This is a genomic window from Lacrimispora sp., assembly GCF_046972725.1.
GTDB lineage: Bacteria > Bacillota > Clostridia > Lachnospirales > Lachnospiraceae > Lacrimispora.
Genome location: NZ_JBKVXF010000007.1, coordinates 56,726 through 114,396, shown reverse-complemented (window position 1 = coordinate 114,396; position 57,671 = coordinate 56,726). Strand labels below are relative to the sequence as shown.

46 protein-coding genes (2 of these 46 running past the window's edge) are annotated in these 57,671 nt (G+C 44.7%); 39 read left to right on the top strand and 7 right to left on the bottom strand.

Annotated features, from left to right (window positions below):
• The 10 genes from ACLTWA_RS18695 to ACLTWA_RS18650 form a co-directional block, all read left to right on the top strand.
• Positions 1-789, top strand: the 3' portion of a protein-coding gene (locus ACLTWA_RS18695) for an ABC transporter ATP-binding protein (protein ID WP_412329421.1). Its footprint begins 15 nt before the window's first position; 789 of the gene's 804 nt are visible here — the last part of the coding sequence; its start codon lies beyond the left edge, outside the window; the stop codon is at positions 787-789.
• 91 nt (positions 790-880) lie between these two features.
• Positions 881-1,738 (top strand): MurR/RpiR family transcriptional regulator, encoded by an 858-nt coding sequence (locus ACLTWA_RS18690; protein WP_412329420.1) that lies wholly within the window; start codon positions 881-883, stop codon positions 1,736-1,738.
• 146 nt (positions 1,739-1,884) lie between these two features.
• Entirely contained in the window at positions 1,885-3,135 is a 1,251-nt protein-coding gene (locus ACLTWA_RS18685) for a M20 family metallo-hydrolase (protein ID WP_412329419.1), read from the top strand.
• Positions 3,132-4,466 (top strand): amidohydrolase family protein, encoded by a 1,335-nt coding sequence (locus ACLTWA_RS18680; RefSeq protein WP_412329418.1) that lies wholly within the window; start codon positions 3,132-3,134, stop codon positions 4,464-4,466. The genes ACLTWA_RS18685 and ACLTWA_RS18680 overlap by 4 nt, the downstream gene beginning before the upstream one ends.
• Positions 4,467-4,479: 13 nt before the next feature.
• Complete coding sequence (locus tag ACLTWA_RS18675; RefSeq protein ID WP_412329417.1) at positions 4,480-5,679, top strand: aconitase X catalytic domain-containing protein; 1,200 nt, start codon at positions 4,480-4,482, stop codon at positions 5,677-5,679.
• Positions 5,679-6,089 (top strand): aconitase X swivel domain-containing protein, encoded by a 411-nt coding sequence (locus tag ACLTWA_RS18670; protein ID WP_412329416.1) that lies wholly within the window; start codon positions 5,679-5,681, stop codon positions 6,087-6,089. The genes ACLTWA_RS18675 and ACLTWA_RS18670 overlap by 1 nt, the downstream gene beginning before the upstream one ends.
• A gap of 1 nt (position 6,090) precedes the next feature.
• Positions 6,091-8,100, top strand: a complete 2,010-nt coding sequence (locus tag ACLTWA_RS18665; protein WP_412329415.1) for a urocanate hydratase — start codon at positions 6,091-6,093, stop codon at positions 8,098-8,100.
• Positions 8,101-8,133: 33 nt separating this feature from the next.
• Positions 8,134-9,411 carry an imidazolonepropionase gene (gene hutI, locus ACLTWA_RS18660; RefSeq protein ID WP_412329414.1) on the top strand — a complete coding sequence of 426 codons (1,278 nt, stop codon included), beginning with the start codon at positions 8,134-8,136 and terminating at the stop codon, positions 9,409-9,411.
• 2 nt (positions 9,412-9,413) lie between these two features.
• A complete protein-coding gene (locus ACLTWA_RS18655) occupies positions 9,414-10,013 on the top strand; it encodes a HutD family protein (protein WP_412329413.1) in 600 nt (199 codons plus the stop codon).
• A gap of 7 nt (positions 10,014-10,020) precedes the next feature.
• A complete protein-coding gene (locus tag ACLTWA_RS18650) occupies positions 10,021-10,860 on the top strand; it encodes a YitT family protein (protein ID WP_412329412.1) in 840 nt (279 codons plus the stop codon).
• A 63-nt stretch (positions 10,861-10,923) separates the two neighbouring features.
• Here ACLTWA_RS18650 and ACLTWA_RS18645 read toward each other — a convergent pair whose 3' ends face one another.
• The 3 genes from ACLTWA_RS18645 to ACLTWA_RS18635 all read right to left on the bottom strand — a co-directional run bounded on the left by ACLTWA_RS18645 (position 10,924) and on the right by ACLTWA_RS18635 (position 13,621).
• The gene (locus ACLTWA_RS18645; protein WP_412329411.1) at positions 10,924-12,111 is read right to left on the bottom strand and encodes an MBL fold metallo-hydrolase; all 1,188 of its coding nucleotides are present in this window, start codon (positions 12,109-12,111) and stop codon (positions 10,924-10,926) included.
• 1 nt (position 12,112) lies between these two features.
• Positions 12,113-12,811 carry an iron-sulfur cluster repair di-iron protein gene (gene ric / locus ACLTWA_RS18640; RefSeq protein ID WP_412329410.1) on the bottom strand — a complete coding sequence of 233 codons (699 nt, stop codon included), beginning with the start codon at positions 12,809-12,811 and terminating at the stop codon, positions 12,113-12,115.
• Positions 12,812-12,931: 120 nt separating this feature from the next.
• Positions 12,932-13,621, bottom strand: a complete 690-nt coding sequence (locus tag ACLTWA_RS18635; protein WP_412329409.1) for a Crp/Fnr family transcriptional regulator — start codon at positions 13,619-13,621, stop codon at positions 12,932-12,934.
• 333 nt (positions 13,622-13,954) lie between these two features.
• Between ACLTWA_RS18635 and ACLTWA_RS18630 the strand changes: the two genes are divergently transcribed.
• Both ACLTWA_RS18630 and ACLTWA_RS18625 read left to right on the top strand, forming a co-directional pair.
• Positions 13,955-15,253: a DUF4038 domain-containing protein gene (locus tag ACLTWA_RS18630; RefSeq protein WP_412329408.1), complete on the top strand. Its 1,299-nt coding sequence runs from the start codon at positions 13,955-13,957 to the stop codon at positions 15,251-15,253.
• 155 nt (positions 15,254-15,408) lie between these two features.
• Positions 15,409-16,461 carry a LacI family DNA-binding transcriptional regulator gene (locus ACLTWA_RS18625; RefSeq protein ID WP_412329407.1) on the top strand — a complete coding sequence of 351 codons (1,053 nt, stop codon included), beginning with the start codon at positions 15,409-15,411 and terminating at the stop codon, positions 16,459-16,461.
• A gap of 92 nt (positions 16,462-16,553) precedes the next feature.
• On the opposite strand, the gene ACLTWA_RS18620 is transcribed toward ACLTWA_RS18625, so the two are convergent.
• Positions 16,554-17,564: a LacI family DNA-binding transcriptional regulator gene (locus ACLTWA_RS18620; protein ID WP_412329406.1), complete on the bottom strand. Its 1,011-nt coding sequence runs from the start codon at positions 17,562-17,564 to the stop codon at positions 16,554-16,556.
• A gap of 223 nt (positions 17,565-17,787) precedes the next feature.
• On the opposite strand from ACLTWA_RS18620, the gene ACLTWA_RS18615 reads away from it, so the two are divergent.
• The 6 genes from ACLTWA_RS18615 to ACLTWA_RS18590 all read left to right on the top strand — a co-directional run bounded on the left by ACLTWA_RS18615 (position 17,788) and on the right by ACLTWA_RS18590 (position 25,109).
• Complete coding sequence (locus ACLTWA_RS18615) at positions 17,788-19,200, top strand: L-fucose/L-arabinose isomerase family protein (protein ID WP_412329405.1); 1,413 nt, start codon at positions 17,788-17,790, stop codon at positions 19,198-19,200.
• A gap of 21 nt (positions 19,201-19,221) precedes the next feature.
• The gene (locus tag ACLTWA_RS18610) at positions 19,222-20,082 is read left to right on the top strand and encodes a transketolase (protein WP_412329404.1); all 861 of its coding nucleotides are present in this window, start codon (positions 19,222-19,224) and stop codon (positions 20,080-20,082) included.
• Complete coding sequence (locus ACLTWA_RS18605; protein WP_412329403.1) at positions 20,048-20,980, top strand: transketolase family protein; 933 nt, start codon at positions 20,048-20,050, stop codon at positions 20,978-20,980. Before ACLTWA_RS18610 ends, ACLTWA_RS18605 begins: the two co-directional genes overlap by 35 nt.
• Positions 20,977-22,539, top strand: a complete 1,563-nt coding sequence (locus tag ACLTWA_RS18600; protein ID WP_412329402.1) for an FGGY-family carbohydrate kinase — start codon at positions 20,977-20,979, stop codon at positions 22,537-22,539. The genes ACLTWA_RS18605 and ACLTWA_RS18600 overlap by 4 nt, the downstream gene beginning before the upstream one ends.
• A gap of 149 nt (positions 22,540-22,688) precedes the next feature.
• On the top strand, positions 22,689-23,768 hold the full coding sequence (locus tag ACLTWA_RS18595) for a Gfo/Idh/MocA family protein (RefSeq protein ID WP_412329401.1): 1,080 nt from the start codon (positions 22,689-22,691) through the stop codon (positions 23,766-23,768).
• A gap of 201 nt (positions 23,769-23,969) precedes the next feature.
• Positions 23,970-25,109, top strand: coding sequence for a 2-methylaconitate cis-trans isomerase PrpF family protein (locus tag ACLTWA_RS18590; RefSeq protein WP_412329400.1), 1,140 nt, complete (start codon positions 23,970-23,972; stop codon positions 25,107-25,109).
• A gap of 74 nt (positions 25,110-25,183) precedes the next feature.
• On the opposite strand, the gene ACLTWA_RS18585 is transcribed toward ACLTWA_RS18590, so the two are convergent.
• On the bottom strand, positions 25,184-27,094 hold the full coding sequence (locus ACLTWA_RS18585) for a histidine kinase (RefSeq protein ID WP_412329399.1): 1,911 nt from the start codon (positions 27,092-27,094) through the stop codon (positions 25,184-25,186).
• Complete coding sequence (locus ACLTWA_RS18580) at positions 27,084-27,818, bottom strand: response regulator (RefSeq protein ID WP_412329398.1); 735 nt, start codon at positions 27,816-27,818, stop codon at positions 27,084-27,086. Before ACLTWA_RS18580 ends, ACLTWA_RS18585 begins: the two co-directional genes overlap by 11 nt.
• Before the next feature lie 240 nt (positions 27,819-28,058).
• Between ACLTWA_RS18580 and ACLTWA_RS18575 the strand changes: the two genes are divergently transcribed.
• The 6 genes from ACLTWA_RS18575 (at position 28,059) to ACLTWA_RS18550 (ending at position 35,380) form a co-directional block, all read left to right on the top strand.
• Positions 28,059-28,988, top strand: a complete 930-nt coding sequence (locus tag ACLTWA_RS18575; RefSeq protein WP_412329397.1) for a carbohydrate ABC transporter permease — start codon at positions 28,059-28,061, stop codon at positions 28,986-28,988.
• Positions 28,988-29,827: a carbohydrate ABC transporter permease gene (locus ACLTWA_RS18570; protein WP_412329396.1), complete on the top strand. Its 840-nt coding sequence runs from the start codon at positions 28,988-28,990 to the stop codon at positions 29,825-29,827. The genes ACLTWA_RS18575 and ACLTWA_RS18570 overlap by 1 nt, the downstream gene beginning before the upstream one ends.
• Before the next feature lie 57 nt (positions 29,828-29,884).
• Positions 29,885-31,243 (top strand): ABC transporter substrate-binding protein, encoded by a 1,359-nt coding sequence (locus tag ACLTWA_RS18565; protein WP_412329395.1) that lies wholly within the window; start codon positions 29,885-29,887, stop codon positions 31,241-31,243.
• Between the two features lie 90 nt (positions 31,244-31,333).
• Entirely contained in the window at positions 31,334-33,079 is a 1,746-nt protein-coding gene (locus tag ACLTWA_RS18560) for a DUF2264 domain-containing protein (protein ID WP_412329394.1), read from the top strand.
• A complete protein-coding gene (locus ACLTWA_RS18555; RefSeq protein WP_412329393.1) occupies positions 33,063-34,196 on the top strand; it encodes a glycoside hydrolase family 88 protein in 1,134 nt (377 codons plus the stop codon). Before ACLTWA_RS18560 ends, ACLTWA_RS18555 begins: the two co-directional genes overlap by 17 nt.
• Before the next feature lie 62 nt (positions 34,197-34,258).
• Entirely contained in the window at positions 34,259-35,380 is a 1,122-nt protein-coding gene (locus ACLTWA_RS18550) for a glycoside hydrolase family 105 protein (protein ID WP_412329392.1), read from the top strand.
• 1 nt (position 35,381) lies between these two features.
• Here the strand turns inward: ACLTWA_RS18550 and corA are convergent, their stop codons facing one another.
• Complete coding sequence (gene corA, locus ACLTWA_RS18545; RefSeq protein WP_412329391.1) at positions 35,382-36,422, bottom strand: magnesium/cobalt transporter CorA; 1,041 nt, start codon at positions 36,420-36,422, stop codon at positions 35,382-35,384.
• 268 nt (positions 36,423-36,690) lie between these two features.
• Here corA and ACLTWA_RS18540 point away from each other — a divergent pair, with 268 nt between their 5' ends.
• From ACLTWA_RS18540 to ACLTWA_RS18470, 15 genes are all read left to right on the top strand, one after another.
• Complete coding sequence (locus ACLTWA_RS18540) at positions 36,691-37,473, top strand: AAC(3) family N-acetyltransferase (RefSeq protein WP_412329390.1); 783 nt, start codon at positions 36,691-36,693, stop codon at positions 37,471-37,473.
• 979 nt (positions 37,474-38,452) lie between these two features.
• A complete protein-coding gene (locus ACLTWA_RS18535) occupies positions 38,453-43,972 on the top strand; it encodes a leucine-rich repeat domain-containing protein (RefSeq protein WP_412329389.1) in 5,520 nt (1,839 codons plus the stop codon).
• 173 nt (positions 43,973-44,145) lie between these two features.
• On the top strand, positions 44,146-46,119 hold the full coding sequence (locus ACLTWA_RS18530) for a BglG family transcription antiterminator (RefSeq protein WP_412329388.1): 1,974 nt from the start codon (positions 44,146-44,148) through the stop codon (positions 46,117-46,119).
• 128 nt (positions 46,120-46,247) lie between these two features.
• Entirely contained in the window at positions 46,248-46,655 is a 408-nt protein-coding gene (locus tag ACLTWA_RS18525; RefSeq protein ID WP_412329387.1) for a PTS sugar transporter subunit IIA, read from the top strand.
• 15 nt (positions 46,656-46,670) lie between these two features.
• Complete coding sequence (locus ACLTWA_RS18520; RefSeq protein ID WP_412329386.1) at positions 46,671-47,162, top strand: PTS system mannose/fructose/N-acetylgalactosamine-transporter subunit IIB; 492 nt, start codon at positions 46,671-46,673, stop codon at positions 47,160-47,162.
• Positions 47,163-47,175: 13 nt separating this feature from the next.
• Positions 47,176-47,982, top strand: coding sequence for a PTS mannose/fructose/sorbose/N-acetylgalactosamine transporter subunit IIC (locus ACLTWA_RS18515; protein ID WP_412329385.1), 807 nt, complete (start codon positions 47,176-47,178; stop codon positions 47,980-47,982).
• Entirely contained in the window at positions 47,983-48,801 is an 819-nt protein-coding gene (locus tag ACLTWA_RS18510; RefSeq protein ID WP_412329384.1) for a PTS system mannose/fructose/sorbose family transporter subunit IID, read from the top strand.
• Positions 48,802-48,818: 17 nt separating this feature from the next.
• Positions 48,819-50,009, top strand: coding sequence for an N-acetylglucosamine-6-phosphate deacetylase (locus tag ACLTWA_RS18505; RefSeq protein WP_412329383.1), 1,191 nt, complete (start codon positions 48,819-48,821; stop codon positions 50,007-50,009).
• Entirely contained in the window at positions 50,002-50,805 is an 804-nt protein-coding gene (locus ACLTWA_RS18500; RefSeq protein ID WP_412329382.1) for a ChbG/HpnK family deacetylase, read from the top strand. The genes ACLTWA_RS18505 and ACLTWA_RS18500 overlap by 8 nt, the downstream gene beginning before the upstream one ends.
• Before the next feature lie 512 nt (positions 50,806-51,317).
• Positions 51,318-51,821, top strand: coding sequence for a QueT transporter family protein (locus ACLTWA_RS18495; RefSeq protein WP_412329381.1), 504 nt, complete (start codon positions 51,318-51,320; stop codon positions 51,819-51,821).
• Positions 51,822-52,007: 186 nt separating this feature from the next.
• The gene (locus ACLTWA_RS18490; protein WP_412329380.1) at positions 52,008-52,805 is read left to right on the top strand and encodes a hypothetical protein; all 798 of its coding nucleotides are present in this window, start codon (positions 52,008-52,010) and stop codon (positions 52,803-52,805) included.
• 194 nt (positions 52,806-52,999) lie between these two features.
• Positions 53,000-54,379, top strand: coding sequence for a UDP-N-acetylmuramate--L-alanine ligase (murC, locus tag ACLTWA_RS18485; protein ID WP_412329379.1), 1,380 nt, complete (start codon positions 53,000-53,002; stop codon positions 54,377-54,379).
• A gap of 262 nt (positions 54,380-54,641) precedes the next feature.
• Positions 54,642-55,700 carry a DnaD domain protein gene (locus ACLTWA_RS18480; RefSeq protein WP_412329378.1) on the top strand — a complete coding sequence of 353 codons (1,059 nt, stop codon included), beginning with the start codon at positions 54,642-54,644 and terminating at the stop codon, positions 55,698-55,700.
• 36 nt (positions 55,701-55,736) lie between these two features.
• The gene (locus ACLTWA_RS18475; protein WP_412329377.1) at positions 55,737-56,732 is read left to right on the top strand and encodes an ATP-binding protein; all 996 of its coding nucleotides are present in this window, start codon (positions 55,737-55,739) and stop codon (positions 56,730-56,732) included.
• A gap of 72 nt (positions 56,733-56,804) precedes the next feature.
• Positions 56,805-57,671, top strand: the 5' portion of a protein-coding gene (locus tag ACLTWA_RS18470) for a ribose-phosphate pyrophosphokinase (RefSeq protein ID WP_412329376.1). The gene runs 312 nt beyond the window's last position; only the first 867 of its 1,179 coding nucleotides appear in the window; the start codon lies at positions 56,805-56,807; its stop codon lies beyond the right edge, outside the window.

The window sequence follows — 57,671 nt, the reverse complement described above, 5'->3', positions numbered from 1 at the left end:
AAAAATCACGGACTGAACATCATTGATATTGAGAAGGTCTATCACACAAAGAACGGTGACGTACATGCTCTTTCAAAAACAAACTTACATGTACACAGAAAGGAATTTGTGGCCCTCCTTGGAACCTCCGGCTGTGGAAAATCCACCCTCCTCCGCATGATCGGAGGCTTGACGGAACGGACCAGCGGAGAAATCATATACGATAACAAGGTGTTAAATAAACCCAGTGCAGAGGTTGGAATGGTATTTCAGAAGTATACCTTATTCCCATGGCTGAGTGTAGAAAAAAATATTGCTTTCGGGCTAAAACAGAAGAAAGAAAAATCAAAAGAGCAAATCAGTGAGATTGTAAATCAATATGTTGACCTGGTGGGACTTCGGGGGTTTGAAAAACTCTATCCCAAGTCTTTATCCGGCGGTATGCAGCAGCGGGTCGCCATTGCCAGAGCACTGGCCAATGATCCTGGCATTCTGTTGTTGGATGAGCCGTTTGGAGCATTGGATACCACAACCAGGGAAATCATGCAGGAATTGCTGCTGGATGTATGGCAGAAGTCACCAAAGACCATTGTTATGGTAACTCATGATGTGGAAGAAGCTGTTTTTTTAGCAGACCGCGTGGTGGTAATGTCGGCCCGCCCAGGCAGGGTACGGGAAATAATAGATATCGACTTGGACAGGCCGAGAGATTACCGCATAAAGTCTTCTCAGAAGTTTGTTGAATATAAAATGAGGGCGTTTGAACTGATCCGGGAAGAAAGCATGAAGCTGATGAAAGAAGGGCTGTAATCATAGGGGAAAATGAAATTGTTCGTATAGATATTCGTATGGTACAATAACCTATATGACTGATTATGGAAAGCGAAAAGAGGAACCCCTTATGGAGAAAATCGAATACTCAAATATTGAAGAACTGTTTCATGCTATGGCGAAGGCCGCAAGCGAATCAGCAACCTATAAAAAGCTGGCATTTTATCTGGAAAAGGAATATCGGAAAATCATCTTTATGACGGCTGAGGAGGTTGCTAAAAACTGCGGAGTGAGTCAGGGAAGTGTATCCAGATTCTGCATGGTAATGGGATTTAAAGGCTACAGTGATTTTTATAAACATCTGCAAAAGATTGTGACAGAAGAATTAACGGCTCCCCAGAGGTATCAGTATACAAAATCAGGCGAAAAAAAGATTGATGACATTTTACTGAAAGAGACAGACAATATTCGGGAATTGACAACTATTTTGGGCGGTGAGCTGTATGAGAAAATGGTAGATGACATTGTGGCCGCAGAAAAGATATTTCTGGTTTCAGCCAGAATGTCAGCGACCCTACTTCCCTATATGAAATATTTACTGGATAAGTTAAGAGACCAGGTAGAGATCGTGACACCGGATTCCAATGGCTGGAACCGTTTTTATCTGGAAGACCAGGAACGTACATTGATTATATCCACCTGCTTTCCCAGGTACTCCAAAGCACTGGTGAATAAATTGATAGAACTAAAAGAGGAAGGCTTTCGCATCTATGCCATGACCGACCGGAGAGTATCTCCTACAATACAGGCAGAGATTCCTTCCATTGTAATCCCTATTACGACCACATCCATCTTTGATCTGTACAGTACCCCTATGGCATTTATTAATCTGACCTTGCGGGATGTATCAAAGAAAATTCCTGATCTGGATAAAAGGCTGGAAAAGATTGAGAATTACGACAATAAGTATGGCGTGTTTTATAGATAAGTGTCTGGCATGACAGAGCTTTACTGAAATAGAGAAGACGAAAACTGTAGATAGGAATAGGATTTACAGTACTTTTCTATACCATAACGTGAATGAAACCATTCTTAAATCAGATGAGAAGAATGAAATCAGCAAAGAAGGTAACCATGACGAAAATAAATATTGAACGATTAATGAAGAATATAGAAAGTTTAGGAACCATAGGAGAGAATGCACAAGGGGGCATTGACCGGGCACTGGGAAGTGAGGCGGATGTACTGGCAAGACGGTGGCTCATGGAGTACTGGAAAGAGCGGTTCCACCGGGAAACAAAGGTGGATGCCATTGCAAATATGTGGCTCCATGTGGAAAACGGTGAGGACAGAAAGGCGATTGTCCTCGGTTCTCACCACGATTCCGTTCCAAACGGAGGGAAATACGATGGTGCCCTTGGTGTCTTAATGGCAACGGAAGTAGTAGAGACAATTCTGGAACAAAACATAAAGCTGAAACATCCTCTGACCATAGTTTCTTTTACGGGAGAAGAGCCTAATCCTTACGGCATCTCCACGCTTGGCAGCAAGGCCCTGGCAGGAAGAATCAGGAAGGACCAGATCAGGAATTATTTCCATAGAGATACATTGGAAAATCTGGCGGATGGGATTCAAAGACTTGGCGGAGATATAGAAATGTGGGAGAAAATACCGGGAAAAGAAGAGATCGGTTCCTATCTTGAATGCCATATCGAACAGGGAAAACGGTTAGAGGCCATGGATTTACCGGTTGCCTGCGTGTCTGTCATCACAGGAATCTACCGGGAGCAGATAACGGTAACCGGCGAAGCAAACCATGCCGGGACCACGATGATGGAATGCAGAAAGGATGCATTGCTGGGGGCGTGTGAGGTAGCGCTTGCAGTGGAAGCCGTATTGCTGGAATTACAGGATAAAGACATTGTGGGAACGGTGGGCTATATAAAAAACATGCCAAATGAGGCCAATATTATTCCCGATCAGACCACAATGATTCTGGATGTGAGGATTTCCAATGAAGAGAAAAAGCTGGAGATGCAGCATCAGATCAATGAAAGAGTCAAAGCCATTGAAGCCAAACGGGGGGTAAGGGTCCATAGAAGCGTGATATTAAACCAGCCGGCACAGCCCATGTCTGAGGTGGTGATCCGTGCGGTCAGTCAGGGAATCAGGCAGACCGGATTGCAGCCGGAGCAGCTCATCAGCATGGCAGGTCATGACGCTTCTAATGTTGCAGCCATGGCTGACAGCGGGATGATATTTGTTCGGAGCATTGATGGAAAAAGCCATTGTAAAGAAGAATATTCTACCCCGGAGGATATCGAGGCATGTGCCAATGCAATGCTGCGGGCAGTACAGATTTTAGATGAGGAGATGGCGGAATGAAACTGTTTAAAGCTGAAATTGTCCATTATGAAGGAGGATTTTACCGGAATTATGGAGTATTGGTGGAGGAAGATACCATCAGAGCAGTTGCGCAGGTGTCTGAACTTAAGGCCCGGTACGAAGGCCGGATTGAGGAAATCATAGAGTGGAAGGATCAGGTGATGGTTGCCGGAACGGTGAATGTCCACAATCACAGCTTTCAAAGTCTCCTTCGTGGAATTGGGGCAGACAGGCCGTTTTTAGAATGGAGAGATGAAACCCTTTATAAGTTCTCAAAGGGGATGACCTTAGAGGATATCTATCACGGTGCCCTATTTGCTTTTGCGGAAATGATGAAGAGGGGAGTCACTACGGTCTGTGATTTCTTTTATCTCCACAATTTCGGAACAGAAAGTGACGAAGCGGTGATACAGGCGGCAAAGGATGTCGGAATCCGGTTGGTCCTTGCAAGAACCATGTATGACTGGAAGGGGGCACCCAAAGGATATGTGGAGACAATCGAAGAAGCAGCTGCCAATACCAGAGAACTTTTTTACAAATACAGAGAAGATTCCATGGTAAGCATTGTTCCGGCTCCTCACAGCCTTCATGCGGCTACCCCGGAAATGATTATGGCAGGTCATAAGCTGGCAAAGGAACTGGGGACAAAATATCACATTCATGTTGCAGAAGAACCCTTTGAGGTGGAAGAATGCAAACTGGCACATCATGGCATGACAGTGATTGAATATCTGGATTCCATTGAAGTGGTGGATGAACATATGATGCTCGTCCATGGTGTTTATTTAACGGAAGAAGAAATAAAACTTCTTGGGAAAAAAGGTGCATCTCTTGCTTATTGTCCTTCCAGCAATATGTTTTTAGCGGATGGAATTACCAACATTCCGGCTATGCTTAAAGCAGGGGTTACCATTGGACTCGGTTCTGACGGAGCATGCAGCAATAACCGGATCAGTGTATTTGAAGAGATGCGGATGGTATCCATTCTTCAAAAAGCCAGTACCTGCGATGCCATGTGTATAAATTATAACCAGAGCTTTGCCATGGGAACCGTCAACGGAGGGAAACTTTTGGATCTGCCGGTTGGAGAAATCAAAGAAGGAAAGAAGGCAGACTTTGTTTCCATCGACTTAAATGATTTTTCCATGCAGCCAATGAATGAACAATTGGAGCAGATGCTTCCAAACCTTGTGTATTCCATGGAACCAACCGCAATCAAGCATGTAGTAGTCAATGGAGAAGTCACCGTATCCCATGGAACGCTGGTTAAAATAACAGAAGAGGCTGTGGTCAAAGGCGTAAAAGATACCATGGGACGGTTTTATAAATGAAAGGAGTCATAGGATGCAGCTGACAAAAAAAGAACAGGATATGCTGGACGGAACGATGGGAGCAGGTACCCAATTAGCCATGAAGATACTGGTGGCAGTGGGAGAAGCCTTTGATGCTCCTTACATGGTGCCGGTAACAAGGACCCATGTGGCATTAAGCAATCAGGAGGCAGACTTATGGTTTGCAGAAAAGCTGGTCAATCTGGGAGCCAAATGTGCGGTGCCTCCTACGGTAAACCCAAGCTTTCACTTAGAACAATTTAAAGAGATAACGACCATCGCTCCAATGGATGAGGAGATCGTAAAACGAACCCATGCCGCTTATAAAAGACTGGGTGCGATTATGACTTATAACTGTACGCCTTATTTAGAGCATAATGTTCCAAGATTTGGAGAGATTCTGTCTTTTTCAGAATCCAGTGCCACCCCCTTTGTCAACTCGGTGTACGGGGCAAGAAGCAACCGGGAGGCAGCCCAAAGTGCTCTTTGTTCTGCCATCACAGGAGTTACTCCATATTATGGATACCTGCTTGATGAAAACCGGAAAGGAGAAGTACTGGTCCGGGTGGAGGCAGATTTAAAAAGTGATTTCGATTATCAGATGCTTGGGTATGTGACACCGAAGTTTACCGGATTTAAGATTCCCGTCTTTACCGGCATTAAAAATCCTTCCAAAGAAGCATTGATGAATCTTGGGGCACAGTTAAATACCGGAGGCAATGTTGCCATCTACCATATCGTAGGATTTACACCGGAGGCGCCAACCGTGGAAGCTGCATTTCATGGGGAGGTTCCAAAGGAGGAAGTGGTAATAACCAATAAAGACCTGGAACAGATGAGAGCGGATTTAACGGATGCAGGCGGTAAAATCGATTTTGCGTTGTTTGGCTGTCCGCATCTGACCATTCATCAGATCACCAAAATCGCCGGAATCGTGGAAGGAAACAAGCTGGCAGTTCCCCTTTTTATTATGTGCAGTGCTTCGACCAGGAATTTAGCGACCCAGATGGGACTGCGTGAAACCATAGAACAGGCAGGCGGTCATTTAATGGCAGATACCTGCATGGATCAGCCAAGCTGGCATTTCCTTTATGGAAAGAAAGGGGTGACGGATTCCCCCAAATGTGCTTATTATACGAAACGCCGCGACATGCAGTTTGTAATAACCAGTCTGGAAGATTCTGTGGAAGCCGCTTTGAAAGGAGAAATCTAATGCAGGAGTTTAAGTGTCATAAAATATCCGAAGGAGTTGTAACGGGTCAGGTTTTAATATCAAAGGATGATTTCTGTTTCTATCTGGTGGACCCAAAGACTGGCGTTGTGATTGAAAAACAGCATTGCCTCTATGGCCAGTGCATTGCAGATAAAATACTGGTGTTTCCCAACGGAAAAGGGAGTTCTGTGGTTCAGGCCGATGGAATGTACCAGTTAAAGATGACAGGAATGGAACCAAAGGGAATGATTATTAAAAATCCGGATACCACGTTGGTTGCAAGTGCAATTATTATGGAAGCTCCGCTTGTGGATAAGGCAGAAGAAGGATTTTATGAAACGGTAAAGGATGGAGATACCATCACCTTAAATGCCACCGAAGGACGGATCATCTGGGAAGGAGAAAAGTAACATGAAATCACAGAATATGAAAATGACCATTGATACATTGCCGCCAATGCCTGCATTCAAACCAGGAATCCGAAGGGCGCCTTCCAGAGGCTTCCGCCTGACAAAGGACCAGACCATAACTGCGCTCAAGAATGCCCTGCGCTACATCCATCCGGATCTGCATGAGACAATCATTCCGGAGTTCCTTCAAGAGCTGTATACCTATGGCAGAATTTACGGCTACCGGTTCCGTCCGGCTGACGGCATCAAAGGCGGCTCCATTGATGACTACAAAGGAAACTGTCTGGAAGGCAGGGCGTTCCAGGTGATGATCAATAACAATCTGGACTTTGATGTTGCACTGTATCCCTATGAACTGGTTACCTATGGAGAGACAGGAAGCGTATTTCAAAACTGGATGCAGTACCGTCTGACCATGCAGTATTTAGAGCTGTTGACCGATGAGCAGACGCTGGTACTGGAATCGGGGCACCCTCTGGGGCTGTTCCATTCAAAAAAGGATGCTCCCAGAGTCACCATAACCAACGCACTGATGATCGGTATGTTTGATAATCCGGACGACTGGGAAGTGGCAGAGGAGATGGGAGTCGCCAACTACGGACAGATGACAGCAGGCGGCTGGATGTATATCGGACCTCAGGGAATCGTCCACGGAACCTACAATACATTGTTAAATGCAGGAAGACAGCAGCTTGGGATCGCCAAGGACAAGGATTTGAGGGGAGTGCTATTCGTAAGCTCAGGGCTTGGAGGAATGAGCGGTGCACAGCCAAAAGCCATTGAGATTGCAGGCGGAGTAGGAATTGTTGCAGAAGTAGATGAATCCAGAATCAAAACAAGGCTGGATCAGGGCTGGGTGAAGGAATCTTCCTCTGATCTGGAGTATGTGTACCGGCTTGCAAAAGAATATATGGAGAAGAAAGAATCCATTTCCATTGCTTATCATGGCAATATTGTTGATTTGCTCCAATATGCGGTGGATCATACCATTAAGATCGACTTACTGTCCGACCAGACCTCCTGCCATGCAGCCCATGAAGGCGGTTACTGTCCACAGGGCGTTACATTTGAAGAACGGACGGTGCTGTTAAAAGAGGACCGGGAACGTTTTGTTGAGATGGTGGATAAGACGTTAAGAAAACATATTGAACTAGTAAAAGCCTGTGTGGAGAACGGTACTTATTTCTTTGATTACGGAAATGCATTTTTAAAAGCCGTATTTGATGCCGGTGTAAAAGAAGTATCAAGAAATGGAATTGATGATAAGGATGGATTTATTTATCCTTCTTATGTGGAAGATATTATGGGTCCCCAATTATTTGATTACGGATATGGACCATTTCGCTGGGTTTGTTTAAGCGGAAAAGAAGAAGACCTGGATAAAACAGATCAGGCGGCTATGGAAAGTATTGATAAAGACCGCAGGTATCAGGATTTAGATAATTACAACTGGATCAGGGATGCCAAAAAGAATCAGCTGGTAGTAGGAACCAAGGCAAGAATCCTTTATCAGGACGCGGAAGGACGTAAAAATATTGCCCTCCGTTTTAATGAAATGGTGAGAAACAAGGAAGTAGGCCCCATCATGTTAGGCAGAGACCATCATGATGTAAGCGGTACGGATTCCCCGTTCCGTGAAACCTCCAACATCAAAGACGGAAGTAATGTGATGGCAGATATGGCCGTTCAGTGTTACGTTGGCAATGCAGCAAGAGGAATGAGCCTGGTAGCCTTACATAACGGCGGCGGTGTTGGAATCGGAAAATCCATAAACGGCGGCTTTGGTCTTGTATTAGATGGAAGCCGGAGAATTGATGAGATCATTAAAAGCGCCATGATCTGGGATGTGATGGGCGGTGTTGCCAGAAGAAACTGGGCGAGAAATGAAAATGCAATAGAAACATCAGTTCAATTTAACAAAGATTATGAAGGGCAGGCAGTGATCACCATTCCTCATGTGGCTGATGAAGGGCTGGTAAAACAGGCGGTAGAAGCGACCTTTTGCCAATAGTAAGAAATAGCAGCTGGGAAGGAGGAAGACTCATTGGACAAATTACTGCTATACAATTGCTCTCAGATCGTTACACCAAAAGGCAGCCATATAAAAAAAGGCAAAGAGATGGATCAGGTAGAAGTGATGCAAAATGCCAGTATTTATATGGAAGATGGCATCATTTTATTCCTTGGGGCCAATGAAGAGGTTCTGCACAGGCTTGGCGCAGCGTACATAGAGCAGATTCCAGGTGATATTATGGTCATTGATGGGGCGGGAAGAACCGCATTGCCGGGATTTGTGGACTCCCATACCCATTTCATCTTTGGAGGTTACCGGGAAGTTGAATTTATGGAACGGCTGTCCGGGGCTTCCTATCTGGATATTATGAGAAAAGGCGGCGGCATTCAAAGTACGGTAAATGCAACAAGAAGCTATGGGGAAGACCGGCTTTTCGCAGATGGAAGAAACCGCTTACATGATATGCTGTCTCAAGGCGTTACTACGGTAGAGGGAAAAAGCGGATATGGGCTGGATTTAGCGTGTGAAGAAAAACAGCTTCGGGTAATGAAGGAGTTAAATAAAGTCCATCCGGTGGAGATCGTATCCACATATTTGGGCGCCCACGCAGTCCCCCTGGAATATAAGAATGATCCTGCCGGTTATGTGACCTACATGGTTGAAGTTGTTATGCCAAAGGTAAAGGAAAAAAATCTGGCAGAGTTTTGTGACGTATTCTGTGAAGAAGAGGCTTTTGATACAGAGCAGAGCAGGTTCCTTTTAACAGAAGCAAAGAAGATGGGCTTTGAAATCAAGATTCATGCAGATGAAATCTATGATCTGGGAGGCGGGAGGCTTGCGGCAGAATTAGGGGCAGCCTCGGCAGACCATTTATTGATGATTTCCGAGGAGTCCATGGCGGCTCTTGCAGAAAGCGAAACCGTTGCTTCTGTGCTTCCCTGTACCGCTTTTTGCCTGAATAAGCCCTTTGCGCCGGCAAAGAAAATGATAGAATCCGGATGCGGGCTTGCATTGGCAACGGACTTTAATCCGGGAAGCAGTTTTACCAATTCCATTCCCTTAATGCTTTCGTTAGCTGTTTTGAAAATGGGAATGACATTGCCGCAAGCTCTTACCGCCCTGACTCTTAATGGGGCGGCTGCTTTGAAACGGGCAGACAAGATTGGAACGCTGGAAGCAGGAAAGCAAGGAGATATCGTATTGCTGGAGTATCCGGATTACCGGTTTTTGATCTACCATACTGCTAAAAATATTGTTCATTCCGTTATAAAAAATGGACACTTAGTTTATAAAAAAGAAGAAAGCTGATTATGGATGATAATATAAGATTATTAAATAAAACCAGTTATAAAACAACTGCCTGGGCAGGCGGAGACACCACTCAGATTTATATTTATCCCGAAACGGCACAATATGAACAGCAGGATTTCCTGTACCGCGTAAGCATGGCCAGTGTATCGGCGGAAGTTTCCCGTTTCACAAAGCTTGAGAATTACGACCGGATTTTAACCGTCCTAGAAGGAAGCATGGAATTGGAGAAAGAGAAACAGATGCCCCGGATTCCGTTAAGACCTCTGGAGCCATTTAAGTTTGGAGGAGAAGTTCCAATCATGAGTTATGGCCAGTGCAACGATTTTAATCTGATGTTTCAAAAGGGAATGGCTGGTCAGGTCTTGATGCTTCCAATGGACGAGGAGAAAGCAGAGCTTGTTTTAGAGCCTGAGAACCATACCCTTTTGTATCTGATAAAAGGAAGTTTAAATATAAGGCTTTGTCAGAAGGAGCGTTTCCTGTGTGCCGGTGAAGCGCTGATTTTTAATCAGATGGGGAAGCCGGGAGGAAGATTAAAGATTACCAGAAAGGAAGAACATACGCTTTTAGCATTATGCTGTATTGCGTTCAATGGTTAATGTTGCTATGAAGAGTGTAAAGAACATGAAGCTGGCGGCAGATATTGTCTGCATTTTGCTGGGAAGTTTCTTATTTGCATTTGCTACAAACAGCATATATACCCAGTACCGGCTGCTCAGCACAGGGTTTAACGGTGCCGCGCTGTTATTGCATTATTCTATTGGAACAAGTATTCCGTTTTTTTCTTTTTTCTTGAACATTATTTTTGTAATCATCGGAATAAAGTTTGTCAGTCCCATGTTTGCAGTCAAAAGTGTAATCGGTATCAGCTCTGTTTCCGTATTTTTATATCTTACGGAGGGAATCGCACTTCCCATTGACAACATCCTTGTTGCAGTTATTTTTGGAGGTGTCATCCTGGGAGGCGGTGTTGGGTTTGCCTTACGCCATGACGGAGCCCTGGGTGGCATGAATATTCTTGGCAAAATTATCAATAAGTATTTTGGAGTAAGCATTGGTACGGTTGACATGGTGTTCAATGGGATTCTGATTATTTGTGCAGGCTTTATCTTTGGCCTTAATATTGCCTTGTATACGGTCCTGGCAAGATACATTGCAAATCTTGTGATCGATAATATATTAGAAGGATTTAACCGAAAGAAGACCGTTATAATCGTTTCAGATAAATACCGGGAAATCGCGGACCGAATCATGAAAAATCCAAAAAGAGGAATCACATTATTAAATGGGGAGGGCGCATACACCGGAGTGGATAAGCACATGATTTACTGCGTCATTAAACTGACCCAGCTTGCCAGGGTGAAAACGATTGTGATGGAAGAAGACCCGAAGGCATTTATGACCATTCTTGATGCCAAGGAAGTGGTTGGAAAAGGATTTATCTAAAGCTGAAATGGGGATGCCCCTCATAAATCTCAGGGCATCCCCATTCCAGCTTTAACTTGTTTCTTATTCACAAAGGGCTTTTGCAATTCCTGCAGCTCTTTCAAAATCTTCTTCCCTTGGATTCCATAAGCATTTTGCTTCAGCTTCAACCACTGAAAATCCTGCGTCTGTCAGCTTTTCACGAAGAACCTTTGTACCTTCCCCGCTCCAGCCGTAGCAGCCGAATACAGCTGCCTTTTTCTCTTTGAAGCGGAGCTCCTTTAAGAAATCCAGCCATCCGCCTACGGAAGAAAGGATGCTGTTCCCAACCGTCGGGGAACCGAGAGCAATGGCTTTTGACTTAAATACTTCTGTCATGATGTCATTTTTATCTGCCTTTGAAATGTTGTAAATCTTTACTCGGGTCTGAGGGGAAATCTGTGCGATCTCCGAGCTGATCTTATGGGCAAGCTGTTTGGTCCCCTCCCACATGGTATCATAGACAATGGTGATCTGGTCTTCCTTGTAATTCTGAGACCACTCATAGTATTTTTCCACGATCTGTAAGGGATTCTCTCTCCAGATGCAGCCATGGCTGGTGGCAATGATGTCAATGGGAAGATTAAGGGCCTGAATCTCCTCCACTTTCTTTTTTACAAGAAGAGAGAATGGAGTTAAAATATTGGCATAATATTTCAGGGCCTCTTCCCAAAGCCTGCACTGGTCGGCCTTGTCATTGAATAATTCTTCAACGGCAAAGTGCTGTCCAAAGGCATCGTTGGAGAAGAGAATGTTGTCCCCGGTTAGATAGGTAGCCATGCTGTCCGGCCAGTGAAGCATCTTCATCTCTACGAATACCAGCTTCTTGCCGTTGCCAATGTCTACGGAATCGCCTGTTTTCACCACCTGATAATTCCATTCGGGGTGATGGTACTGCCCGGTTAAGGATTTCACTCCGTTGGCAGTGCAGTAAATCGGAGTATTTGGTATCTTCTCCATCAAAGCAGGAAGGGAACCGCTATGGTCGATCTCTCCATGGTTTGCAACGATAAAGTCGATTTTATTAAGATCGATCTCCTTTTCCAGATTGTCGATAAACTCGGTGGAATGGGGTTTCCATACGGTATCAATCAATACCGTTTTCTCCTCCTGGATCAGATACGCATTCTGGCTGGAGCCGTTTTTGATGGAGTAGTCAGCCCCATGGAAGGATTCCAGCTCCCAATCAATAATACCTACCCAGCTTACATTGTTCTTTACAAGTTTTTTCATCTTAACGTCCTCCTTCATATTTTGGAAATAACAGTGAATTTTCTGTGAATATATGGTTGTAAATATCTTTGATCAGTTCCTGGAGCTTTTGAAACAGCAGGTGATAGGAGGTGCAGCCTCCCTCCGGAACGGTAAAGTCATTGGTGCAGGCAGTGATTTCTTTGATCAGGTTTCCGGCTGCGTCGTGTTCCTCTTCCAGCTCCTTAACATATCCCGCATCTCTTTTACCGGAACAGGTCTGCTTCATGTATGGAAAGACAAGTTTTTCTTCCTTGGCAAAATGCTCCTCCAGTTCCTTTTTTAAGTCAGAGAAAAGTCCGTGAAGGGGTACCAGCTGATCCTGATGGTGGGAATAATGAGCCAGAAGCACTTTATTTACCAGAGCATCGATTTCTAATAGAAGGGTCCGTTCCTTTCCGTGATAGGTCTCGATGATGTAATCGATCAGTGCCGGGACTTCCATTTCCATAAGGCGTTCCACGTCTAAAACCTCTTTTGAAGCAGGTTCTTTTTTCTGTTTCTCCAGCTTTTTATTTAATACCTCAATAAAGCTTCTGGAATCAATGGAAAGCCGGCTTAAGGCCTCCTCCAGTGAGTCATTGCCTCCGCAGCAGTAGTCAATGTGAAAGTCATTAAAAAGATCAACGGCTCCGGGATAAGCTTTCACGATTTCACTTAATTTCATTTTATTTGTAATCATATATTTCCTCCCTTTCGAGTTCGTAACTGTTTTTGTAAGGTTAGTATAACCCGGCAGGCAGAAGAAAAATGTGATTTGAATCATTATTTGAAACTATTTTAATATTTTTTTGTTTTTTGTCTACATATCATTTTCAAAGATGTCTCTTAACAGGTCTTTATTTAAAATCCGCACCTTTTTGTTTCCTTCCAGTGCAATGGCACCGTCTTTGCGAAGCTCTCCCAGCTTTCGGCTGATGGTCTCCCTGCGGACGTTGATGTAAGCGGCAATGTCTTCTCTGGTCAGTTCTATGGTGTCTTTATTGATCCGGCTGCTTCGGAACAGAATGAATCCTGCGATCCTTGCCTTGGCATCATTTACAGATAATAATTGAACCAGTTCGTTGGCAAGGGAAAGTTTATGACCAATAACGTGTAACAGCTTGATACCGATCTCCGGTCTTTTTAAGATTATATTTTGGATATCCTTTAAAAAAATCAGACAGACACCGCTTTCTCCCATGGAAACGGCGTTTGCTTCCAATGCCTGTCCTCCGAAGATGTTCTGTTCCCCATAGAAATCACCTTCATCAAGAATATCAAGAACATACTCCTTTCCTTCCAGGGAATAGCGGTTGATCTTGATCCTGCCGTAACGGATGACCATGATTTTATCTGCCGGGTCCTTCTCATGAAGGATGGTATCCCCTTTCTGAAAATCAAGATGCTGTGCCTTTTTAATCAGCTCCTTTTGTTCTTCATAGGAAAGGGATTCAAAAAGCGAGATTCGGGATGTACATAGTTGGTTGCAGCAGCTGCAATGATGTGCCATAAGGCTCCTTTCCAGGCGCTTGTGTCCTTTTTGTTTTTTCCTATATTAAATCATATATCATACCAGGTGAGAAGTGCAATCCTTTTCGCATAACTTTATATTTTGCAGATTTTAAGTTATGTCCCTGTGTTATGTGCTGCTTTTAACAGATACAGGGTTTAAGATGGCATACTTTAAAAAAAGTTTAAAGGTATGTTATTTTTTTACAAAAAGAATAATCAGAAATAAGGCTGCAAATATAGTTTTTTAATACAAACAGAGAAAAGCGGCATTGGGGTTGAAACAAAAATATGGTGGTGTTAGGATTAATTATTAAACACAAGGAGGGTTTTTATGAGTCAGTTAAAGGTAGGGGAAAATAAAAGGAACTTCACACGGGCTGGGAAAGCATTTTTTTATCTTGCAGACACAGTATGGAGCGCGTTTACAAATGCGGCCATGGAAGAGTGGGAATTTTATCTTGATAAACGGTGGTCTCAGGGATATACGGTCCTGCAGATCAATACACTTCCCCAATGGGACCGGTGTCTGATGGAAGATAGCATCTATCCGTTTTATTCAGAAGATGGCATAAAATTTGATTTCAGCCAATGGAATGAAGCGTATTATGACAGGGCCAGACAGATGTGCAGAATGGCTGTAGACAAAGGCTTTCATCTGGCCCTTGTAGTGCTTTGGCTCAATTATGTACCTGGAACCTGGGGAAGCCGGCTGGTGGATGTCAATATTATGCCAAAAGAAATGGTTCGTCCATATGCGGAAAAGATCGTGGAAGAATTTGAAGAATTTGATCCTGTATATATAATAAGCGGAGATACGGATTTTGATACGAAAGAAGCCGTGGAATATTATGAAACAGCGCTTGCAGCAGTCTATGAAAAGTCTCCGGATTCTTTAAAGTCCATGCACATAAAAAGAGGCTATGACTATATTCCCAAACAGTTTTTAGACAGAATCAGCTTTTATATGTATCAGTCAGGGCATAATGCGCAAGAGCAGAAAATGGCATACGTGCTTGCAGAAACGTTCTATAAGAACTACCCTCCAAAGCCCATAATAAATTCCGAACCCTGTTATGAACAGATGGGGTACAGCCGTCAGAACTACGGAAGGTTTCAGCCCTATGACATACGCAAAGCCGCATGGAGCGGAATCTTATCAGGTGCCTGTGCCGGAGTCACCTATGGAGCCCATGGAGTGTGGAACTGGAAGAAGAAGGGCAGGAGGCGGAATCCGGTATTGGGGGAAGGCTTCGATGAGTCATTTGCCGTCCAGGACGCATTGCAGTTTCCGGGTGCCTGGGACTACGGATATATTATAAATTTCCTGGAGTCCAGAAAAATTACGGAGTTAAAGCCGGTTCAGAAGCTGCTTGCAGATCTTTCCCCGGAAATACGAATGGCAGAAACAGAAGATGAAAGGTATCTCCTCTATATTCCGTATACCACCAAGGTAACAATTGCAGGAAATCTGGAGGGATATGGTGCAAAAGCCATAGATTTGGAGAACGGACGGATTGCAAACGTGAAACTGGAGTGCAGCAAAGATGCATCAATTCTCAGCATGCATATTTTCCGGAAGGATGCATTGGTTATTCTGGAAAAGGAAACGGTGCTGACCCGGCACAGGTAAGTAAAGAAAGATAAAAAGTCAAGCTGAAAAGGATCCGTCATGGACTTTTCAGCCTGTTTTTTCTTTAAATATAATAAAGGTAGTTGACATATATAATGTTTTTCTTGAGAATAAAAGGTGAGTGTGTATTTTAAGAAGCAAGGATGGTGTGACAGATGCGGATAAAGTCAAAAGATATTGCTGCAGTGCTGGGAATTTCTCCGGCTACGGTTTCTTTGGTACTCAACGATAAGCCTGGTGTAAATCCGGAAACCAGAAGAAAGGTACAGGAATACTTAGAACAGTTAAGTATGAGAAATACTTATAAATTGAGAGCAGAGTCCGCAGAGAATAAAGGAACTCTGCTCATGTTAAATTATATCAAGCATGGCATTATTTTAAAACGGAAGGGGAACCATAAAAGCTCCAAGCTGTTTGATAACCTGGAACTTTTGGTAAATCAGGCCGGTTTTCGGTTTCATTATTGGGAATTTGATGATAAATCCGGCAATATGAAAAACTTTCTGCAGAAATGCAAAGAAAATCAAGTAAAAGGCATTTATATTCTGGCAGCAGAGATGAATTCCAGTGATATCTATCCGTTTCGGCAGTTAAAGATTCCCATTGTTGTGGGCGATAATCTTTTTTATGAACAGGGGTTTGACAGCTTTTTAATTGATAACGAAGAAGGAATTCAAAGAGGAGTGGATTATCTGGTGGACAAAGGCCACAGCCACATCATCTATCTTGCAGAAACTATTAATATTTTTAATTTTGAAAAACGAAGAGAGGCTTTTGTACAGGAAATGGCCAGACGGCAATGCGGGGATAACAGCAACCGTATTTTATATCTTGGCAGCACGGTGGAGGAAGTATATGAATCCATGAACCATTATCTTTCGGAAGGTCTTAGAAAAACCTCCGCTTATGTTCTGGAAAGCTCCGTAATCTCCCTGGGGGTCATCAAAGCACTGTTTGAGCGCAACATGAAGGTGCCAAAGGATGTATCCCTGGTCGGCTTTGATGCTCTGCCGGAACTGAGCATCCCAGGTCTTAACCTTACATTAATAAAAGGTACCCATACCAAAAGGCATACGGCAGCAGTAAAGCATTTGATTCGCCATATGGAAGAGAAGGAGGAAGCGGATGAGATTGTGCGGGTATATTACCGCACCAGATTATTAGAAGGCGACAGTGTTTTTGATAAGGCAAAATATATTTATAAGTAAAGGTTTTTGATAAATAAAGTGATTTCATATATAAAAATGCGTCCTGACTAAGCGTTAAAGGCTGTTTCAGGGCGCATTTTTTGAATGAAAAATTATGAACGGACGCTTTTTCTTTCATGAAGCCTTACAGATAGTTCGATTTTAACAGGAATTTTCAAATCTTGATGAATCTTTTGAACAAGGAGCTTCATGGCAAGCTCTCCCATCCGCTTTTTGGGTACGTCCATGGTAGTAAGAGGCGGTTCCAGGAATTCGCATATGGGCATATCGTCAAAGCCGACAATGGAGATATCTTCCGGAATGCGGTACCCCCACTCTTTCAGTGCCCGCATGGCTCCTGCCGCGATCAAATCGTTATCCGCAAAATACGCCTGGGCCATAGCCGGTTTTTCCCGGAGAATATGGATCATATCCAGGTATGCGCCTTCCATGGAAGGGGTCAGTTCATGCACGTAAGGGTGATTGGTGGGAATATGGTGATGGCGCAGCGCTTTATAATATCCGTCCGCCCGTTCCGCAAAGTTGCCGATGGTGCAGGAGGAGCGTAAATAGCCCACCTCTGTCATTCCTTTTTCTATCAGATAGTTGGTTGCCCGGTAGGCGCCCTGTACATTATTGATCAGGACGGAATCACAGTCCAGTTCTTCAAAATAAGTATCCAACATGACAAGAGGAATCTTTAACTTTGAAAAAGGAGGAAAATACTCCACCTCCATCTCTGTGCCAAGCAGAAGAATTCCCTGACAGTTCTTTTCAGAAAGTGCCTGGATCTGTGCGTCAATATCCTGATTTTCATGAAAATAGGTGATCTGCAGCTCGAATCCTTCGGCTTTGCAGGCCTGTTCGATCCCTTCGGTTAATTGGGAAAAGAATGGAGTATCTCCTACTACCGTTCCGTGTTTTTTATAAATAACATACTGGATGCTTCCTTTTTCCTGGCTGAAATCCCATTTTTTAGAAAAATCATAGCCGTACTCTTTGGCAGCCTCAATTACCATAGTTCTTGTTTTCTCGCTGATTCCGGGTCTGCGGTTTAAAACCATAGAAACTGTGGCAGCAGAAATATTTAATTTTTCAGCCAGTTCTTTTGCTGAAATCGACATTTGGGTTCCCCCCCCTGATTCTTATATTTTAATTGTTTCTTCTTTATTTTATTACATCTTACAGACATAGTAATCATACAGGAATTATTTGAATTCGTCAACATGATATTAATACATAATTCAAAATAATTCAGTTAAATTCAATTGACATTTTAAAATAAGTTTAATATAATTTAGTTAAAATAAAGAACAAATTTAATAAAAATTAATAAGGAGCCGTAGTATGAAAACGATTAAGTTAGGGTTCGCGCCTACACGCAGAAGTATTTTCAGTGCACCGGATGCGCTGAAATATGCCGGATTGACCAAAGCGCGTTTAAAAGAATTAAACGTGGAAATTGTGGATATTGATGATATCAATGAGGAAGGTCTTTTGTTTGATGATAAAGATATTCAATTAATTGAGAAAAAATTCAAAGAGGCAGGCGTTGACGGACTTTTTCTGCCTCACTGCAATTTCGGTACGGAGTATGTCTGTGCCAGACTGGCAAAGCGGATGAATGTTCCGGTCCTTTTATGGGGGCCAAGAGATGAAAGGCCGGATGAGAAGGGAATCCGTTTAAGAGACAGCCAGTGCGGTCTGTTCGCCACTGGAAAAGTCCTCCGGAGATTTCAGGTTCCATTTACATATCTGACCAATTGCCGCCTGACGGACCCGGAGTTTGAAAATGGAATCCGGAACTTTCTTGCCATCTGCAACGTGGTAAAGACCTTCCGCCGGATAAGGATTCTTCAGATCGGGCCAAGACCCTTTGATTTCTGGTCCACCATGTGCAATGAGGGAGAGCTTTTGGAACGTTTTCATATCCAGCTTTCTCCCATACCGATTCCCGAGCTGATCGCAGAAGTGAAAAAGGCAAAGGAAGACGGTACAAACGTACGGGAAGTCATGGAATACTGCAGACAGAACATGCAGGTGGAAATCCGGGATGAACATCTGGAACAGGTAGGGGCATTAAAGGTTGCCATGAAGAAGCTGGCAGAACGGTATGGCTGCAATGCCATTGCCATTCAGTGCTGGAATGCACTACAGGGGGAAATCGGAATCATGCCCTGTGCCGCCAATTCCCTGTTAAATGAAGAAGGGATCCCGGTGGTATGTGAAACCGATATTCACGGTGCGGTCACGGCTCTGATGGCAGAAGCTGCGGGAATGGGAGAAAGCAGGACCTTTTTTGCTGACTGGACCGTGCGACATCCGGATAATGAAAACGGAGAGCTTTTGCAGCACTGCGGACCCTGGCCCATTTCCGTAGCAAAGGAGAAGCCAGTCATCGGCTATCCTCTGGCCTTTGATTATCCGGGAGCCGTGGAAGCAGAGGCCAAGCAGGGAACCATGACCCTTTGCCGGTTCGACGGAGATAACGGAGACTATTCTCTTTTGCTTGGCAATGCAAAAGGAGTCGACGGGCCATATACAAAAGGAACCTATGTGTGGGTGGAAGTGGAGAATCTAAAGCGTCTGGAGAACAAACTGGTATGCGGCCCTTACATTCATCACTGCGTGGGAATCCATAAGGACGTGGTTCCAATCCTTTATGAAGCATGCAGATACTTGGGAATCCGGCCGGATCTTTACGATCCTGTAGAGGAAGCTGTAAAAGAAGCGGTCTACAACCCAACCGGCAGACGGTAACAGCAAAAAGGAGAGGGTATCATGAATGATAATTTAAAAGCATTGGCATACAGACTTCGGAGAGATGTGCTGGATATGGTCTGTCAGGCAAAGACCGGACATATCGGCGGAGATTTCAGCGTTATGGAAATTTTAGTGAGCCTTTATATGGATGAAATGAATATAAGTCCGGAAAACCAGAACCAGCCGGACCGGGATTATTTCATTTTGAGCAAAGGCCATTCTGTTGAGGCTTATTATTCGGTTCTGGCAGCAAAGGGATTTTTAAACAGGGATGAGGTAATTGCCGGATTCTCCAGATTTGGTTCCAAATACATCGGCCATCCAAACAATAAGCTTCCCGGAATCGAGATGAATTCCGGTTCCCTGGGCCATGGCCTTCCGGTCTGTGTGGGCATTGCGCTGGCCTGCAAAATGGATGAACGCAAAAGCCGGGTATACACGGTCATGGGGGACGGCGAACTGGCAGAAGGCTCTGTCTGGGAAGGGGCGATGGCGGCTTCCCAGTATGGACTTGACAACCTGTGTGCCGTGGTGGACAGAAACCGGCTTCAGATCTCAGGCTCCACAGAGGATGTGATGCATCACGATGATCTGGCGGCCCGTTTTACGGCCTTTGGCTGGAATGCGGTGAGCGCCGCAGGCAATGACATCGATTCCCTTTTAAAAGCCTTTGAAAGGGCCAGAGAAACAAAAGGAAAGCCAACGGTGGTCATTGCAGGCACCACCAAAGGCTGCGGCGTATCCTTTATGGAGAATCAGGCAGGCTGGCATCATAAGGTGCCGGATGCACAACAGTATGAACTTGCAAAAAAGGAATTAAAGGAGCGGGAGGAGGCATTCATCCATGAATCAGATAGCAAACAGACAGGTAATCTGTGAAGTTTTGATGGAACAGGCTCAAAAGGATAAAGATGTGGTGGTTCTTTGCAGTGATTCCAGAGGAAGTGCGTCCATGACCCCTTTTGCTGATACCTACCCAAAGCAGTTTGTAGAAACCGGCATTGCAGAACAGAATCTGGTCAGCATCTCTGCCGGTATGGCAAAGGCGGGGAAAAAGCCATATGCCGCATCACCGGCCTGCTTTTTAAGCACCAGAAGCTACGAACAGGCAAAGATTGATGTGGCCTATTCCGACACCAATGTAAAGCTGATCGGCATCAGCGGCGGCATCAGCTACGGAGCGCTTGGGATGAGCCATCACTCTGCCCAGGATTTTGCGGCCATGTGCGCCATTCCCAATATGCGGGTCTATGTGCCAAGTGACCGTCATCAGACCAGGAAGCTGATAGAAGCTCTGCTTCGGGATGAAAAGCCTGCCTATATCCGGGTAGGAAGAAATCCGGTGGAGGATGTTTACGAGGAAACGGCAGCTCCATTCCAGATGGATCAGGCCGTAACGGTCTGTGAAGGCAGTGATGCTGTGATCATCGCCTGCGGAGAAATGGTGCTGCCTGCAAAGCAGGCGGCGGAGCTGTTGAAGGAAAAGGGGGTATCCGTGGGAGTCCTTGATATGTACTGCTTAAAACCTCTTGATGAACAGGGGATTCTCAAGGCGGTGAAACAGGCAAAGGCAGTGGTGACCGTAGAGGAACATGCGCCGTTTGGAGGTCTGGGTTCTTTGGTCAGCCAGGTCCTTTGCAGAAGCTGTTTAAAAAAGATGGAGATCATGGCACTTCCGGATGCGCCGGTCATTACGGGAACTTCAAAGGAAGTCTTTGATTATTACGGTCTGAACGGGGAAGGAATCGCTAAAAAGGTAATGGAGCTATTGCTATGAAAAACAGATATATTATTGGGATCGACCAGAGCACCCAGGGAACAAAAGCCCTGCTTTTTGACGAGACCGGCAGTCTGGTATGCCGAACCGATAAAGGCCACACCCAGTTCGTAGACCAGCAGGGCTTTATCGAACATGACCCGGAGGAAATCTACCAGAATACGCTGTGGGTGGTAAAAGAACTGATGGAAAAAAGCGGGGTTTCTCCTCTTTCAGTTGCATGCGTGGGAATCAGCAATCAGAGAGAGACGGCTATGGCCTGGAACCGGAAGACTGGAAAACCAGTGCATCGTGCCATTGTCTGGCAGTGTGCCAGAGGAGAAAAGATCTGTTTAAAGTTACAGGAAGAAGGGGCGGAAAAAGACATAAGGCAGCGGACCGGTTTAAGGCTGTCCCCTTATTTTTCCGCAGCAAAACTTTCCTGGATCTTACAGAATGTCCATGAGGCGGCAGTTCTGGCAAAGCAGGAAATGCTTTGCTGCGGTACCATGGACAGCTGGCTCATCTACCGGCTGACGGGAGGGAAACATTTTCTTACGGATTATTCCAACGCTTCCAGAACACAGCTCTTTCATATTACTGATTTAAAATGGGATGAGGTTCTTTGTGGATATTTTCATATTCCGATGACCTGTCTGCCGGAGGTAAAAGATTCGGATGGCATGTTTGGCTGTACGGATTTTGAAGGAATCCTTCCAGGCCCTGTTCCCATTCACGGAGTGCTGGGAGATTCTCACGGAGCTTTGTTCGGTCAAGGCTGCTTATCCAGAGGGTTGATGAAAACCACCTATGGAACGGGTTCTTCCATTATGATGAACATTGGGGAAACTCCTTTTTTCTCTGATCTGGGCATCGTTACCTCTCTGGCATGGAAGGCAGGAGGAAAGGTACAGTATGTTTTAGAGGGAAATGTAAATTATACAGGCGCCGTTGTCACCTGGATGAAGGATCAGGCCGGGCTTTTGACCAGTGCGGAAGAAGCGGAACAGCTGGCAAGGAAAGCCAATCCATTGGATCCTACTTATCTGGTTCCTGCTTTTTCCGGCCTGGGAGCCCCTTATTGGCGCAGTGATGTATCTGCGGCCTTTCTTGGAATGAGCCGGACCACAGGCAGGGCGGAGCTTGTGAGGGCGGGGCTGTCAAGCATTGCTTACCAGATATCTGATGTGGTCGGAATCATGAAAGAGGCAGCAGGAATTGACGCCGTAGAGCTCCGGGTCGATGGGGGTCCCACGAAAAACAGCTGGCTGATGCAGTTTCAAAGTGATATGCTGGGCAGCAAGGTGCTGGCATCGGAAGTGGAGGAGGTCTCCGGCCTTGGAGCCGCCTGTATGGCTGGCCTTGGAGCTGGAATTTATAAGGATTTTCTGGTCAGTCCGGGAAAAAGAACGGAATACACGCCCCAAATGGACCAGAACGAGAGACAGTTAAAGTATAAGGGGTGGAAACGAGCGGTAGATATGGTATTAAATCACACGCAGGCTGACGCTAAGGGATATATTTCAACAGTTCCAGTCCTTGTAAAGGTTCTTTTTATCTGCACATGCACGTTATGTTAATGATAGGACATTTCACGGGTCAGGCAGACATAGCCTCTGTGTCCATTGGTTTCCCTTAAGGTTCCCGGTTCTTTCTGGAGAAGACGCCCCCGTTGTGGTATAATGAAGAAATATAAAACCAGCAAAAGGTTTGATTACGGAGGAGTCACATGGAAATACAAAAAAGCGGCAGGAACCATGCACCAGGAGGAAAAGCAAAGCCGGCAGTGTTAGAAGGAGAATTCCGGTTTGCTGTTATTTCCCTTGAGCATGGCCATATTTATGGGATGTGCAATGGGTTAATCGAGGCGGGAGCTTCCTTAAAATGGGTCTATGATTCTGATAAAGAAAAGGTAAGCGCATTCTTAAAAACCTTTCCCCAGGCCAGAGTGGCCTCTCAGGAAGAGGAAATCCTGTCGGATCCAGAGGTACGTCTGGTGGCAGCGGCAGCAGTGCCAAGCTTAAGATGCAGTCTGGGGCTTAAGGTGATGGAGGCGGGGAAGGATTATTTTACAGATAAGACACCAATGACCACACTGGAACAGCTGTCACAGGCAAGAGCCTGTGTGCAGCGGACCGGCAGGAAATATATGGTGTATTACAGCGAGCGGGTCCATGTGGAATCCGCCGTCTATGCGGGGCAGTTAATAGAAGAAGGAGCCATCGGACGTGTGCTGCAGGTAATGGGCATGGGTCCCCATCGGCTCAATGCCCCATTAAGGCCGGACTGGTTCTATAAGAAGGAATTTTATGGAGGAATTTTATGTGATATCGGAAGCCATCAGATCGAACAATTCCTCTTTTACACAGGAGCAAAGGATGCATCAGTGGTGCGCAGCCAGGTCGCAAACTATAATCACCCCCAGTATCCGGAACTGGAAGACTTTGGGGATGCAAATCTGGTCGCTGACAACGGAGCGACCCAGTATTTCCGGGTGGACTGGTTTACTCCTGATGGGCTGAGAACGTGGGGAGATGGCAGAACCTTTATTCTGGGTACGGAAGGATATCTGGAATTAAGAAAGTATGTAAATATCGGAGAGAAATCTCAGGGAACCGACTTTGTGTATCTGGTCAACCAAAAGGGAGAATTCCGTTTTGATGTGGCAGGCAACGTAGGGTATCCCTTCTTTGGACAGCTTATTTCAGACTGCATCAACCGTACGGAACATGCCATGACGCAGGAACATGCCTTTAAGGCGGCGGAGCTTTGCATCAAGGCCCAGATGCAGGCGGTGAAGATCGTCTGAGGTTCTAAAACGTACTCATTAGTCTTTTAGAACCGGTTGCTTTTCCGTTTGATAGAAAAAATCATACAGGTATAGCATAAGTGATATTGTATCTCAAATGCTATCATGGTATCATTCAGACAAGGCTTATAAAAGAACGGTAAGGCCATTGTTCTTCTAAGGCTGCTGTTGTTCCAGTTTCGTGAAGGGGAGATATTAAGAATGAGATCATTTAAAACAGTATTTATGCGGGGCGGTACCAGCAAAGGCTGCATGTTCCGAAAAGAAGATCTGCCGGAGGACCGTTCTCAATGGGATTCCATATTTCTTCAGGTTATGGGAGATCCGGATCCAAAGCAGATTGATGGCATGGGCGGAACCGTATCTTCCAATAACAAGATCGTGATCGTATGGAAAAGTGAAGAAGATGGTGTGGATGTGGAATATCTTGTGGGACAGGTGATTGTGGGAAAGAGTCAGGTGGACTACAAATCTAACTGCGGAAACATGACAGCAGCGGTTGGTCCGTTTGCAGTAGAGGAAGGCATGGTGGAAATTATCCAGCCGGTCACAACGGTCCGTATGAAAAACCGCAACACCGGTAAATACATTCATGTGACCGTTCCCATTGATCCTGTGACCGGGACCTTTGCCCAGGAAGGGGACTGCTCCATTGCCGGTGTAGATGGAACTGCAGCAGAGTTAAAAGTAAAGTTCATGAATCCGGCAGGGGCCAAGACCGGTGTACTGCTTCCTACAAGAAAGGCTCTTGATGTGCTTGAGATTCCAGGGTTTGGACCGCTGGAGGCCACCATTTTAGACGTATCCAATCCTATGGTGATCGTAAATGCAGAAGAGATCGGGCTTACAGGAACAGAGCTTCCAAATGAGATTAACAGCAATGAGGATATCTGCGCTCTTTTGGAGAAGATAAGAGGAACCGCCTGCTGTATGATGGGATTTGCAGAAAGCCTGGAGGATGCCACAGAAAACAGTCCTGCAGTTCCTAAGGTAGGGTTTGTGACCGCTCCAAAAAGCTATACGGATATAGCCGGCCGGCGGGTGGAGGCAGAAGATATGGATATCTGTACAAGGGTAATTTCTGTGTTCCAATGTCATAAGGCTTGTCCTCTGACCTCAGCCAGTGCCATCAGTGTGGCGGCTGCTTTGAAAGGTTCTGTTGTGGAAAAAGTCCTTCGTTCCATGGAACATGTGGAACATGTGCGCATCGGACATCCAAGCGGAATCATGACCATGTGCCCGGAACTGATTGAGTCAGATGGTGTCCTGGAGCTGCCGTGTGTGGCAGTACAAAGAACGGCCAGAAGGATCATGGATGGTATCGTGTATGTGAGAAATTAGTGTATGGCAATTGAAAATGTGTTTTCTTACAGAAAAAACAGATGTATTTCACATCTGTTTTTTCAAATATATCATCAATCATCATTCCCCGATTCCTTCCGGGGCGTAATACTCATCTCCAGGTCCATGACCGGAATCATAAAATAAACCAGAGTATATTTTCCTTTGATACTCTTGATCCGAAGGCGTGATTTAGCCCCATAGGTCATGGTCAACCGGAGATTGGTGTTGGTCAGGCCAATGTGGGAGGAGGATATGGAGGAATGAGCATAAAGCTGTTCCTGAAGCTTTAAGAGCTTATCCGGGGCGATGCCGACTCCGTCATCCAGGATATAGAATAAAATGGATTTGCGGATGCGCCGGATACCCACATAGATATTTCCTTTCCCGTCTTTTTCTTTGATTCCATGATAGATGGAATTCTCCACGATGGGCTGCAGAATCATCTTTTTGATTGGATAGATGGTGCAGGAATCATCGACCAGATAGAATATCTCAAATTTATCCGTGTAACGGATCTTCATGATCTCCAGATAGGTTTTTAAATAGCCCAGTTCTTCCTTGATCTTCACATTTTCCTGCGGATCCCCTACGGAATAGCGCATGACCGAGGACAGGTTGGAAACCATGGTACTGCATGAGTTTTCCGAAGCGGTCATTCGTATGGCTTCCCAGTAAATGGTGTTTAACGTATTATGAAGAAAATGAGGATTGATCTGATGCTGCAATGCCTGCATTTTTAATATCTGCAATTTATAGTCCCGCTCCGATGCCTGGACCTTTAGATATTTTTGTTCCAGAAACAGCTTTATAATGTTCAGCATAATGTATTCAAACGGATTCCCTGCTTTCCTTGGCATCTTGTCAAAATGCTGTCTGGAGGCTTCCGGATTGCTGAAAATATCAATGATGCGGCTTAGATACTTATACTCCTTATTGGTCTTATAAAAGGCCAGGACAAAGGACAGGAAGATTCCTGAGAACATAAGAAGCATATAGGTTCCGGAAAGGCTTCTTGTAGTTTTATAAATCTCATTGGAAGGTGTAAACGTGATATAAGTCAGCCCGTTGTTCCTTGCAGATTTTAAGTAAGCGGCCTCCTGGGGCGTATCATTCAGTTCAATATGAAACAGATGGAGTTCTTCTTTCGTTGCCAGTGCGCTCTCGATGCGGTCCAATTCGCCGGAAGGATTCTCCGATTTACTGTTGGTATAAATGATATTGTGACCGGAATCAATCAGATACAGGGTCTGGCTGCTGTATTGGAGCATGGACTGGAAATATTGCTCCATCTTATTTAAGTTAAATTCAAAGGCCACCATACCCACCGGTTTGTAGGCAAAGCTGGTATAAAGACGCTGATAGATGACCAGGGAATCGGTGGAAACCTTGGACCCGGGACCTTCCTTTCCCTTGATCTCCATCCAGAAGTCTTTGCTGCCGGATTTTTTATAGGTTTCTATGATTTTCTGTTCGTCTGCGGTAAAGACCGTCTGGATGGACCCTTTTTGGGGGAGGAACATCCGGTTATTTAAATTGTCATAATAGACATAGATATTTTCAATATAAGGGTCTGTAAATATAAGATTCTGAAAATATAAGGAAAGATTTTCTATATTTTTCAGAGAATCCAGGGAAACCGGTTTTTCATTAAATGCTTTTTTCATCTGGAGAGTGACCCTGGGGTTGGAGGAAAAAAATATCTTTGCATTATCGATATGGGAATAAAGCTGTTCAATGGTCTGTTCCAGCTGATGAAGCGTCTGATAGGTGCTTTTTTCTATTGCAGCCGTATTGTCCTTCGAGGACTGGATGACACTGTATGGACCAACCATCATGATGGGAATTAAAAGTAAGAGACAGTTGGTCAGCAGGCTTTTTGTAAAAAACTGGTATCGGACGGATAATTGTATCCGCATTGGTTTTTTCATCTGTTTCATTTTCATGTCCCATCTACGGCTGGTGGTCCGCCTGTTATCTTTCATGGTTCCGGTACTCTGTGGGAGTAACGCCCCAATAGGCTTTAAAGGCTCTTGCAAAGTTGTTGGGATTTACATATCCAATGGAATTGCTGATATTATAAATCTTGGAATCCGGGTCTTTTAAAAGCAATGCAGCCTGTTTCATACGGCTTTCGGTCAGTAAATCGGAAAAGGTCTTGGCCGTTTTCTGTTTGATCAACTGGCTTAAATAGGAAGAATTCAGATACAGGGAGTCCGCCAGCTCAGAAAGAGAGCCTTCCCGGTAGTTCTCCGAACAATAGGAAAGAACCTTATCTATGATTTCATCGGGGACATGGTCCGTTTCCTCCTGAGAAGTGATCTGATATTTATGATCCAGTTCCTTTTTTATAGTAGCAAATATTTCTTTCAGTTCAGAAAAGTTGGTAGGCTTTAAGACATAGTAGCGCACCCCATAGCGAATGGCATTCTGTGCGTACCGGAAATTGTCGTAGGCACTTAAAAATACGATGGTGGGGTGGGGGGCAGGAGCCTCCCAGACGGTTTTGGCAAGACCGATCCCGTCGATGTCAGGCATACTTATATCAGTTAAAACCACATGGACCGTATGTTCTTTTAAATACTCCAGGGCTTCCCTTCCGTTTCCCTTTTGGGCACAGACAGAAAAGCCTGATTCCTTCCATGGAAAACAAGAGGCTAGAATATCACGGGAACTGGCCTCATCATCTACAATTAAAAGCTCGTACATCGTCTTACCTCCCCAAAGAAACGGTAATGTTAATTACCTTCAAATTATAGCATGCCAAACTTCCCTGCGTCAAATGAGAGCGGCAAATCCCATGAGTTTCAAACAAACCTCTAAAATAATGATAGTGCAGTAAAAAAATGATAGATAATAATGATAGAAACAGGTAATGGCAGAGGGGGCTCAGCCTGCGGGCATATGTGATAGAATCTCATTAATGAAAAGCGTTAGGAGGAGTAATGTATGTCACCGCAAGCAGCTAAGAATCTATCCGTACCCAGTGTCAGGAAGTATCCGAAGAACTGGAAATGGGGAATATTATTTATTCTGCCCTGGATCATTGGTTTTTGTATTCTTCAGGCATATCCGCTGATTATGTCTCTGTATTATTCATTTACAGACTTTTCGATTTTGTCGGAAGGAAAGTGGATCGGGTTAGACAACTATAAAAGACTGTTCACAAAGGATAAATACTTCATAAAATCCCTGGTATTGACCTTTAAGTATGCACTTATGGCAGTTCCCATGAAGCTTATTATGGCTTTGATTGTGGCAATGATCCTGAATATGAAGTTAAAATGCATCAATTTATTCCGTACCGTTTATTATCTGCCTTCCATTATGGGCGGCAGCGTGGCGATTTCTATTTTGTGGCGCTTTATGTTCATGAAAGAAGGAATGATCAATAATTTCCTTGGAGTATTTGGAATTCCTTCCGTAAACTGGCTGGGAGACCCGGATATTGCACTGGTGACCATCAGCTTACTGGTGGTTTGGCAGTTTGGTTCCTCCATGGTCTTGTTCCTTGCAGGACTTAAGAATGTGCCTACAGAGCTTTATGAGGCAGCAGAGGTTGACGGAGCCAACAAATGGACGAAGTTCTGGAGTATTACCCTTCCGATGCTGACACCAATCGTATTCTTTAACCTGATTATGCAGATTATTCACGCCTTGCAGGAATTTACATCAGCCTTTATCATTACAAACGGCGGTCCCAATCACGGAACCTATCTGATTGGAGTAAAGATTTATGAAGATGCCTTCCAGAATCTGAAAATGGGATATGCGTCTGCGTCTTCCTGGGTGCTGTTCGTGGCAATTCTTCTGATTACGCTTTTGGTATTCCGCTCATCAAATGCATGGGTATTTTATAATGATGGAGGAATGGACTGATGAGAGTGAAAAAAAATGATATAATCGCCTATGTGATCCTGATCGTTATGGGAGTGGCAATGATTTATCCTTTGGTCTGGCTGTTTTTTGCCACCTTTAAGGATAATCAGGAGTTATTTGGAAAGATGAGCCTTTTGCCGGAAGCATTTTCTTCCATTGCCTATAAAAACGGCTGGAAAGGAAGCGGCCAGTTTACCTATCTTACCTTTTACTTAAATACCTTTAAGCTGGTAGTGCCAACCGTAGTACTGACTGCGCTGTCAACCGGAATTGTTGCTTATGGATTCGGAAGATTCAAATTCCCTTTTAAGAAGACCCTGTTTGCAGTTATGATTTCCACACTGATGCTGCCGGATGCAGTTATTATGATTCCCAGATATGTGGTATTTAATAAGTTTGGCTGGGTAGATACCTACCTTCCCTTCTGGGCACCTGCAGTATTGGCCTGTTATCCGTTCCTGATTTTCATGCAGATTCAGTTCTTAAGAGGAATCCCAAAGGAATTAGACGAATCCGCTTACATGGATGGATGTAACCCGTTTGTGGTATACGTAAAGATTCTGGCGCCTCTTTTAAAGCCGTCGGTATTTTCCGTTATCATTTTCCAGACCTTATGGAGATGGAATGATTACTTTAACAATCTTGTTTATATCAGCAGTGTAAAAAACTATACCCTGTCTCTGGCCTTAAAGATGTCCATTGACAGCCAGGGGTCATCGACACCGTGGAATCAGGTGCTGGCCATGTCCTTTGTATCGCTGATTCCGCCCATTCTTTTATATTTCTTTGCACAGAAATATTTTGTTGAAGGTATTACAGCCGGAGGTGTCAAAGGCTAAAAAGTAATATAAAGACAGGGGGGCAGACTGCCCCCAAAATAAGGAGGATGTATTTCAATGAAAAAACAGTTCAAGAAACATGTGGCGCTTCTTATGACCGCATCAATGGCTGCAGTCACTCTTATGGGGTGTGGGAGCACAGCCAAAACAGAAGAAACCACACAGACAACTCAGGGTGCGGCAGAAACATCAGCAGCCGGTGGAGCCGGAGAGCCTGTAACCTTACGCTTTTCCTGGTGGGGAAATGACAGCCGTCACGGGGCATTATTAGATGTCATCGACGTTTATCAGAAAGAGAACCCCAATGTGAAAATAGAAGCAGAGTATCAGGGCTTCGACGGATATTATGAGAAGATCATGACCACGCTTTCCAGTAATACAGCACCTGACATCATTCAGCTGAATAAAGAATGGCTGCCGGATATTCAGGGAGCAAAGCATTATCTGGCAGACCTTTCTGCATTGCCTGTGGATTTAAGCACCTTGAAAGACCGTTTGCTTGAGATCTCAGGAACCTACAATGGAGAAGCAAATCTTTTCCCTTGTACGGTAGGCGGCTCACCGGTTGTTTATGTGAATACCGATTTTGCAAAGGAATTTGATATTGATCTGACGAAGAATTATACCTGGGATGAAATTGCTGAATTAGGAAAAGCAATTCATGAAAAGGACAGCGACGCTTATTTAATGACAGCAGATGCAGACATGTTAAACCGTCTGTTCATTCAGCCTTATCTGGTTCAGAAGACCGGAAAGCCGATCATCGATGAAGAAACCTATGCTCCTACCTTTACAGAGGCAGACGCAGCCGAGGCATTCCGGAATATTTTAAATCTCTATGAATCAAATACATTGGAGCCATTTGGCGATGCTGCAACCTTTGCAGGCCAGATGGACCAGAATACCAAGTGGATCAACAAAAAGATCGGTATGATCGTGGATTACACAGGATCAGCCCCTAAGTATCTTTCTTCTGTAGACAGCCCTCTGGAGGTGATTTCCGCACCGGTTCTGGAAAATGCAAAGAGTACCGGCGTAGTATACGGCGGAGACCGTGGTTTTTCAATCAATGACAAATCCGCTCATAAGGAAGAAGCTGCCAAGTTCCTGGATTTCCTTATGAATGATCCGGAGGCCATTAAGATTCAGAAAACAGCAGTTGGCTATTGCCCGACCAAGCAGGCAGAGGATATTCTGATTGCAGAAGGCTCTGTTGATGAACTTCAGAAAAAAGCCATTGACCTGGTTGCAAAAGATCCTTATATTAATAATATGATCAGTGGAAATACGGAACTTGAAGTGGTTCGTAAGGATTTGATTCAGGAAGTTATCTACGGTGATGTTTCACCGGAGGATGCAGCAAAAGAATTGCTGGTGCAGTACGATGAAATATTGGGACAGTTAAAGACGAAGTAATTGATTCATAATAAGAGGAATGAGGGTGTTGCAGAATATTTATTTTGTAACACCTTCTGTCCGTATTTCCCGTTCAAGGCAGGAGGAAACATGAAGAACAAAGAGTATTATGAAAAGATGCTTATGAAGCTGGTGGATCCCTTAAAGGATCATTACAGTCCAGGCGGTGCAGAGCTGAAGCTTGGAGCTTTTGCGGCCGGATATGGAAACAGGACCGCCCATATGGAAGGCTTTTCCCGTGTATTATGGGGGATGGCTTCTTACTGGGCAGGAGGCGGAACGGATCACAGTCTGTTAAGCGTATACCAAAAAGGGCTTGCAAACGGCACCGACCCTGACGCAGAGGAATACTGGGGCGATCTCCATGATAAGGATCAGAGAATGGTGGAAATGGCAGCCATCAGCTATGGGCTTTTGATGATTCCGGATCTATTGTGGGAACCTCTCGATGAAACGTCCAAAGAGAATCTGGCAAACTGGCTGTACCAGATCAATGAATATTCTCAGGCCGAAAATAACTGGCAGTTTTTCAAGGTCATTGCAAACCTGGCATTAAAGAGCCTGGGAAAGAGATGGAACCAAAAGCAGGTACAGAGCGCCATGGATAAGTATGAATCCTTTTACATTGGAAATGGCTGGTATTCTGATGGTAAACGTCCTCAAAAGGATTATTATACTTCTTTCGGCATCCATTTTTACTGTCTGCTCTATGCCAAATTCATGGAAAAGGAAGACCCGTACCATGCCAGCCTTTTTAAAGACCGGGCAGCCGAATTTGCCAGAACCTTTCTTTACTGGTTTGATGATGAGGGGAAGGCGCTGCCCTTTGGCCGATCCCTGACCTACCGTTTTGCAGAAGCGGCATTTTTCTCAGCCTGTGCGCTGGCCGGAGTGGAATGCGGCTCCTGGGGAATTATGAAGGGAATTATAAAGCGGCATCTGGAGTACTGGATGCGCCAGCCCATCTTTGATAACGGAGGGGTGCTTACGGTTGGCTATACCTACCCCAATCTTTTGATGTCAGAAGCCTATAATGCACCAGGCTCCCCTTACTGGGCGCTTAAAACCTTTGTATTCCTGGCGCTAAAAGAGGACCATCCCTTCTGGAGTGCCAGGGAAGAACCGTTTCCAAGGCTTAAACCAACCCTGGCTGTTAAGGAATGTGATATGCTGATCTGTCACAGGGAGCATGAGGTTGTGGCTCTTACGGCAGGGCAGTATCCCACCTTAGAGCATCCGTTTGCAGCGGAAAAATATGCAAAGTTCGCTTATTCATCCCAGTTCGGATTTTGCGTATCCCGTTCCTTTCACACCATTGAGCAGTCGGGAACCGACAGTATGCTGGCCTTTTACGTCCATGGGATGCATTATGTCCGAAGAGCATGTGAGGAGTACCGGATCACAGAGCAGGAGGTCTATTCCAGATGGAGCCCCGTAGAAGGAATTATGGTGGAAACCTGGCTGACTCCGGAAGGAAACGGACACAGACGGAAACATGTGATTACCAGCAGCCTGCCGGAACATACTCCCTGCATTGCCTATGACTGCGGGTTTTCCTATCCGTATTGTATGGAAGAAACGAAAAAGGCTGCGGAGGGAACGAACGCTTTGGTATCTGATGAAAATGGATACAGCCGGGTAGCGGCAACAGCTGGAGAGGCAACCGTAATTGCCGCATTGCCCAATATGAATCTTATATTCCCCAATGTGCTGATTCCAGCCGTCCGTTTCCCGGTTGCACCTGGGGAGACGAGGATAGAAACCCTTGTGGAAACAGAGTTTACAAAGAAAACCGTGGTGATCGGAGGAGGAAACTGTTATGCGGTACAGGATTGATAACGAAACGTTTCAGTGGGCAGAGGAAATCTGGAAGAAACTTGAGACAAAGCTGGAGGCAGAATGTGAGCGCCTGGGCCCGATCATGCCTTATGTTCCGGAAAACGGCCGGTATTATGATATGGGGGAAAGGGAGCTGACCGCCTGGACCAATGGCTTTTACGCCGGTATTTTGTGGCAGATGTATCATGCGACGAAAAAGGACTGCTACCTGATAAACGCAAGAGAAATCGAAAAGCGGCTTGACGGTGCATTTCAAAACTTTCCGAAACTTGACCATGACGTAGGCTTTCTCTGGCTTCACACGGCAGTGGCAGATTACCGCCTGACCGGAGAAGAGGAGTCCAAAAGCCGGGGACTTCATGCCGCCGGGATTCTGGCAGGGCGCTACAACCCCAGCGGACGGTATATAAAAGCGTGGAACGGAGAGCGTTCCGGCATTGCCATTGTGGATTGTCTGATGAATCTGCCCCTCCTTTACTGGGCCTCCCAACAGTCAGGAGACAGTGCCTGGAGGCAGATCGCCATAAACCATACGGACATGGCCTTAAACCACATCATCCGTCCCGACGGCTCCTGCAACCATCTGGTAGAATTTGATCCAGTGACAGGAGAATACCTAAACAATCCGGGCGGTCAGGGCTATGAGAGCGGTTCCTCCTGGAGCCGGGGGCAGTCCTGGGGGATCTACGGAATGGCGCTGGCTTATAAGTATACAAAGAAGGAAGCCTATCTGGATGCGGCCAAACGGGTGGCCCATTATTTCTGTGCCAATCTGGCGTTGAACGACTATGTTCCCCTGCTGGATTTCAGGGCGCCAAAAGAACCGGTGTATTATGATACCACCGCCGGAGTCTGCGGAGCCTGCGGCCTTTTGGAGCTTTCCGAGCACGTACAGCCATTGGAAAAGGAGCTATATGTAAAATCAGCAATCCGCTGCCTGAAAGCGGTTACGGGGCAGTTCTGCCAGTGGGATCCGGAGAAAGATTCCATTCTGGATTACGGTTCAGCCAGATATGACAGAGAATCCGACCGCCAGGTTCCTATCATCTACGGAGACTATTTTCTGGTGGAGGGTATTTTAAGACTTCTGGATAAGGATTTCCTGATCTGGTAGGCTCACAGGCGGAAGGAGATACTATCTGCTTCAATAAATATAAAAAATGGAGAAATAAAGAAATGCAGAAACCGGATAATAAAGCAATTAGAGAAAAGCTGAGTCTTGTGGTCGATAAACTGATGAATCTGGATAAGACAAGCGGGGAAGGGACCATCGAAGAACGCAGTGAGGCCGTTGGATATTTCAAAAGAGACTTTGGAATCAGAGAATGGGACTGGCCACAGGGCATCGGTCTTTACGGGCTTATGAAGCTTCAGAAAGTCCAGGGGAATGAAGAATATAAGGAATTTCTTGTAAACTGGTATAAAGATAATATAAAACAGGGTCTTCCATCTCGAAACATCAACACCACGGCCCCTCTTTTAGCCCTTGTGGATCTAAATGAATCGGTGAAGGATGGGGAATTTGAAGCCCTTTGCCTGGACTGGGCCAATTGGCTCATGAAATGCCTTCCAAGAACGGAGGAAGGTGGCTTTCAGCACGTAACCAGTGCAAACGGGGACCGTCTGGGCGTCCGCCTGAATGAAAATGAGATGTGGATCGACACCCTGTTTATGGCGGTTTTGTTCCTGAATAAAATGGGGTTAAAATACAGCCGGCAGGATTGGATCGATGAGGCTTATTACCAGGTGATGATGCATATCAAATATCTGTATGATAAAAAAACAGGACTGTTTTATCATGGCTGGACCTTTCATGAAAGGAATAATTTCGGCGGCGTGTTCTGGTGCAGAGGCAACAGCTGGTTTACAGCCGGAATCCTGGAATATATGGAGATGTTTCAGGGAACCATGAATTCCGGTATCCGTAGGTTTGTGACGGAAACTTATAAGGCCCAGGTACAGGCACTTTTAAAGCTGCAGAGCAAAAGCGGGCTTTGGCATACGGTTTTAGATGATCCGGACAGCTATGAAGAAGTATCAGGCTCTGCAGCCATAGCAGCAGGCATGTTAAAGGGCATTAAGATGGGAATTCTTGATGATACTTACCTGGAAGGTGCATATTCTGCCGTAAAAGGAATATTAAAGAACATCGATGCAGACGGAACCGTACTTCATGTATCCGGCGGAACGGGCATGGGGTATGACAAAGACCATTATAAGAATATTCTCATAGCGCCTATGGCCTACGGCCAGTCACTGACCATTCTGGCGCTTTGCGAGGCACTGGCATCTGTTTGAGTCAAAACCATTTCTTTTTCCTGAAATAATAGACCATACATCCTGCAATTAAAAGCATGACCACCCATGTCGCCCCGTACCCCCACCGCATGCCAAGCTCCGGCATATACACAAAATTCATTCCATAGACGCCGGCAATAAAGGTCAGAGGGATAAATATCGTGGAAATTATGGTCAGCACCTTCATGATCTCATTGAGCCGGTAGCTTGTATTGGAAAGATGCAGGTCAGCAAGACCGGAAAGAAGGTCCCGGCATGTTTCGGTGGCATCGATTGCCTGGACGATACGGTTGTATACGTCTCTGAGGTAGGGCTCTGTGGCAGGATGGATTAAGGCCAGAGCTTCTCTGCCAAGCAAGGAGGCCATATCCCTCAGAGGCCAGATATATTTACTGATCTTCATCAATTCCTTTTTGATCCGGCGGATTTCCAGCAGATGTTCCTGGTCTGTTCGTTCCATCACCTCATCTTCAAGGGTATCGATTTGTTCCTTTAAGGTCTCCAGAACTTCAAAATAGCTTTCCGCCAAAGCGTCGAGCATTAAATACATCAGATAGTCCGCGCCGTAATTTCTCACCTGGGAATCTTCCAATGCAATACGGCTGCGGATACCGTCAAACACATCTCCCATGGTCTCCCCAAAGGTGATCACATAATTGGGGCCAAGAATCAAGTTCAGCTGTTCCACCACCAACTGGCTGTTTGAATAGTAAAGCATTTTGGCGATGATATGAAGGGAATTCCGGTATTCCTCGACTTTCGCCCGTTCCATAGGATCTGATATGCTTTCCATGACCAGAGGGTGAATGTGAAAGGCATCCCCCAAAGCAGTTAATGCCTTTTTCCCGCAGATTCCGTCAATATTGATCCAGCGGACGCTGTGTTCGGGAATCTCTGTCAGCTCCTCCATGTGATGCAATTCAGAAATTCCCTTCGTATAGGCGTGATAGCTTTCGGTGCAGTAATCGATGATTTCTATGACATTGCATTCGGTGGCGGCAAGTTCTGTATGATCATTCAGTGTGATATCTTTTGAATCCATAAACAACCCTCTTTTCTTCCCCGGTAAAAGGATACGTGTATTTTTGGCTTATATTCCGTGATGTATTTTTTCGTGATGCTATTTATTGATAGTATAACACATTTGCTGTTTTTTAGGTGCTTGTTATATATCCGGCTGGGAAAAAGAGCTCTGGTCAGTATAAAACGTAAATGCTCAATGAATGGGCGGTTGAAAAATAGCGCAGACTCCTTTATGATAAATGGAGTCTGCGCTATATAAATTTATGCAATAGAAAGAGGGTTTTATCATGTATACAAAAAAAGATCTGCTGCGTCATCTTGAAACCATGGGAATTATGCCTGATGACACAGTGCTCATACACTCATCCATGAAGGCAATTGGGGAAGTTCTTGGAGGTGCGGATACGGTACTGGATGCCCTGATGGAGTATTTATCAGAAGGCCTGCTGATTCTTCCCACCCATACGTGGGCAACCATGGACGATATTTTCAATGTATTTGATCCGGCAGCGGAACCTGCCTGTGTGGGCATTTTACCCAATCTTTTCCGGAAACGGGCCGGGGTCCTTCGTTCTCTTCATCCGACCCACAGTGTAGCGGTTTACGGAAAAGACGGTAAATCCTTCATCGAAGGAGAAGAACGCCAGACAACCCCCTGCGGGCCTGGCAGCTGCTATGACCGCCTGCGAGAACGCAATGGAAAGATTCTGCTGATTGGTGTGGGACATGGGAGAAATACGTTCATACACTGTGTGGAAGAGCTTCTTAATGTACCGGAGAGATTAAGTGAAACACCGGCGCTTTTTAAAATTGTCATGCCAGACAAACAAATAAAACCTGTCTTTGTCCATCGTCATGAAAATCCCAATACCGATCATATATCAGAGGCATACACAAAGCTGGAGCAGGCATTTTATGACAGGAATGCGGCAAAAAAAGCGACGTTTGGTGATGCTCCCTGCATTTTGTGTGATGCCAACGGGGTGTATCATGTGACAAAGGATATTTTATCCCATCAGATCAATTGCCTTATGGAATTGGATGAGATTCCAAAAGCCTGGTGGCATTGAAAATGACATTAAGAATATCAGGTTTTCATGGATCAACGAGGTGCAGGTTAGCTGAAATACAGTTTTAATGTCCCTCGGTCCAAGGCTTCATCAGGGTTATAAAAGCACGTTTGAAAGGCTAACACCATAGGGCTGAGAATAAAAATAACGCTTAGAGGTAGTTTCAAACAGAAGTGCTATGACCGGAGTTAAGACATGAAAATGTATGCGAATCTTGTATTTATATTGAACAATCATTTGTACATTTCTGATTTAAAAAAAAAAGGGGTATGCAGACCGTCTGGTGAAAGGTGTAAGGTGTAAAAATGAAAAAATATTATCATGTACCTAATGGATTTAATTTCTCACCAGACCGTCTGTCTGACGGAATATTTCTTTTATGAAATAATAGAAATCGTTTGCGGCAGAATAAAAAAAGGGTGGATTAATAAGGCTGACTCCAACCTGGAATTGAATAACAAATGGGATTTGTGGAAAATTATGACTGGATATTATGAAGTGTTAATATATTTGTCAGTATAATTAAGAAAAAAGTAAGTAATTACATATAATTATCTGGGAGCTGCCTTTGGAAAGATTATAAGATTTTCAGCTTGATTTTGTTGTCAATATGGTTTACATAATGCATAGAAGCGGCTGCTTGACTATGTGATTGCTTTATGGTAGATTCTTTTTGGCAAGTGGTTTGTGAGACTTGCTTTTCTTTAACCCACACGGTTAGTTATGACTAACAAAACGTGCACTTAAGTATGGGTAAGAGCATTGTAAAGACATAAATTTTGCAATGCGGTAAGGGGGAATAGGTGCGGTATGTCTTTTTTGCAGGAAGGGAGGCTGGAAAATAACATTTGCAAAAAAAGGCAGAGTACATAATCAATAATACGGTGGTTTATTGTACAGCGATATCTTACCTGAATACGGAAAGGATTCTGTAGTCAGGTTCCATTTGGCATCACATAGAAAAGGAGAACCAGTAAGAATGAGAAAAGCCAAAAGAGCTGCGGTCACAATGCTGTCCACCCTGCTTACGTTCAGTAATACGTTGGGACAAGTGGCATTTGCAGCGCCCGAAATAAATTCCAATGAAACCAAGGTATCTGATGTAAATGCATCGGATTCAGAAGGAAATGAAGAACTGGACGGTAATCATGAAAATTCGGCTGCCGGTGATTTGAAAACTGATATTACAGAGGAAGCGGAAACAGAAAAAGAATCAGAAGCAGATGAGAAAATAGAGGCGTCGGAAGAAACCAAAGCTGAAACGGAAGAAGCAAAAGCTGAAACAGAAGAAGCAAAGGCTGAAACAGAAGAAGCAAAAGCTGAAACGGAAGAAGTAAAAGCTGAAACAGAAGAAGCAAAGGCTGAAACAGAAGAAACCGAAGCTGAAACAGAAGAAGCAAAAACTGAAACAGAAGAGACAAAATCAGAAGAGACAAAAGAAATTCCAGCACAAGAAACACCAGCAGAAGAAGGAACGAAAGCAACTCCGGCGCAGGCAGTGAAAGCGCCTTTGGCAAACGCCCTTCCTCCCCAGATGGCTCTTGCTGCACTTGCACCCCTAAAAGCAGGGGATGTATTTGAACTTGACGGTATCCAGTATAAGGTGTTATCAGAAAATACGGTTCAGGTTGGAAATGGAACATCTCTGGCCATATCCGAAGACGATACCATGATTATGGTTCCTGAAACAATAGAACATGACGGGGTTGACTATACCGTGGTTGCTCTGGGAGATAAGGCTTTTACCTCTTCTACACTTACCCAGGTAGCTTTGCCGGATAGCATTGAGCGGATTGGCAAGCGAGCATTTGCAAAAGCTCCTATTACGGAGATAGAATTACCATCCTCTGTCAAGGAACTTGGCGAAGATGCATTTTTGTACTGTGATGCTCTTACCAGTGTTACTCTGGGAGGCAATTTAGTAAAGATTCCGGATGAGACATTTAAGGGCTTGGGAGAACTCAGTTCTGTGACTTTGAGGGAGGGAATCAAGGAGATCGGTAAGAGCGCCTTTTCTAGCTGCAACAGTCTGGCCTCCATGGATTTGCCTGAATCAATTACCTCAATTGGTGATGAGGCCTTTTATGATACCGGTCTGACCAGTATCGTACTTCCAGCAGATTTAGAGGTAATTGGCAGTTCCTCATTCAAGGACTGCAGGTCACTTACCGATGTGTCCTTTTTAAACAATAGCAAGGTCACGGAGATAAAGAGCAAAGCATTTTCCGGAACAAAGCTTAAAGCAATTGAATTGCCTGCTTCCTTAAAAACCTTTGCAGAAGATGCCTTTTATAATTGTTCCTCTCTGTCAGAAATCAACGTTGCTGACGGAAGTAATGATTTTAAAAGTATCGATGGAGTTCTGCTCCGTGACTCAGTACTGGTGAAATTTCCCGAAAATAAATCAATTGATACATACGAGGTGCCGCAAGAGGTGGAGTCGATTGCAAATAATGCATTTGAAGCCACGAAAAAGCTCTTAAAGGTAATCGTTCCAGATACGGTTACTGCAATTGGAACCAAAGTATTTAAGGATTCTTCCGTTACGGAAGTGACTATGGAGGATGGAGTACAGACCATTGGTACTATGGCTTTTTATAATTGCAATTCCCTGAAAAAGGTAAGTCTTTCCAATCAGATCAGCGTTCTGCCGGAGTATCTGTTTTATAATTGCAGTAATCTCGAAGAAGTAAATATTCCTGCGGCTGTGACCCAGGTTGGAACCAATACCTTCCAGAACGTATCTTCGGATATTATCTATACCGTGACTTCCGAAGAGATGAAGGCCATACTGATGAATAATGGGGTAGATGCGGCACAGATAACCGTCAGTCCTCTGGCTCCGGTTACGGCGAAAGAGTTTACGGTAGACAACATCACCTATACCGTAATAAAGGCACCGTCAGGAACGGATAATGGTACGGTACAGGTAGGAAACGGTGAAAAGGCCATCTCTTATACAGCGTCAGACCTTCACATTCCCGCAACAGTAACCTATGACGGTGAGAGATATACCGTAGAGGCAATTGGAAAACGTGCATTTATGGATAATACTTCTATTAAAACGGTCACCATAGAAGCAGGAGTTTCTGAGATTGGAGAAAATGCGTTCACACGTTCCTCTCTCCGGTCTGTTGTTATTCCAAACAGCGTCGATACAATCAAAAGGGGTGCTTTTTCCGCCTGTGAGAGCCTTTCTCAGATAAATTTACCGGATTCACTTACGGAAATACCGGAATCCATGCTGTCTTCCTGCGACGCCCTTACAAGCGTGACAATACCGGAAGGAGTTGTGAAAATCGGAGTCAATGCATTTAACCAGTGCGCAAGCCTTAAATCCGTGTCCCTGCCTTCCACCTTAGAAGTAATTGATACGGGCGCCTTCTGGAGTATTGATGCGTTGACAACAGTAACCCTTGCACCTGATAGCAAGCTGGAAACCATCGGAGCACGTGCGTTCCAGTACTGCTCGGTATTAAAAGCAATGGAACTTCCTGCTACTTTGAAAAATATAGAGGAGTATGCATTTGACAGCTGCAGCAAGCTTGCAGTGTCCTTCCCAGACGGAAACAGTCTTGTGCGTGTGGGAGAAAAAGCCTTTATCAAGACCTCCATAAAAACCTTTGATATTCCGGCAACTCTGACAGACTTTGATGTAACTGCATTAAATGACTGCTCAAAGCTCACTTCAATCAATGTGGCAGAGGAAAACACACAATTCCGTTCAAAGGATGGAGTGCTGTACAATAAAGCTGGTACGATTCTTTACAAGTATCCAATCTCTAAAAACCAGTCAGTATTTACGACTCCTAAAGAGGTAACAAGCATAGCTGATAATGCATTCAGCGGAGTGACCGGTCTGCAGACATTAAATGTTGCAGATGGAGTGACGGAAATCGGGGCATTTGCATTCTCTTATGCATCGGGAGTGCGTGCCATTCATATTTCCGGAAGTGTAAAAACCATAGGAAAGCTGGCATTTTATAATTGTGAGGAATTGTCAGATGTTACACTTTCTGAAGGACTTGAGGCCGTGGAGCAGAACCTGTTTTTCAACTGTCCAAAACTGACAGGCATCGTTATTCCAAAGAATGTAAAGACCATTGGAGCCGATGCATTCTCCCGGTGTTCCGAGCTTATAAGGATTATTATTGTATCCGATGTTCTGGAATCGGTTGCTCCTTCCGCATTTGGAGGAGTCAGTGAAGATGCAGTCTTTCAGGTGGCATCGGAGCCGATAAAAACACTTCTTGTGGGCAGCGGCATTGATGCAGGAAAGATTACCGTGGATGCTTCACTGCCAACGGAAGAAGTGAAGGAATTTACCGTAGGAGATTTCCGTTACGGTGTGACAGGTGCTCAGACCGCAGCACTTCTTGACGCGACCCGGGCTTCCGGAGCAGTTTTAGTACCGGAAGCAGTAAGGTTTGGCGGAAAAGAATATACGGTTACCTCCATAGGAGACCGTGCATTTCTTGATGCATTGGGGGTTACTTCTATTACCCTGCCGGAGACAGTAACAGAAATCGGCGAGCAAGCCATCTTTGGATGTGAGAACCTGCTTTCCGTTCATTTGCCGGCCAGCCTGGAGTCCGTCGGCGTAACCGGGGTTTCCAGCAACCGGAGGCTGAAAGAAATATCCATTGCGTCTGGCAGCAGACTGAAGGAACTGGATAACGGAGCATTCAGTGACAACATGGCCCTTGAAGAACTGACAATACCGGCTTCTGTCACGACTATGGGCACCCATACCATGGCATGGAATTATGGATTAAAGCATGTGACCTTTGAAGCTGGAAGTGCTCTGACTCAAATCAATGAAGGAACCTTTTTCCGGGATAAGGATTTGCTCCATGTTACGCTGCCTTTAGGAATCAATGGAATTGAAGATGAAGCATTCTACAACTGTACCTCTCTGGAAGCCATCGACCTGCAAAATGTAGATGAAATCGGTGAGAGAGCCTTCTATGGCTGTGAATCCATTAAGGATATCGTTCTTTCCAATGAATTGGAAGAGCTTAAGGATGGAACCTTCTATAACGCAAAGTCACTGGAAAGAATTGTTATCGGGGAAAATGTCACACAAATCGGTGAGCTGATATCCGCAGGAGAAGACGGAATCACCGGTGTGTTTGAAGGAGCCTCCGGCTTAAAGAACATAATTCTGCCTGCAAGTGTTTCCTCCATCGGCAAAAATGCCTTTAAGGGAGCGGCAAGTCTTAATATCATAGAGCTTGATATGGAAAATCTGGATGCGCTGGGCGTTAATGCGTTCCTGGACATTGACGAAAATGCAAAGTTTTATGTAAAAAATGCGTCTATGAAAGCGCTTCTGACAGAATCTGGAGAAGCAGAGGAACATGTAATTGTATCCGACCAGGTCCGTGCCGATAAGTCTGATTTATTATCAGCAATACAGCTTGCTTCAGAATATAACAAGGCTGATTATACAGAAAGCAGCTATAAGGCAATGCAGGAAGCATTGAAAAAGGCACAAGAGGTTGCAAACGAAGCCAGGGTTTCCCAAACAAAGGTGGATCAGGCAGAAAGCACCTTATTGGGTGCCATCGGCGCTCTTGTAAAGAATGTTTCTGAATCACAGACAGATAAGAGTCATCTTCTTAAGGTCATCAGTCTTGCCTCAGGCTACAGCAAAGCAGATTATACAGATGCCAGTTATCAGGCCGTGGAAGATGCCAGGAATAAAGCACAGGCGGTTGCAAATGATGCAAAAGCGTCTCAGCAAAGTATTAATGAGGCTGCAGGCCGGTTATCTGCTGCCATAAAAGCACTTGTAAAAAAGAGTAAGGGCAGCAGCGGAAATGGTTCCGGAGGAAGCGGAAGCAGCGGAAGTGGAAGCAGCGGAAGTGGCGGAAGCAGCACAACCGCATCCAATGCACAGGGAACCGGTACAGGTTCCGGTGTTACGTATGCACCGCTTGATCATGTGTCCGCACAGGCAGCAGTAATGTCAGCGGTAGCAGCATTACCGGATAAGAAGGCACCTTCTGTCAGCGTTGATATTAAAAATATCGGAGCCATCAGCCTGGATACATTTCGTGCCATGGTGAGAGCATGCGGAGATAAAGCAATACAGCTTAATGTAAGCTCCGTCATAGCAGATACAAACCAAGTTGATGTCCGCATCTCACTTGATGCGGCAAAGGTTACAAAGGATCTTAATCTGTCCGCCTCCACTGTCAGCAGCGAAGCGGTTAAAGTGAAGGAAACTCTCTCCCAGAAATTCTCAAACCAGTTCTCGGTATTAAGCCTCGGACAAAAGGGAGACTTTGGAACTCCGGTTGAGATCATGGTAAAACCGGCGCTTACTTCCTTTGATATTAACAATCTGGTATTCTACAGCTACGATAAGCAGACAGGCCTTTATACACTTATCACAGAACCGAAATGCACCCTGGACCAGGAAGGTTATATCCATTTTACGACCAGTCTTGGAGGGGAGATTATTGTCAGTGATAATTATCTGACCTTTAAATAAAGGGCAGGGCTTTAAAAAAGGAATCAGAGTCCCCCGCAATTGACCCGGCTAGGGTCAGCTGCGGGGGATTTTCTTTCCTTTGTTAAAAAAAAGCTTTCTAAAAACAGTACATTATTATAAAAGACAAAGTATGTTATAATATATATACATGAAGGAATAAGGGGGAGGACAGAATGAAACGGAGACAGGAAAGCATCATCTATCAGCTGGCAGTCAGCGAAGGCCCTCTCACAGCCGATGAGCTTGCAAAAAGACTGTCCGTCAGTGCAAGAACCATAAAGTATGAGATGGCAGAAGTGAAGTCCATATTGCCCAGAATCGGAGCGGAGCTTTTGGCCAGGCGCAACAAAGGTTATTCCATATTGGTCAAGAACCGGAACTTATTTGACATGTATCTGGAGCCGCTTTCGTTTCAGTCCAGTCTGGCCAATAATTTTGGCGCTGATGATAATGCCAGATTTCTTTATATTGCAAGAAAGCTGGTTTCCTCCTCACGCTTTTCAAAGATTGAGGATATTGCCGATGAACTGTATCTTTCCAGAAGTGCCATCAGGGACGAGGTAAACCATGTGATGAGCTTTTTAAAAAGCTATCATCTGGAGACCGACTGCAAGCCCGGTCTTGGCATCCGTACATTTGGAACCGAATACCATATGCGGATGGCGATGACTGAATTATTTGCAGTACATTTTCATAAGGTCTTACTGGACAATGCCGGAATGGAATACGCCAAATGGACACAATGCAGTTATGAGGAACGGCAGGACATCAGACATGTGTTTTTGCATATATTAAGAGAATCCGAAATTAAGGTGACGGACACCAATACCCAGCGTCTGGCAATTTATTTCATTATCGTCAGAAACCGCTGCAATGCCGGTTACCGGCTAAAGCTGCCCGAAAGCTGGAAGAGTGAAGTTGTGGATACGGCCGAATACCATACAGCCAGAAAGATTTATGACGGTTTAAAAGAAAAATTTGAAGGCTATGATTTACCAGAAGAAGAAACGGTTTTTTTGGCCGTGTATCTGATGTCCTGCAGAGATCTGTGGAGTGTAGAGCATCTAGAAAAGGAATATCCTCTCTATTATAAAGAGGCAGACGGAATGCGGAAAGAGCTTTGTGAGGATATGAAAAAGACCTGCGGGATTGATCTTATGTATTTTCCCTGGGTAAAAAAAGAGCTGTGCGGTCTTTTGGTTTCTATTTTCATCAGCATTCATTTTGGACTTGATGGTTTGAGCCGGTTCTGGTATGACTATGAAAATCAGGCATTCAACAGTCCTGTTTCTGCTGCGCTGGCCTGCACTGTTGCCGGCTTTCTGCAGGACAGGCTTAAAACCACGATTTCCTTCACCTTTTATGCTCAGCTGGCTTCCCTTATATTTAAAATAACCTCGTTTACCGAATATGATATCAAGCGCCAGAGACTGCTGCTGGTCAATTCAAATGGATTAGGGCTTAATGAAATTACAAAAAAAAGAATTGAAAGCAGGTACCGGCATCTGATAGAGTCCTTCACAATCGTGGAACTGTATGAGATCCGGGGAATGAATCAGGAGGAATATGACGTTGTTCTGACTGATACCAGTGAAATTGCATACCATTATGACCTGCCTTGCTGTGTTGTTCACACCTTAAGCAGTGAGAAGGAAATGGATCTTCTCTTTAACCGGCATTTGATTAAGGCTTACCAGACGGAACCTCTTATTCTGCCCGGTGAGAAGATCGAAATAAACAAAAATTACCGCTATACGGATGAGCATGAGTTTCTGCAGTTTCTATCGTACCGGCATGGAAAGACAGCCCCGGAGAGAGAGCGGTTGAAACATTACTTTAAAACCTGCGGTTTCTATGATACGGGCTCCTTATCCGCCAGGTCCGTGATGATTTATCTTCCTGCTTCTCTCTGCGGGGAAGAACGTATCGAACTGTATTGCCTGGAAAGGACCGGGAATTGGAGAGGAAAGGAAGTGGAGTATCTGCTGTTTGTATGCGTAGACTGGAAGAATGACTGGAAGAGGGTAAAGGCGCTTGAAAACAGTTTCAGAGAATTATTTTCCGGATATTCCAATATGAAGGACTTTGCGGAACAAGGCCGCCCGTTTTTGTTTAAAATGATAGAAAAGTGTCTAAAATATGAATAAGACTTCTATGCTGAAAATTGCACTAATTCATCCTGTGAATTAGTGCTTTTCACTTTTTGACAACAAATATAAGCATAGAAGAAAGAAGTATAAAGTTATATAATAAAGACAGCAAAGGAGGAGAGAACATGAAGTTATTCGTATCATCCCACGGTCATCTGGCAAGCGGCATGAAAAGTTCCATGGAAATTCTGTATGGCAAGTGTGATAATATTACTGTTTTTGACGCATATGTAGATGAACGCTCCGTAAAGGAGCAATTAGAGCAGTTTTTTGAAACCGTAACTGAGGGAGAGCAGGTTCTGCTCATTTCCGACCTTTATGGAAGCAGTGTAAATCAGGCAATGAGTATGTTCCTTGACCGTCCGGATACCACTCTGGTTGCAGGTGCCAATCTGGCCTTTATGATAGGTCTTGCAGGCAGAGACCGTATTGCAAGAGAAGAATTAGATGCATTAATTAACCAAAGCAGGGAGATGCTTTGTATTGTAGATTTAAACAGGGAAACAGCTCCGGAAACGGAAGACTTTTTTTAAGAGGAGAGAAAAGCTATGATTGTAATGGTAAGACTTGATGAACGATTGATTCACGGACAGGTAGCGATTAAATGGTCCCAGCATACAGGAGTAGACCGGATTGTGGTAGCCGATGATGAGGCGGCAGCAAATCCGCTGATTCAGAAGTCTTTGATGATGGCGGCCCCGGCTACGGCGAAAACTGCGATTAAGAGTGTGGAGGCGTCCATTGAGCTTTTAAAAAATCCAAAGGCGGCGGATCATAAGATCCTGGTGATCGTCAGCAATCCCTCTGCCCTTCTTAAGGTAGTAACAGAGGTGCCGGGTATTCCATTGGTAAACATAGGCAACTATGGAAGGGTTGCATCAAAGGAAGACGGAGAGCCGAGAAAAACATACCGGAAAAATTTATACGCATATGAAAGTGAAGCCATGGAATTAAGAAAGGTGGCGGAAACAGGCATCAAATGTAATTACCAGACGGTTCCGGATGATACCCCGGAGGATCTTTTAAACGTATTGAGTTAAGGAGGAAAAGCAGATGTCTGTTATGTCAGTAGCAATCATTGGTACTCTTGCTTATTGGTTTTTCTTTGTCATGGATCCCTATATATTATCCTGGCAGTGTGTGAACCGCCCCATAGTGGTGGCTCCGATCCTGGGGCTTTTGCTGGGCGATTTTCATACAGGTATCATCATGGGAGCCTCCCTGGAATCCATATTTATGGGGATTTCAGCCATTGGAGGATCGATTCCGGCAGATGCGCTTTCCGCCAGCATCGTTGCCGTATGCTATACCATTTTAACCGGTTCTGATGTAGAAACCGGTCTTGCCATCGCGCTTCCGATTGGAACGATTATGGCTTCTTTATCCAATGTATTAATGTCTGTCAGCTCCGCCCTGGCGCCTTATTGGGAAAGGCTTGCAGTAAACGGATCTCCGCGCAGCTTTCTTGCACAGAACCTTATTTTCTCAGGACTTATTTATCCGCTGCCCAATGTTCTCGTTATTTTCCTTGGAATTGCATATGGAGTTACCGGATTGAATCAGGCACTGAATGCACTTCCTCCATTTTTCATGACAGGTCTGACCGCCGCCTCCAGCATGATGGTTGCCGTCGGTTTTGCAATCCTGATTTCTATGATCTGGTCAAAGGAGGTAGCAAGTTTCTTCTTTGTGGGATATATTCTTGCAAAAATTTTGAAAATGGATTCGTTGTCCATTGCCATCATCGGTGCAGCAATTGCAATTACCATGTTCTTCTACGAAAAGCAGCTGATTGATATCAGAAATATGAAGACGGCTTCTGAGGGGAAGCTTTCTGAGGAAGAGGAGGATTTCTTCTAAATGGAAAAAAGAATCTTAAACAGTACAGAAAAAAAGGTATTGAGATCCATGTTCATCCGTTCCCATTTAACCTTTCTGTCTTTTAATATGACAAAAATGGAGGCCAATGGTTTTACAGCTACCATGCAGCCTGCCATTGAAGAGATTTATAAGGATGATGAAGAAGCAAAAAAAGAAGCCTATACACGGCATCAGAACTTTTTCAACACTCATGCAGTTCCGTTCTCTTTTATTGCCGGATTATCCTATGCCATGGAAAAAGAACATAAGGAGAAAAATTCCGTAGACGGCAAGACCATTGACAGCATTAAGGCAGCTTTGATGGGACCCACCGCCGGTATGTTTGATTCCCTGTTCTTTAACTGCCTGCGGATCATCGCTGCCGGAGTTGCCATCGGGCTTTGCTCTCAGGGGAACTTTGTAGGAGTACCCATTTTTATTCTGCTTTACGGAGTGACCCAGTCGGTATTAAAGTTTTTCTGTGTGAAATTTGGATACATTTACGGAACCTCATTTATTGATCAGGTGTTCAGCTCCGGGCTGATGCCGGCTCTTAAAAAATCTGCTTCTATTTTGGGAGTAATGATGGTGGGAGCCATGACTGCCGGCGTTGTCAATGTTCCTCTTAACTGGACGATTCATATGGGTGAGACCTCTGTAGTTGTGGCAGATGTGTTAAATTCCATCTTTCCGGGGATTTTAAGTATTATTCTTGTACTTTTCCTCATGCGCCTTATAAAGAAAGGAAGACGGCCGGTACAGCTGATCATCGGTATTTTTGCAATTTCCTTTATCGGTGCTTTTATTGGTATCTTCTGATTGAGAAAGGACAGTGTATGATCGTTAAATCAAAAAGAATCTATATGGAGGATGGGGTAAAGGACGGATTTCTGGTCATCGAGGACGGAAGGTTCTGTCAGTTCTCAGCCAGGACCGACAGAGACGATGTAATTGATTATGGAAACATGAGACTGATCCCTGGAATTTTCGATACGCACAATCACGGAACCTGCGGCTATGGGCTGATGGAAAAAGGGACAAAGGAAACAATCGCCGGATATTTAAAAGGCTGTGCTTCTCAGGGGATCACTGCGGTGTTTCCCACAGCAGAACGTTCCATGATCTCTGCTGTGGCAGATGCGGCAGCAGAGCATATGGAAGGTGCCAGGATTCTGGGGATTCACAGTGAAGGCCCCTGGCTGAACCGGACGGGAGAAAAAGGAATCAGGACGGGATGGCCGGAGGTATCTATTGAGACGGCAAAGCAGATGGTATCGGATGGAAAGGGCCTTTTAAAACTGGTTGCTCTGGCGCCCGAGATACCAGGAACCGGCCCTTTGATTGACTATTTCTTATCCGAAGGAATCACCCTTGCCCTTGCGCACAGTGACGCCAACTATGAAGAGGCCGCAAACGCATATAAAAGGGGATTTTCCGTATCGACCCATACAGGAAATGTTATGACCGGTATGCACCACCGGGACGTGGGCGGTTTGGGTGCGGCGCTTCTCAATGACGACGTGGCAAGTGAAGTCATCTGTGACGGAATGCATATCTGCCCGGAGATGTTAAGGATATACTTTCGGATAAAGAAGCCGGAGCATTTTATGATGATATCTGACTGTACGCCATTTTCCGGTGCTCCGGCCGGCAGCTATAAAGGATTTGAACCGGGAATGGCGATCAACGTATCTGAGGAGGGATTTGTTCTTACAGATACCGGACGGCTGATGGGTTCCAGCCAGCCTGTACTTTATGGAATCCGGGTCCTTATAGAAACTCTTGGAATGCCAATGGAAACCGTGTGGCCCATGTTTTCTTACAATCCATGCCGGAAATATGGGTTTGACAAAGAGAAAGGTTCCATAAAACCAGGAAAAGATGCTGACTTTACAGTCATAACCGATGACTACCGGGCAGCGGCGACCTATGTTTCCGGCATAAAGGTGTACGATAGGAAAGAGGGATCAGTTTTTAATCCGGAATTTTTAAAAGAATGGGCACAGGAGGAGATGCTGCATGAGTAAAAAGCTGATTGTATCAGCCGATGATTTCGGCTTTAGCGAAGGTTATAATTACGGAGCGGTAAAGGCATACAGGGAAGGGATTGTAACGGTCCTCTCTCTAATGAGCAATATGGAGGCGGCTTCTCATGGAATAAGGCTGGCAAAACAGGAAGTACCGGAGGCAAATCTGGTTCTTCATACGAACTTTGTGCATGGCAGACCTGTGAGTCAGCCAGAAGCTATTCCCTCCCTGGTTGATGAAGAAGGCCGGTTTTACCGTTCCTTCATGTGGAAAAGGGAGGATAAATCCGATGAAAAATGTGTGGGAGAGGTCGTGGTGACGGCAGAAGACTGTTATAAAGAAACGGTTGCCCAGATCAACCGTTTTAAAGAACTGACCGGACATGTTCCCAATCATTTTGAAGGACATTCGGTGATTAATAAAAGCATTCGTGAAGCCTTTCATCAGGCAGCCACGGAGTTTCAGGTCCATTGCATGACAGAGCCTGAGGTGGAGACAGAGCGCTGGCATCCGGTTCATGAAATTATGCTTAAGAATCCCCTTGCCATGGATATTATAAACAGAGGCTGTACACCGGAGGACTTTTTGGAAGACCGGTTCGGAATTCTTAACAGCCCTTTTGAATACAATATCATCCATCTTCACCCCGGTTATGTAGATGGCTATATTCTGGATCATTCCTCCCTTACAACTGCCAGATGCAGGGATTTGCAGGCGGCCTGTGATCCTGCTGTAAAACAGTGGTTTGCAGACCATGACGTGGAACTTGTAAATTTTACGTCTGTTTATAAGTAGATTTGGAAAAGTGCCGTGGGTGTGTTAAGAACCTTTCACACTTAAAGACAAACTTCATTCAGGTGGATTTCCTGTCAGTTTGCAGAGAGTTATTTCCTGCCTTTTTAAGGGCAGGGGATGACTCTTGTTTTTTACAAAAGGTTGCTTGCGTTTATACAGAGTTGAGTCAAAGTTGTGTCCGTTTGTGTCATAAGGATTCCGCAAATAGTGGTTGAGGACAGGTAAATATTGGTTATATTATTGTATAGGAAGGCAAAACGGTGATAGTATGGAAGTTAAAAGAGAAATCTATAAAAATCTTGTGAAGTGGAAACAGGCTGATTCAGGCTTAGAAGTGGCTTTTGATTTGTTCAGATAAAAAAGGGGTGTAAAAATGGTGTGGGACTTGCATTTTGATTCTGCATGAGTTATAGTAATACATGCTGAAACCCTGATAAACAGGCACTTTCAGGAAAATATTTCAAGTGTTCGTGACCTTCCACTTGTAAAACAAAACTAAAGGAGAAAAAAATATGAATTACAAAACATCAGAAAAGACCTACTTTATGGTTTTTTCCGCAGCAATTGCTGCCATCTACACCGTGCTGACCATGGTTTTTGCGCCGATCAGCTTCGGGCCCGTCCAGTTTCGGATATCAGAAATCCTGTGTGTTCTTCCGTTTTTTACCCCAGCTGCAATTCCAGGCTTATTTATCGGATGTCTGCTGTCTAATTTTTTGTGCGGAGCAGCAACCCTTGACGTAATTTTCGGCAGTCTTGCAACTCTGATAGGAGCCATTGGTTCTTACAAGCTGAGAAAAAATCAGTGGTTGGTGTGTGTGCCTCCGATATTGGCAAATACCATTATTATTCCCTGGGTGCTTCGCTTCGCTTACGGCTCAGAAGATTTGATCTGGTATGCAATGATTACGGTAGGAATCGGTGAGCTCCTGGCCATTGGGGTTCTGGGCAATCTTTTGATAAATGTTTTAAACCGCTGTAAGCATGTGATCTTTGGCCGTTTTTTGTCAGAATAAGAATAAATTCATATGAAAACTCCTGGTAGATAGGAATCTGCAGGAGTTTTTTTGTACCCTTTTCATCTTTTTTACCGTAAAGTTACATTTGATATAAAAGATTTTATAAATAATAAAAAATGTAACCCAAATGTAACCGGGATTGTTTATAATATAATATATCTTAAAAGGACAGCGGTGAAAGTGATGGCAATTGGAAGAATGAGTGGAGTCAGTGAAATGGACCGGTATTTAACAATCGCAGTGGATTCTTACGACGACTGGGATATTAGGGGCGTGATCTTTCAGGGAGACAATTCTCTGGGCGTCCAGTTTGGCAGCTTTGCAGAAATGATTATAAATATGGATCGCCTGTTTGATTCCGTAGGAGCACCAAAGCAGACCTTTCAGATGCGGAATCTGCCGGGAACGTCTCCTGAGGCTTTTCAGATGCGGAGTGTGAAGAAGGCAGAGAAAAAAGGAAAGCTGCATACCATTCATATTTACCTCCGATTCCGCTATCATGCCAGCTGGCAGGGAACCATACTTTGGGATGACGGAAAGCAGAAGCAGTTATTTGAAAGCGGGCTCCAGTTTATCCTCCTGGCGGATGCAGTTTTAAGAGGGAGCCAGGAGGGAAAGGCCGTTGAAATTCTGCAGGTGCTGAACCACCCTGCAATTTCCGGAGTAGAATTTTTAGATCCCGGCGGGAAATATATGGAAATAAGCATGACAGAGGAGTCAGAATCCCCATTTGGCATTAATTACAGCAGGATTATTTCCAGTGACGCAGCGGACACATTGAAACGAATGGGACAAAAGGTTACTTTTACCGTTAAAATTATGTTTATGGAACATTTTACCTGGCAGGGAATCCTTTACTGGCGGGAAGGAAAGGCGCAGCTTCCATTTCGCAGCTTTAAGGAAATGATTTACATGATTTCCTCCGCGGTTGAAGCGACCATAACGGACGGGAAACCTCAGGAGGCAGGCAGGTCCTTATAATACGTGTCATAAATAGCACTTTACAGGTCATAAAATCTGTAAGGTGCATTTTTTTGATTGTGATTCTATTGTAGATTTTCTCCAGGCTTTCCTATATAATAAAGAAGAAAGCAGTTGACTTTCCAAAAAAAAAGCAGTAAAAGTAAGTGGAAGTATCTAAATATACCGAATACAAAATTAAGGATGGAAAAAACATGTATCAGATTGATTTTAATAAACCAGAGGCAATTCATTTTATCGGAATCGGCGGAATCAGCATGAGCGGACTGGCAGAAATCCTCATTGATGAAGGTTTTACTGTAACGGGATCAGATGCACATGAATCAGATCTTACACGCCATTTGGAAACAAAGGGCGCCAAAGTGGCATATGGACAGCGTGAGGAAAATATTACCGATGATATTGATGTAGTCGTATATACAGCAGCCGTACACCCGGATAATCCTGAGTTCGTAAGAGCGAGTGAAAAGGGACTTCCGATTTTGACCAGAGCAGAGCTTCTTGGCCAGATCATGAAGAATTATGCGAACGCCATTGCGATTTCCGGAACTCACGGAAAGACCACCACGACATCTATGATCACGGAGATACTCTTATCTGCAGATACGGATCCAACCATTTCCGTCGGCGGAATCTTAAATTCCATCAGCGGCAACATTCGTGTGGGAGGTCCGGATTTATTTGTAACAGAGGCGTGTGAATATACCAACAGCTTCTTATCCTTTTTCCCCACGACTGCAGTGATATTAAATATAGAAGCAGATCATCTGGACTTCTTTAAGGACATTAAAGACATTCGCCGTTCTTTCCGTCTGTTTGCAGAAAAGGTACCGGAAAAGGGCTGGCTGGTGATCAATCAGGACATTGAAAATATGGAAGAGATTATAGAAGGGCTTTCCTGTAAGGTCATCACATTTGGAAAAAGCCGCAAAAGCAGATATCAGGCGGAAAATATCCGGTTCGATGATTTTGCAAGAGCTACCTATGACTTAATAATAGACAGCGTTGTGGTAGATACTGTCACCCTGGGCGTACCGGGAGAGCATAATGTGTATAACTCGCTGGCAGCGGCAGCCGTTTGTGCGGAACTGGGGATATCCCTGGAGATGATTAAAAAGGGTCTGAAACGTTTTACCGGAACAAACCGCCGCTTTGAAAAGAAAGGGGAGGTTTCCGGTGTAACAGTCATTGACGATTATGCTCATCATCCACAGGAAATCCGGGCAACGCTGGAAACAGCAAAGCATTATCCACATAGAAAGCTCTGGGTGGTATTCCAGCCTCATACTTATACCAGAACAAAAGCGTTTCTGGACGATTTTGCAGACGCTTTGTCGCTGGCCGACGAAGTTATACTGGCCGACATCTACGCTGCACGGGAAACCGACAATTTGGGGATCAGTTCCAGTGATATTGCAGAGAGAATCGAGAAAAAAGGGGTAAAAGCCCATTATATCCCTTCCTTTGAAGGGATCGAAACATTTATTTTGGAAAATTGTATACACGGTGATTTGTTGATAACTATGGGAGCCGGAGACATTGTAAAAGTGGGGGAAACCTTGTTGGGAATATAGTTATCAACATTATCCACATAGTTTTCAACATTTTATGTTAAGAAGCTATGTGGATTTTTTGATTTACATAATTTAAAATCTCACAATTTAAAAAAACACGATTTTATCAGCAAATCGACACGATTGGAGAAAGAAATCCAGATTATGTATACCTGATTTCCACATTATCCACAGTTTCCACAATTTATTTGGTGGATAACTGGACCTATTTTCTTTTCTGATGACCTGTGGTATGATAAGAGCATGATAAAAAGGTGAGGTTATGGCAGTGAATGTAAAGAGCAGTTTAAGGATCAGCGCAACGGTAATATCCAACGATTTCATAGATGAATATATGGCTTCGGCCAATGGAGAGTACATCAAAGAGTATTTATTCCTCATGCGTCATGAAGGAGAGGATGTGACTGTATCCATGATTGCGGATGCATTAAACCATACGGAGGCGGATGTGACACGGGCGCTGGCTTACTGGAAGAAGGCCGGGGTCCTTTTCGAAGAGGTTTTGGTAAAGCCGGAGCCATCTCCTGCCGTATCGGAGACAGCCTGTTCCGGAAGTGTTCCGGTGGTTTTAAAGAATCCGGAAGTACCTGCCAGGCGGACGGTATACACCCCGGAGAAGATAAGCGGGCTTGCAGGAGATGAGGATTTTTCCCAGCTCCTTTATATTGCTCAAAAGTATATGAATAAGGTCTTCACCCAGAGAGAGTGTGAAGTATTTGCTTACCTTTATGATGGTCTGCATATGTCTGCGGAGCTGTTGGAATATGTGGTGGAGTATTGTGTCCAGGGGGGCCACTCCAGCATCCGTTACATTGAGACGGTTGCCATCAGCTGGCATGAAAAAGGGATCGGTACCATTGAGGAAGCAAAAAGCAGCGCGATTTCCGTTTCCAAGGATTCCTATGCCGTTATGAGGGCCTTTGGGTTAAATGACAGAAAACCCGGGGATATGGAGCGGGGATTTATGGACCGGTGGTTCCGCACTTATGGGTTCACCAGAGAGATCGTGCTCGAGGCATGCAACCGTACTCTGTCTGCGACCCACACCCCAAGCTTCCAGTATGCGGATAAGATACTGGAAGGCTGGAAAAAGGCGGGAGTGAGAACCCTGGAAGAGATTAAGAAGCTGGACGAGCAGTATGCGGACCGTGTAAAGAACGGGGATATAAAGAACGGAAAGAAGCCGTCACCCGATGGCAGCGGTTACAAACAGAATTCTCCTTCAAAGGGAAGAGCCGGACAGAATCAATTTCAGAATTTTCCTCAAAGAGAGATTGATTATGATGCACTCATACTTGAAGAGCTTACGAAGCAGCAATAGTATTTACAGATAGGATCAGACAGAACGGAGGTAATTATGGCGCTGAGCAATTCACAGTACGACGCCATCATGAGGGCTTACGGGCAGCAGCAGCTTAAGAACCGTCATGAACAGGAAGAACGGATTGCAGAGGTATATCAAAAGATACCGGTGATAAAGGAACTGGACCAGTCCATCAGCACAAGGGCAGTGGCCTGCGCCCGGAGACTGCTGGGAGGGGATAAGGAAGCCTTAAAGGAACTGCGGGACGAGATTGCAGATTTGAGAGAGCAAAAGAGCGTACTGTTAAAATCCGCAGGATTTACTGCTGATTATATGGATATGCAGTACCGGTGCCCGGACTGCAGGGATACCGGATATGCAGACGGCGTCAAGTGCCATTGCTTCCGCCAGTCTGAGATGAGATACCTCTATGCCCAGTCAAATATCGAACAGATCGTGGCAGTGGAGAACTTTACTACTTTTTCCACGGAATATTTTGACAATACCAGAGTGATCCCCCACTTAAACCGGACCGTAAAGGAATATATGGAGCAAGTGGCGGAAACCTGTAAAAAGTTTGCATTGGAATTTTCCAAAGAACGGGGCAATCTTTTATTAACCGGGCCTACCGGTGTGGGAAAGACCTTTCTGACCAACTGCATTGCAAAGGAACTGATCGACCAGTATTATTCTGTCATCTATTTGTCTGCCAATGACTTGTTTGAAGTATTTTCAAAAAACAGGTTTGATTATCAGGATGAAGAGGATATGAAGGGAATGTACCAGTACATACTGGACTGTGATCTGCTGATCATCGATGATCTGGGAACAGAGCTTAATAACAGCTTTACATCGTCGGAGCTGTTTTACTGCATCAATGAGCGGCTTAATTCCTCAAGGTCGACCATTATATCCACCAATCATCCCATGAATGAACTGAGGGACCGGTATACAGAGCGGGTTACGTCAAGGCTTATCAGCCGTTATACGGTTATTCCCCTTTACGGAGATGATATCCGCATAAGAAAGAAGGCAAAAAGGGCCGATTAACTTGACTATTTCCGTACATAATGATATAAAAGAAACGTTGCATTGTATTTAGATACGTTGGAGGAGAGAAGAATGCTTTACGAAGAGAAAACGATAGAAACCATTCCGGTTGGCCCTCTTGGCCTGATTCCCTTAAAAAGCTGCAAGGCTTTGGGCGATAAGGTAAATGATTACCTGGTTGAATGGAGACATGAGCGGGAAAGCGAGCACAAGTCTACCATAGCTTTTTCAGGCTATCAGAGGGATACTTACCTGGTCGGTGCCAGCACACCAAGATTTGGAACCGGAGAGGCGAAAGGTACTTTGCAGGAATCCATACGTGGCGATGACCTGTATTTCATGGTTGATGTGTGCAATTACAGCCTGACCTATTCCTTAAGCGGCATGATCAATCATATGTCCCCGGATGATCATTTTCAGGATTTGAAACGTGTCATTGCAGCTTCTGCAGGAAAAGCCCGCCGCATCAATGTGATCATGCCTTTTTTATATGAAAGCAGACAGCATAAAAGATCCAGCAGAGAGTCTTTGGACTGCGCGCTGGCACTCCAGGAACTGGTGAATATGGGGGTTGAGAACATCATAACCTTTGATGCTCATGACCCAAGAGTGCAGAATGCCATCCCCTTAAAAGGATTTGAAACCGTTCAGCCGATTTATCAGTTTATCAAACACCTTTTAAAGAACGAGAAGGAACTGGAGATTGACAGTGACCACATGATGGTAATCAGCCCTGATGAAGGCGGTATGGGACGTGCAGTATACTTTGCCAATGTGCTGGGACTTGATATGGGTATGTTCTACAAACGCCGTGATTATACCCAGATCGTCAATGGACGCAATCCTATCGTTGCCCACGAATTCTTAGGAAGCAGTGTGGAAGGCAAGGATGTGATCATTGTGGATGATATGATTTCTTCCGGTGAAAGCATGCTTGAT

What these genes read in the sequence shown, in the direction of transcription:
- ACLTWA_RS18680 (WP_412329418.1), top strand. Translation starts at nt 3,132, where the DNA reads ATGAAACTGTTTAAAGCTGAAATTGTCCATTATGAAGGAGGATTTTAC.
- ACLTWA_RS18580 (WP_412329398.1), bottom strand. Translation starts at nt 27,818, where the DNA reads ATGTACGAGCTTTTAATTGTAGATGATGAGGCCAGTTCCCGTGATATT.
- ACLTWA_RS18690 (WP_412329420.1), top strand. Translation starts at nt 881, where the DNA reads ATGGAGAAAATCGAATACTCAAATATTGAAGAACTGTTTCATGCTATG.
- ACLTWA_RS18570 (WP_412329396.1), top strand. Translation starts at nt 28,988, where the DNA reads ATGAGAGTGAAAAAAAATGATATAATCGCCTATGTGATCCTGATCGTT.
- ACLTWA_RS18585 (WP_412329399.1), bottom strand. Translation starts at nt 27,094, where the DNA reads ATGAAAGATAACAGGCGGACCACCAGCCGTAGATGGGACATGAAAATG.
- ACLTWA_RS18480 (WP_412329378.1), top strand. Translation starts at nt 54,642, where the DNA reads ATGGCAGTGAATGTAAAGAGCAGTTTAAGGATCAGCGCAACGGTAATA.
- ACLTWA_RS18575 (WP_412329397.1), top strand. Translation starts at nt 28,059, where the DNA reads ATGTCACCGCAAGCAGCTAAGAATCTATCCGTACCCAGTGTCAGGAAG.
- ACLTWA_RS18590 (WP_412329400.1), top strand. Translation starts at nt 23,970, where the DNA reads ATGAGATCATTTAAAACAGTATTTATGCGGGGCGGTACCAGCAAAGGC.
- ACLTWA_RS18635 (WP_412329409.1), bottom strand. Translation starts at nt 13,621, where the DNA reads ATGGCACATCATTGCAGCTGCTGCAACCAACTATGTACATCCCGAATC.
- ACLTWA_RS18645 (WP_412329411.1), bottom strand. Translation starts at nt 12,111, where the DNA reads ATGAAAAAACTTGTAAAGAACAATGTAAGCTGGGTAGGTATTATTGAT.
- ACLTWA_RS18555 (WP_412329393.1), top strand. Translation starts at nt 33,063, where the DNA reads ATGCGGTACAGGATTGATAACGAAACGTTTCAGTGGGCAGAGGAAATC.
- corA (WP_412329391.1), bottom strand. Translation starts at nt 36,422, where the DNA reads ATGGATTCAAAAGATATCACACTGAATGATCATACAGAACTTGCCGCC.
- ACLTWA_RS18600 (WP_412329402.1), top strand. Translation starts at nt 20,977, where the DNA reads ATGAAAAACAGATATATTATTGGGATCGACCAGAGCACCCAGGGAACA.
- ACLTWA_RS18615 (WP_412329405.1), top strand. Translation starts at nt 17,788, where the DNA reads ATGAAAACGATTAAGTTAGGGTTCGCGCCTACACGCAGAAGTATTTTC.
- ACLTWA_RS18560 (WP_412329394.1), top strand. Translation starts at nt 31,334, where the DNA reads ATGAAGAACAAAGAGTATTATGAAAAGATGCTTATGAAGCTGGTGGAT.
- ACLTWA_RS18520 (WP_412329386.1), top strand. Translation starts at nt 46,671, where the DNA reads ATGATTGTAATGGTAAGACTTGATGAACGATTGATTCACGGACAGGTA.
- ACLTWA_RS18475 (WP_412329377.1), top strand. Translation starts at nt 55,737, where the DNA reads ATGGCGCTGAGCAATTCACAGTACGACGCCATCATGAGGGCTTACGGG.
- ACLTWA_RS18515 (WP_412329385.1), top strand. Translation starts at nt 47,176, where the DNA reads ATGTCTGTTATGTCAGTAGCAATCATTGGTACTCTTGCTTATTGGTTT.
- ACLTWA_RS18610 (WP_412329404.1), top strand. Translation starts at nt 19,222, where the DNA reads ATGAATGATAATTTAAAAGCATTGGCATACAGACTTCGGAGAGATGTG.
- ACLTWA_RS18595 (WP_412329401.1), top strand. Translation starts at nt 22,689, where the DNA reads ATGGAAATACAAAAAAGCGGCAGGAACCATGCACCAGGAGGAAAAGCA.
- ACLTWA_RS18500 (WP_412329382.1), top strand. Translation starts at nt 50,002, where the DNA reads ATGAGTAAAAAGCTGATTGTATCAGCCGATGATTTCGGCTTTAGCGAA.
- ACLTWA_RS18510 (WP_412329384.1), top strand. Translation starts at nt 47,983, where the DNA reads ATGGAAAAAAGAATCTTAAACAGTACAGAAAAAAAGGTATTGAGATCC.
- ACLTWA_RS18655 (WP_412329413.1), top strand. Translation starts at nt 9,414, where the DNA reads ATGGATGATAATATAAGATTATTAAATAAAACCAGTTATAAAACAACT.
- ric (WP_412329410.1), bottom strand. Translation starts at nt 12,811, where the DNA reads ATGATTACAAATAAAATGAAATTAAGTGAAATCGTGAAAGCTTATCCC.
- ACLTWA_RS18625 (WP_412329407.1), top strand. Translation starts at nt 15,409, where the DNA reads ATGCGGATAAAGTCAAAAGATATTGCTGCAGTGCTGGGAATTTCTCCG.
- ACLTWA_RS18685 (WP_412329419.1), top strand. Translation starts at nt 1,885, where the DNA reads ATGACGAAAATAAATATTGAACGATTAATGAAGAATATAGAAAGTTTA.
- ACLTWA_RS18675 (WP_412329417.1), top strand. Translation starts at nt 4,480, where the DNA reads ATGCAGCTGACAAAAAAAGAACAGGATATGCTGGACGGAACGATGGGA.
- ACLTWA_RS18505 (WP_412329383.1), top strand. Translation starts at nt 48,819, where the DNA reads ATGATCGTTAAATCAAAAAGAATCTATATGGAGGATGGGGTAAAGGAC.
- ACLTWA_RS18605 (WP_412329403.1), top strand. Translation starts at nt 20,048, where the DNA reads ATGAATCAGATAGCAAACAGACAGGTAATCTGTGAAGTTTTGATGGAA.
- ACLTWA_RS18490 (WP_412329380.1), top strand. Translation starts at nt 52,008, where the DNA reads ATGGCAATTGGAAGAATGAGTGGAGTCAGTGAAATGGACCGGTATTTA.
- ACLTWA_RS18535 (WP_412329389.1), top strand. Translation starts at nt 38,453, where the DNA reads ATGAGAAAAGCCAAAAGAGCTGCGGTCACAATGCTGTCCACCCTGCTT.
- ACLTWA_RS18565 (WP_412329395.1), top strand. Translation starts at nt 29,885, where the DNA reads ATGAAAAAACAGTTCAAGAAACATGTGGCGCTTCTTATGACCGCATCA.
- ACLTWA_RS18630 (WP_412329408.1), top strand. Translation starts at nt 13,955, where the DNA reads ATGAGTCAGTTAAAGGTAGGGGAAAATAAAAGGAACTTCACACGGGCT.
- ACLTWA_RS18540 (WP_412329390.1), top strand. Translation starts at nt 36,691, where the DNA reads ATGTATACAAAAAAAGATCTGCTGCGTCATCTTGAAACCATGGGAATT.
- ACLTWA_RS18525 (WP_412329387.1), top strand. Translation starts at nt 46,248, where the DNA reads ATGAAGTTATTCGTATCATCCCACGGTCATCTGGCAAGCGGCATGAAA.
- ACLTWA_RS18550 (WP_412329392.1), top strand. Translation starts at nt 34,259, where the DNA reads ATGCAGAAACCGGATAATAAAGCAATTAGAGAAAAGCTGAGTCTTGTG.
- murC (WP_412329379.1), top strand. Translation starts at nt 53,000, where the DNA reads ATGTATCAGATTGATTTTAATAAACCAGAGGCAATTCATTTTATCGGA.
- ACLTWA_RS18665 (WP_412329415.1), top strand. Translation starts at nt 6,091, where the DNA reads ATGAAATCACAGAATATGAAAATGACCATTGATACATTGCCGCCAATG.
- ACLTWA_RS18495 (WP_412329381.1), top strand. Translation starts at nt 51,318, where the DNA reads ATGAATTACAAAACATCAGAAAAGACCTACTTTATGGTTTTTTCCGCA.
- ACLTWA_RS18530 (WP_412329388.1), top strand. Translation starts at nt 44,146, where the DNA reads ATGAAACGGAGACAGGAAAGCATCATCTATCAGCTGGCAGTCAGCGAA.
- ACLTWA_RS18620 (WP_412329406.1), bottom strand. Translation starts at nt 17,564, where the DNA reads ATGTCGATTTCAGCAAAAGAACTGGCTGAAAAATTAAATATTTCTGCT.
- ACLTWA_RS18670 (WP_412329416.1), top strand. Translation starts at nt 5,679, where the DNA reads ATGCAGGAGTTTAAGTGTCATAAAATATCCGAAGGAGTTGTAACGGGT.
- ACLTWA_RS18650 (WP_412329412.1), top strand. Translation starts at nt 10,021, where the DNA reads ATGAAGAGTGTAAAGAACATGAAGCTGGCGGCAGATATTGTCTGCATT.